The sequence below is a fragment of the Neisseria sp. HMSC065C04 genome (assembly GCF_001815375.1).
Classification (GTDB): Bacteria; Pseudomonadota; Gammaproteobacteria; order Burkholderiales; family Neisseriaceae; genus Neisseria; species Neisseria flavescens_D.
The window spans coordinates 89532-131936 of the sequence record NZ_KV820396.1 but is presented as its reverse complement, the minus strand read 5'-3'; the positions used below and the strand labels follow the sequence as shown (position 1 = coordinate 131936).

At 48.3% G+C, this 42405-nt stretch carries 38 protein-coding genes; 19 read left to right on the top strand and 19 right to left on the bottom strand.

Features of this window, described 5'->3' with window-relative positions; all coding sequences use genetic code 11:
• Nucleotides 1-21 precede the first annotated feature (21 nt).
• The gene (locus HMPREF3022_RS03055; protein ID WP_070765143.1) at nt 22-879 is read left to right on the top strand and encodes a sensor histidine kinase; all 858 of its coding nucleotides are present in this window, start codon (nt 22-24) and stop codon (nt 877-879) included.
• Nucleotides 880-1079: 200 nt separating this feature from the next.
• Entirely contained in the window at nt 1080-3665 is a 2586-nt protein-coding gene (acnB, locus tag HMPREF3022_RS03050) for a bifunctional aconitate hydratase 2/2-methylisocitrate dehydratase (RefSeq protein WP_049331611.1), read from the top strand.
• Nucleotides 3666-3836: 171 nt separating this feature from the next.
• On the opposite strand, the gene HMPREF3022_RS03045 is transcribed toward acnB, so the two are convergent.
• Nucleotides 3837-5231, bottom strand: a complete 1395-nt coding sequence (locus HMPREF3022_RS03045) for a DEAD/DEAH box helicase (protein ID WP_141756485.1) — start codon at nt 5229-5231, stop codon at nt 3837-3839.
• Nucleotides 5232-5659: 428 nt separating this feature from the next.
• Here HMPREF3022_RS03045 and HMPREF3022_RS03040 point away from each other — a divergent pair, with 428 nt between their 5' ends.
• The gene (locus HMPREF3022_RS03040; protein ID WP_049331606.1) at nt 5660-5995 is read left to right on the top strand and encodes a hypothetical protein; all 336 of its coding nucleotides are present in this window, start codon (nt 5660-5662) and stop codon (nt 5993-5995) included.
• Nucleotides 5996-6200: 205 nt separating this feature from the next.
• Here HMPREF3022_RS03040 and clpX read toward each other — a convergent pair whose 3' ends face one another.
• Nucleotides 6201-7466 carry an ATP-dependent Clp protease ATP-binding subunit ClpX gene (clpX, locus tag HMPREF3022_RS03035; protein WP_049331603.1) on the bottom strand — a complete coding sequence of 422 codons (1266 nt, stop codon included), beginning with the start codon at nt 7464-7466 and terminating at the stop codon, nt 6201-6203.
• A gap of 289 nt (nt 7467-7755) precedes the next feature.
• Between clpX and HMPREF3022_RS03030 the strand changes: the two genes are divergently transcribed.
• On the top strand, nt 7756-8688 hold the full coding sequence (locus HMPREF3022_RS03030; protein WP_192832378.1) for a serine hydrolase: 933 nt from the start codon (nt 7756-7758) through the stop codon (nt 8686-8688).
• Nucleotides 8689-8796: 108 nt separating this feature from the next.
• On the top strand, nt 8797-9570 hold the full coding sequence (locus tag HMPREF3022_RS03025) for a M48 family metallopeptidase (RefSeq protein ID WP_049331599.1): 774 nt from the start codon (nt 8797-8799) through the stop codon (nt 9568-9570).
• Between the two features lie 63 nt (nt 9571-9633).
• On the opposite strand, the gene HMPREF3022_RS03020 is transcribed toward HMPREF3022_RS03025, so the two are convergent.
• Complete coding sequence (locus HMPREF3022_RS03020; protein ID WP_079454230.1) at nt 9634-10134, bottom strand: DMP19 family protein; 501 nt, start codon at nt 10132-10134, stop codon at nt 9634-9636.
• Nucleotides 10135-10241: 107 nt separating this feature from the next.
• Here HMPREF3022_RS03020 and HMPREF3022_RS03015 point away from each other — a divergent pair, with 107 nt between their 5' ends.
• Both HMPREF3022_RS03015 and HMPREF3022_RS03010 read left to right on the top strand, forming a co-directional pair.
• A complete protein-coding gene (locus tag HMPREF3022_RS03015) occupies nt 10242-10439 on the top strand; it encodes a zinc-finger domain-containing protein (protein ID WP_003745781.1) in 198 nt (65 codons plus the stop codon).
• A gap of 3 nt (nt 10440-10442) precedes the next feature.
• Nucleotides 10443-10799 (top strand): hypothetical protein, encoded by a 357-nt coding sequence (locus HMPREF3022_RS03010; RefSeq protein ID WP_003745784.1) that lies wholly within the window; start codon nt 10443-10445, stop codon nt 10797-10799.
• A gap of 6 nt (nt 10800-10805) precedes the next feature.
• Here HMPREF3022_RS03010 and mutY read toward each other — a convergent pair whose 3' ends face one another.
• A complete protein-coding gene (gene mutY, locus HMPREF3022_RS03005) occupies nt 10806-11840 on the bottom strand; it encodes an A/G-specific adenine glycosylase (RefSeq protein WP_049331596.1) in 1035 nt (344 codons plus the stop codon).
• A gap of 162 nt (nt 11841-12002) precedes the next feature.
• Here mutY and HMPREF3022_RS03000 point away from each other — a divergent pair, with 162 nt between their 5' ends.
• Complete coding sequence (locus HMPREF3022_RS03000) at nt 12003-13043, top strand: zinc-dependent alcohol dehydrogenase family protein (RefSeq protein ID WP_070765118.1); 1041 nt, start codon at nt 12003-12005, stop codon at nt 13041-13043.
• Nucleotides 13044-13112: 69 nt separating this feature from the next.
• On the opposite strand, the gene trmA is transcribed toward HMPREF3022_RS03000, so the two are convergent.
• The 7 genes from trmA to HMPREF3022_RS02965 form a co-directional block, all read right to left on the bottom strand.
• Nucleotides 13113-14195, bottom strand: coding sequence for a tRNA (uridine(54)-C5)-methyltransferase TrmA (gene trmA / locus HMPREF3022_RS02995; protein WP_070765117.1), 1083 nt, complete (start codon nt 14193-14195; stop codon nt 13113-13115).
• Nucleotides 14196-14312: 117 nt separating this feature from the next.
• Nucleotides 14313-15815, bottom strand: a complete 1503-nt coding sequence (gene pta, locus HMPREF3022_RS02990; protein ID WP_049331589.1) for a phosphate acetyltransferase — start codon at nt 15813-15815, stop codon at nt 14313-14315.
• A gap of 161 nt (nt 15816-15976) precedes the next feature.
• Complete coding sequence (gene prfA, locus HMPREF3022_RS02985) at nt 15977-17053, bottom strand: peptide chain release factor 1 (protein WP_049331587.1); 1077 nt, start codon at nt 17051-17053, stop codon at nt 15977-15979.
• Between the two features lie 156 nt (nt 17054-17209).
• A complete protein-coding gene (locus tag HMPREF3022_RS02980; protein WP_049331585.1) occupies nt 17210-18478 on the bottom strand; it encodes an Nramp family divalent metal transporter in 1269 nt (422 codons plus the stop codon).
• A gap of 287 nt (nt 18479-18765) precedes the next feature.
• The gene (locus HMPREF3022_RS02975; protein WP_070765116.1) at nt 18766-19533 is read right to left on the bottom strand and encodes a TatD family hydrolase; all 768 of its coding nucleotides are present in this window, start codon (nt 19531-19533) and stop codon (nt 18766-18768) included.
• Nucleotides 19534-19545: 12 nt separating this feature from the next.
• A complete protein-coding gene (locus tag HMPREF3022_RS02970; protein WP_049331580.1) occupies nt 19546-20529 on the bottom strand; it encodes an asparaginase in 984 nt (327 codons plus the stop codon).
• A gap of 66 nt (nt 20530-20595) precedes the next feature.
• Nucleotides 20596-21258, bottom strand: a complete 663-nt coding sequence (locus HMPREF3022_RS02965; protein ID WP_049331579.1) for a DedA family protein — start codon at nt 21256-21258, stop codon at nt 20596-20598.
• Between the two features lie 249 nt (nt 21259-21507).
• On the opposite strand from HMPREF3022_RS02965, the gene ubiD reads away from it, so the two are divergent.
• Nucleotides 21508-22986 (top strand): 4-hydroxy-3-polyprenylbenzoate decarboxylase, encoded by a 1479-nt coding sequence (gene ubiD / locus HMPREF3022_RS02960; protein WP_049331578.1) that lies wholly within the window; start codon nt 21508-21510, stop codon nt 22984-22986.
• Nucleotides 22987-23253: 267 nt separating this feature from the next.
• On the opposite strand, the gene HMPREF3022_RS02950 is transcribed toward ubiD, so the two are convergent.
• The 4 genes from HMPREF3022_RS02950 to nirK form a co-directional block, all read right to left on the bottom strand.
• Nucleotides 23254-25347, bottom strand: coding sequence for an AsmA family protein (locus HMPREF3022_RS02950; protein WP_070765115.1), 2094 nt, complete (start codon nt 25345-25347; stop codon nt 23254-23256).
• Nucleotides 25348-25523: 176 nt separating this feature from the next.
• Complete coding sequence (rpsO, locus tag HMPREF3022_RS02945) at nt 25524-25793, bottom strand: 30S ribosomal protein S15 (RefSeq protein WP_036491726.1); 270 nt, start codon at nt 25791-25793, stop codon at nt 25524-25526.
• Nucleotides 25794-26002: 209 nt separating this feature from the next.
• On the bottom strand, nt 26003-26758 hold the full coding sequence (locus HMPREF3022_RS02940) for a formylglycine-generating enzyme family protein (RefSeq protein ID WP_003745813.1): 756 nt from the start codon (nt 26756-26758) through the stop codon (nt 26003-26005).
• A 173-nt stretch (nt 26759-26931) separates the two neighbouring features.
• Nucleotides 26932-28101: a copper-containing nitrite reductase gene (nirK, locus tag HMPREF3022_RS02935; RefSeq protein ID WP_070765114.1), complete on the bottom strand. Its 1170-nt coding sequence runs from the start codon at nt 28099-28101 to the stop codon at nt 26932-26934.
• A 399-nt stretch (nt 28102-28500) separates the two neighbouring features.
• Between nirK and HMPREF3022_RS02930 the strand changes: the two genes are divergently transcribed.
• From HMPREF3022_RS02930 to HMPREF3022_RS02920, 3 genes are all read left to right on the top strand, one after another.
• A complete protein-coding gene (locus HMPREF3022_RS02930; protein ID WP_049344039.1) occupies nt 28501-30756 on the top strand; it encodes a nitric-oxide reductase large subunit in 2256 nt (751 codons plus the stop codon).
• Between the two features lie 95 nt (nt 30757-30851).
• Nucleotides 30852-31751: a 50S ribosomal protein L3 N(5)-glutamine methyltransferase gene (gene prmB / locus HMPREF3022_RS02925; protein WP_003745819.1), complete on the top strand. Its 900-nt coding sequence runs from the start codon at nt 30852-30854 to the stop codon at nt 31749-31751.
• Between the two features lie 225 nt (nt 31752-31976).
• The gene (locus HMPREF3022_RS02920; protein ID WP_070765113.1) at nt 31977-32714 is read left to right on the top strand and encodes a toxin-antitoxin system YwqK family antitoxin; all 738 of its coding nucleotides are present in this window, start codon (nt 31977-31979) and stop codon (nt 32712-32714) included.
• Nucleotides 32715-32763: 49 nt separating this feature from the next.
• Here HMPREF3022_RS02920 and HMPREF3022_RS02915 read toward each other — a convergent pair whose 3' ends face one another.
• Nucleotides 32764-33324: an adenine phosphoribosyltransferase gene (locus HMPREF3022_RS02915; protein ID WP_003682296.1), complete on the bottom strand. Its 561-nt coding sequence runs from the start codon at nt 33322-33324 to the stop codon at nt 32764-32766.
• A 168-nt stretch (nt 33325-33492) separates the two neighbouring features.
• On the opposite strand from HMPREF3022_RS02915, the gene gmk reads away from it, so the two are divergent.
• From gmk to HMPREF3022_RS02900, 3 genes are all read left to right on the top strand, one after another.
• Nucleotides 33493-34110, top strand: coding sequence for a guanylate kinase (gmk, locus tag HMPREF3022_RS02910; RefSeq protein ID WP_070765112.1), 618 nt, complete (start codon nt 33493-33495; stop codon nt 34108-34110).
• Between the two features lie 52 nt (nt 34111-34162).
• On the top strand, nt 34163-34369 hold the full coding sequence (gene rpoZ / locus HMPREF3022_RS02905) for a DNA-directed RNA polymerase subunit omega (RefSeq protein ID WP_003682294.1): 207 nt from the start codon (nt 34163-34165) through the stop codon (nt 34367-34369).
• Nucleotides 34370-34475: 106 nt separating this feature from the next.
• The gene (locus HMPREF3022_RS02900; protein ID WP_070765111.1) at nt 34476-36632 is read left to right on the top strand and encodes a RelA/SpoT family protein; all 2157 of its coding nucleotides are present in this window, start codon (nt 34476-34478) and stop codon (nt 36630-36632) included.
• Nucleotides 36633-36755: 123 nt separating this feature from the next.
• On the opposite strand, the gene HMPREF3022_RS11505 is transcribed toward HMPREF3022_RS02900, so the two are convergent.
• From HMPREF3022_RS11505 to HMPREF3022_RS02890, 3 genes are all read right to left on the bottom strand, one after another.
• Nucleotides 36756-36917, bottom strand: a complete 162-nt coding sequence (locus HMPREF3022_RS11505; RefSeq protein ID WP_141756484.1) for a hypothetical protein — start codon at nt 36915-36917, stop codon at nt 36756-36758.
• A gap of 75 nt (nt 36918-36992) precedes the next feature.
• On the bottom strand, nt 36993-37454 hold the full coding sequence (gene recX / locus HMPREF3022_RS02895; protein ID WP_070765110.1) for a recombination regulator RecX: 462 nt from the start codon (nt 37452-37454) through the stop codon (nt 36993-36995).
• 97 nt (nt 37455-37551) lie between these two features.
• Nucleotides 37552-38265, bottom strand: coding sequence for a phosphoglycolate phosphatase (locus HMPREF3022_RS02890; RefSeq protein WP_070765109.1), 714 nt, complete (start codon nt 38263-38265; stop codon nt 37552-37554).
• Between the two features lie 421 nt (nt 38266-38686).
• On the opposite strand from HMPREF3022_RS02890, the gene HMPREF3022_RS02885 reads away from it, so the two are divergent.
• From HMPREF3022_RS02885 to HMPREF3022_RS02870, 4 genes are all read left to right on the top strand, one after another.
• Nucleotides 38687-39952 (top strand): Glu/Leu/Phe/Val family dehydrogenase, encoded by a 1266-nt coding sequence (locus HMPREF3022_RS02885; protein WP_070713104.1) that lies wholly within the window; start codon nt 38687-38689, stop codon nt 39950-39952.
• 160 nt (nt 39953-40112) lie between these two features.
• The gene (locus HMPREF3022_RS02880) at nt 40113-40928 is read left to right on the top strand and encodes an FKBP-type peptidyl-prolyl cis-trans isomerase (protein ID WP_070504422.1); all 816 of its coding nucleotides are present in this window, start codon (nt 40113-40115) and stop codon (nt 40926-40928) included.
• A 97-nt stretch (nt 40929-41025) separates the two neighbouring features.
• Complete coding sequence (gene purN / locus HMPREF3022_RS02875; protein ID WP_070765108.1) at nt 41026-41652, top strand: phosphoribosylglycinamide formyltransferase; 627 nt, start codon at nt 41026-41028, stop codon at nt 41650-41652.
• A gap of 30 nt (nt 41653-41682) precedes the next feature.
• Entirely contained in the window at nt 41683-42351 is a 669-nt protein-coding gene (locus HMPREF3022_RS02870; RefSeq protein WP_070765107.1) for a DUF3108 domain-containing protein, read from the top strand.
• The last annotated feature ends 54 nt before the right edge of the window (nt 42352-42405 follow it).

The following is a 42405-nucleotide window of genomic DNA, read 5'->3' as shown; positions in this document are numbered from 1 at the left end:
TTTTCATGGGCTTGCCCCGTCATTCTCTTAATTTTACTTAAGGTCTATTTCTTACAGGCATTTGCGCCGTCCCTGCTTCGCTCTCAGTACAGCGTTGTGGTTTCCTACGTCTCCAATCTGCTGATTTTCTTGTTTGTCGATTTAGTGATTTTGAAGACAGAGATTTGGCCACTGATTCAACACTTCTTCTTGCTGACCTTTTTTTGTTTCAGTTTCATGTACATCGAAGCGGCCCGCCGCAACAGCCTCGCGCCTTCCATTTCCGAGGCCAGACTGAGCGCGTTGACGGCGCGTATCCGTCCGCATTTCTTGTTTAACAGCCTGAATGCCGCCATCAGCTTAATCCGTCTACGTCCATATGACGCGGAAACTTTGCTGGAGAATCTGGCCAACCTGTTCCGCGCACAACTGCGCGACGGTAGTCAAAACAGCACCTTAGGGCAGGAAATCGAGTGGGCACAGGAATATATTGCCATCGAGCAAATCCGAATGGGACATATGCGCGTACAGGTTATGTGGCAACACCATGCGCCCGATGATGCCGAAACGCCACATCTGCTGCTGCAGCCGCTTTTGGAGAATGCCGTATTTCATGGTGTCGAATCTATCCACCGTCCAGGGATAATTACGGTATTAACAAAATTGGAAAAATCATCTATTTTCATCAGTATCGAAAATCCGTGCGGAACAGAACCTAACGAAAATACCAAGCCGCATAAAGGCAATTCTATGGCTCTGCGCAATCTGAAAGAGCGCCTGACTTTGATGTATGACACCGATGCGAAAATCAGAAACATCCAATCAGACGGCCTGTTCCGCGTTGAAATCATATTGCCGTACCGTAAAAAATCAGCCGAAGTTTCCCGTCTGTTTGGCTAAAACGCTTAGAAGAGGGCGGCTTTGGATAGGTTAGACTATTAACACATTAAATAAAATAGTTTAAATTTATTACATTCAGCAACATAACTGTTCCCATTTTTTGAAAACTGGTCTATGATGCTTAAAAGGATTGTTTACAATCCTTAATTGCAAATCATTTGCAATTGCCCAGAAGAAAAAACAGAAAAAGGAACAAAGAGATGTTAGAAGCCTATCGTAAAGCCGCCGCTGAGCGCGCCGCCCTTGGTATTCCCGCCCTTCCTCTGACTGCTCAGCAGACTGCTGATTTGGTTGAGCTGCTGAAAAATCCACCTGCCGGTGAAGGTGAATTCTTGGTTGAGCTGTTGGCTCACCGCGTACCACCCGGTGTGGACGATGCTGCCAAAGTTAAAGCCTCATTTTTGGCAGCCGTTGCCGAAGGCAGCGCATCCAGTCCGCTGATTTCCCCTGAGTATGCTACCGAACTGTTGGGTACCATGCTTGGCGGTTACAACATTCATGCACTCATCGAACTCTTGGATAATGACAAACTTGCGCCTATCGCTGCAAATGGTCTGAAACACACTCTGTTGATGTTTGACTCTTTCCACGATGTTCAAGAAAAAGCCGAAAAAGGCAATAAATACGCGCAAGAAGTATTGCAATCTTGGGCAGATGCCGAATGGTTCACCTCACGCGCTAAAGTTCCAGAAAAAATCACTGTTACCGTCTTCAAAGTCGACGGTGAAACCAATACAGACGACCTCTCTCCAGCGCCCGACGCATGGAGCCGTCCTGATATCCCTCTGCACGCGCTGGCTATGTTGAAAAACCCGCGCGATGGCATCAATCCTGACAAACCTGGCGAAGTCGGTCCGATTAAATTGTTAGAAGAACTCAAAGCCAAAGGTCATCCTGTTGCTTACGTTGGCGACGTGGTCGGTACCGGTTCTTCACGTAAATCTGCTACCAACTCTGTAATTTGGCATACAGGCGAAGATATTCCGTTCGTACCGAACAAACGTTTCGGCGGCGTATGCCTGGGTGGCAAAATTGCTCCTATTTTCTTCAATACTCAAGAAGACTCCGGCGCACTGCCAATTGAAGTCGATGTTTCCGCGCTGAAAATGGGCGATGTCGTCGATATCCTGCCTTATGAAGGCAAGATCGTGAAAAACGGTGAAACTGTTGCCGATTTTGAATTGAAATCACAAGTATTGCTGGACGAAGTGCAAGCCGGTGGCCGTATTAACCTGATTATCGGTCGCGGTTTGACTGCCAAAGCGCGCGAAGCACTGAAATTGCCTGCTTCTACCGAGTTCCGTCTGCCTCAAGCGCCAGCTGAAAGCAAAGCCGGTTTCACCTTGGCTCAAAAAATGGTTGGTCGCGCCTGCGGTTTGCCGGAAGGCAAAGGCGTGCGTCCGGGTACTTACTGCGAACCACGCATGACTACTGTCGGCTCGCAAGATACTACCGGTCCGATGACTCGCGACGAATTGAAAGACCTGGCTTGCTTGGGCTTCTCAGCAGATATGGTGATGCAGTCTTTCTGTCACACCGCCGCTTATCCAAAACCTGTCGATGTGAGAACCCATAAAGAATTGCCTGCCTTTATCTCTACCCGTGGCGGTGTATCCCTGCGTCCGGGCGATGGCGTAATTCACTCATGGCTCAACCGTCTGCTGTTGCCTGATACAGTTGGTACCGGCGGCGATAGCCACACCCGTTTTCCTATCGGTATTTCTTTCCCTGCCGGCTCCGGCTTGGTTGCTTTCGCAGCAGCTACTGGTGTAATGCCGCTCGATATGCCTGAGTCTGTATTAGTACGCTTCAGCGGCAAACTGCAACCGGGCGTAACCCTGCGCGATTTGGTGAACGCCATTCCGCTGTACGCGATTAAACAAGGCCTGCTTACTGTTGCTAAAGCCGGTAAGAAAAACATCTTCTCCGGCCGCATCCTCGAAATCGAAGGCCTGCCTGATTTGAAAGTGGAACAAGCCTTTGAATTGACTGACGCGTCTGCCGAACGCTCCGCTGCAGGCTGTACTGTGAAGCTCAACAAAGAGCCGATTATCGAGTACATGAAATCCAACATTGTGTTGATGAAAAACATGATTGCCAACGGCTATCAAGATTCGCGCACTTTGGAACGCCGTATCAAAGCCATGGAAGCATGGTTGGCAAATCCTGAATTGCTCGAAGCGGATAAAGATGCCGAATACGCCGCCGTGATTGAGATCAACATGGACGACATTAAAGAGCCGATTATTGCTTGCCCGAACGACCCTGACGACGTGTGCTTCATGTCTGAACGCTCCGGCACCAAAATCGACGAAGTGTTCATCGGTTCTTGTATGACCAACATCGGCCACTTCCGCGCAGCTTCCAAACTCTTGGAAGGTAAAACCGATATCCCGGTACGTCTGTGGATGGCGCCTCCAACCAAAATGGATGCAAAAGAGCTGTCTGACGAAGGCCACTACGGTGTACTCGGCCGTGCAGGTGCCCGTATGGAAATGCCGGGTTGCTCATTGTGTATGGGTAACCAAGCACAAGTACACGAAGGCGCGACTGTAATGTCCACTTCTACCCGTAACTTCCCGAACCGCTTGGGTAAAAACACCTTCGTTTACCTCGGCTCGGCTGAGTTGGCGGCAATCTGCTCCAAACTGGGTAAAATCCCGACTGTTGAAGAATACCAAGCCAATATCGGTATCATCAACGAGCAGGGCGACCAAATCTACCGCTACATGAACTTCAACGAAATCGACAGCTACAACGAAGTAGCCGAAACCGTGAATGTTTAATATAGCAAGGTAAACCGATTTTCAGACGGCCTTAAATAATAAAGGCCGTTTGAAACGGAAAAATAAAGGGCGTGGCCATCACGTCCTTTTTATTTTTAGTTTAATAAAAGGCCGTCTGAAAGATAAGTTTCAGACGGCCAAATAATCAGAAAACCGATTAATCAGCGTTGTTTACTTTACGCCAAAACCAGGTTGGAGTAGGGCGCAAGGCTGACGCTCGTGACGGCTGCGGCGTGTTCTGCCGGCAATTTTGCCGCAGACAATACCTGGATCGTTTTTCTCTTCTACTTTTTTCGAGTTTTTGTCTGACTTGCTCGCGTATTCGTTGCGTTTGTTTCTATCATCGCGCCGAGAGCGACTGTCGTTGTGCTGAACCGGTTGTGCTTCGGCTTCATCTTGATTGTCGGTACCCCACCAGTGCGGCTCAAAGCCTTCGATGCGTTCCACATTCAAATCGCTGCCGATCAGCTCTTTAATGGATTCAAACATTTTCTGTTCGGTTTTATCCATTAAGGAAATGGCAACGCCGTCGGCACCGGCCCGGCCGGTACGTCCGATGCGGTGGACGTAGTCTTCAGGTTGGGTTGGCAGCTCGTAGTTGATGACGAAAGGCAACTCGGCAATATCCAAACCGCGTGCGGCAACATCGGTGGCAACCAAAACGCGTAATGTACCTTCTTTAAAGGCATTGAGGGTTTCCAGTCGGCTTTGTTGGGATTTGTCGCCGTGGATGGATTGCGCGGCAATGTTGCGGCGGACGAGGTCGCGGGTAACTTGATCGACGCTTTGTTTGGTTTTGCAGAATACAATGACTTGATTCATATGCAAATCAACAATCAGACGTTCGAGCAGGTTGCGTTTTTTGAGCGCATCAACGGCAATGATGTGTTGCTCGACATTGGCGTTGGTGGTGTTTTGCGCGGCCACCTCGACCATTTCAGGCGTGTGCATAAAATCTTGTGCAAGCTTGCGGATAGGCGGTGAGAAAGTGGCGGAAAAAAGCAGGGTTTGTCGCTGTTTGGGCAACATCTGCATGATTTTGCGGATATCGTCGATGAAACCCATATCAAGCATACGGTCGGCTTCGTCGAGTACAACGATTTCAACTTTGTTTAAATTGATGTTTTTTTGTTTGACGTGGTCAAGCAGTCGGCCAACCGTAGCGACAACAATTTCGCAACCGGCGCGCAAGTCGGCAGTTTGTTTGTCCATATTGACGCCGCCGAAGAGGACAGTATGGCGCAAAGGAAGATTTTTAATATAGGCCTGCACGTTTTGATCGATTTGATCGGCCAGTTCGCGGGTAGGGGTCAATACCAACATACGGACGGGGTGCATGGCAGGGGAGGTGCTGGATGTGGCGTAGCGTTTCAGGCGTTCGAGGCTGGGCAACATAAAGGCGGCGGTTTTACCTGTGCCGGTTTGTGCTGCGGCCAAAAGGTCGTGTCCTGCCAAGGCTTTAGGAATCGCTGCGGCTTGGATAGGCGTCGGGTTTTCATAACCCTGATCGGTCAGGGCAGAGACCAATTCGCTGCCTAAACCGAGTGAAGAGAAAGGATTCATGATGGTGGCTTTCTGTTCAGACGGCCTTTTGAATGGTGAGGCCGTCTGAAAAATCTGATTCTGAAATGGATAAACCGCAGTATGATTTTGATTCTGCGGTTTGAAAAAAGGGGTACGGAACTATCCGGTAAGTAGTCCATTATGCCATAAAAAGAGGGACTCCCCAAATGATGGTTGCAGCTAAAATCGTCTAAGTTTTGATATTTTTACAGTTCAAAAACAGAAAAAGTTACTGGCCTGCAAGGTTTTGAGTTTATTGGAAATTAAGCATTTGTCTTAACGTCAATAGAATTAATTTATCAAAAACTTACAGGATGAAATGAAACTAAATTGTACTCACGTACTCAATATTGAGGTGCAGAGCTTGTTTTGTAGCCTGTATCTCCCGTTTAACGGTAAACCATAAAATCAAAATTTAGGAATATACAATTATGAAAACTTTATTGATCGCTCTTGCAACCGGTAGTCTGATGTTGGCAGCTTGTTCTTCTTCCAAACCTGCTGAAGAAGCGGCAGCGCCACGCGTCACTGTTGAAGAAGCAATGACCCAATGCCAACAGGCATCTGGTGAAAATGCTGACCGCGCTGTGTTTGATGCCTGCATGAAAGACAAAGGCTATCAACGTACCGCTGAATCAGCTGCCTCCGAACCTGCTGCATCTGAGCCAGTAGCTGCTCCTGAAACTGCTGCTCCTGAAGCTGCCGCATCCGAGCCTGCTGCTAAAGCTGCTCCTGCTAAAAAAGCTGTTAAAAAAGCAAAAAAATAAGCTTCATAAAATTCAAGGAAGTCACTCTCATCAATACTCCGGATGAAGACAGACTTAGAGCAACTTGAAAACAAAGGCCGTCTGAATATGTTTCAGACGGCCTTTTTTTTCATGTATAAGACCATTATTAAAAGATATGCTTTTGGTTTTATTAAAAAATAAAAAAGACGTGTAATGGGTACACGTCTTTTTCGAAGAATAAACCTTATTGCTTGTATTCGCTGCCGTCTTCGCGGAAAAGTTTTGGCTGTTCGCCTTTTTCCACGACCTCTTTATTGATGACGACTTTTGCTACGCCTTTCAAATCTGGCAGGGCGTACATGGTATCCAAGAGGCAACGTTCGACGATAGAACGCAGGCCACGCGCACCGGTTTTGCGTTCCATAGCTAGTTTGGCGATGCTGCGCAAAGCGTCTTCTTCAAACTCAAGGCCGACATCTTCCATTTCAAACAAGGTTTGATATTGTTTGACCAAGGCGTTTTTCGGTTCGGTCAAAATGTTGACCAAAGCATCTTCGTCCAATTCTGCCAGCGTGGCAATCACAGGCAAACGGCCGATAAGCTCGGGAATCAAGCCGAATTTAATCAAGTCTTCAGGCTCGACTGTTTCAAACAGGGCTGAAATATCGGCGTTTTCATCTTTGCTATGTACCGCCGCACCAAAGCCGATACCGCCTTTTTCAGTACGTTGGCGGATGACTTTTTCCAAGCCGGCAAATGCGCCACCACAAATAAAGAGGATGTTGGTGGTATCAACGTTGATGAATTCTTGGTTCGGATGTTTGCGTCCGCCTTGAGGAGGAACGCTGGCTACCGTGCCTTCAATCAGTTTCAGCAAGGCTTGTTGCACGCCTTCGCCGGATACGTCACGCGTGATGGACGGATTGTCGCTTTTGCGTGAGATTTTATCGATTTCATCGATATAGACGATGCCGCGCTGGGCTTTTTCAACGTCAAAATCACATTTACCCAAAAGTTTGGTGATGATTTGCTCAACGTCTTCACCGACATAACCGGCTTCGGTCAAGGTTGTGGCATCTGCCATGACAAAAGGGACATCCAGTTTGCGCGCCAAAGATTGCGCCAACAGGGTTTTACCTGAGCCGGTAGGGCCGATCAGCAGGATATTGGATTTGGACAATTCGACTTTGCCGTCTGCTTTTGGATGGCGCAGGCGTTTGTAGTGGTTGTAAACCGATACTGCCAACGCTTTTTTTGCGTGTTCCTGACCGATCACGTGGTCGTTGAGGTTGGCAACGATTTCGGCCGGGGTAGGCAGTTTTTTCTCGGCGTTTTCTTTGTTCGCTTTGGCAAGCTCGTTTTCAATTTCGCCGGATTCGTTGTCTTGCAGCATCATGCCGCAAGTTTCTACACATTCGTTGCAGATAAAGGCGTGTTCGCCTTCGATCAGATTTTTAACGTCGTTTTCGGACTTCCCGCAGAATGAACAGGTGCGTTTTTCTTCAGACATAATAATTTCTTCGTATGGTTGTATGGAGGCTGTGTTGTAAAGGGGGAACAGATATTTCGGGCGTATTGCCGAATTGAGGGAATGCCTCTGACAAAGGAGCCTAAGTATAATGACTATCTTGTGTTTTTTCAAATCAGAGCAGGCATTGTGCCGTATCGTCTAAGAAACAGATGAGGGCGCTGGATTTGAATATCTCGCAAACAAACGCAAAGTTTTCTCAACTCGCTTTACAATTGGCGAAAAATTTAACAGAATGTTGAATTAAATGTATTTTTTTGAATTGGCAGATATGAAAATCTATAAAACTTTAGGAATGGTATGGACAGGTGTGGCATTGGCCTTTGCTTCTGCGCCTGCCGTTGCCAATGATATGGATGTATTGGGACAATTTTTGGAGCAAAATTTCCCAGTGCAAAATGACCCGCTGGAAGCTTTTGCGTTGAATCATGCCGACCAAGTCGAAGCTCAAGCCGCCTTGGCAGGTCCTCTGCTGTCTTCGCAATCTGCTTTGATTTTCAATAATAAAACCGGTGAAGTGCTGTATCAGAAAAACCCTGATCGTGTCATGCCGATTGCCTCTATTTCCAAATTGATGAGCGCGATGGTGGTTTTGGATGCGCATCTGGATATGAACGAGCCTATTACGATTACCGAGGCTGAAATCGACCGTTTGAAAGGTACGGGCAGCCGTTTGAGCATCGGCACGACGCTGACACGCGGCGAACTGTTGCACCTGAGCCTGATGAGCAGTGAAAACCGTGCTACTCATGCGTTGGGCCGTACCTATCCGGGCGGTATGAGCGCGTTTGTTGCTGCAATGAATGCCAAAGCACAAAGCCTGGGCATGACCAGCAGCCGTTTCTATGAGCCTACCGGTCTGAATTTCCAAAACGTTTCCACTGCACGCGATTTGAACCGCATGGTTGCAGCAGCCAGCAAGTATCCGCTGATCCGCAAAAATTCGACTTCAAATTACGGCTCGGTTTGGACGGCAAACGGTCGTCAAAACTACAAAAACTCCAATGCCTTGGTGCGTGAGGGCAGCTGGAATATTGAATTGCAGAAAACCGGCTATATCCGTGAGGCAGGACGTTCTATGGTGGTTAAGGCCAATGTACAGAATCAGCCGATTACCATTGTGTTGCTCAACTCTCCGTCTTCTACAACCCGCGTAAATGATGCGCGTAAGATTGAGTCTTGGATGTTGCAGCGCCGTTCTTAAATGTTACGTTTAAAGGCCGTCTGAAACCGTTCAGACGGCCTTTTGTGTAAAGTGTATTAAATTTGGGTACAATGTCGTTACATTAACTTAAAAACACAGAGAGAAAACATGTTGAAAAAACTGAATAAAAAATATTGGGCCGGCATGGGTGTGATTTTGGCGTTGACCGGCTGTACTTCTGTAGCGGATATGGTTGGCTACGATACTGCGACTTTAAATGAAGACGCGGCTAAAAGTTATTCACAAGTTATTCAAAACGCACGTGGTCAAAAAGCTTTGGATGTTTCATCTCCAACAGCTCAACGCGTTCAACGCGTGTTTGCACGTCTGCGTCCTCATGCTGAGCGCGCCAATAAAACCGGCGTACCTTTCAACTGGCAGATGAACGTTATCCGCAGTGATGAAATGAACGCATGGGCAATGCCGGGCGGTAAAATGGCCGTGTACACCGGCATAGTAGAGAAATTGAAGCTGACGGATGATGAAATTGCCGCCGTTGTCGGCCATGAAATGACCCATGCCCTGTTGGAACACAGTAAAAAAGCTTTGGGCGGACAAGTATTGACCGGCTTGGGCGGTTCCATTTTGGCCAGCTCAACCGGTGTGGATGGTGATTTGGTCGGCTTGGGTGCAGATTTGTTGGCGACCAAACCGTTCTCACGCCATCAGGAAAGCGAAGCGGATGCTGGCGGTGTGCGTTTGATGGCTGAAGCAGGCTACAACCCTGAGGCTGCGGTAAGCGTGTGGGAAAAAATGAACAAAGTACAGGGCGGTAGCTCATTGTCTATTTTGTCGACCCACCCGACCAATCAGGCGCGTATCAATGCAATCCGCAAAATGTTGCCTGAAGTAATGCCGATTTATCAGAAAAACAAACGTTAATTCGATGTATTGATGATTTTGCCGGTTTGAACAGATGATTCAAACCGGCAAAGTTTTATGGTTTCAGTCTGACAGTTTGGCAAATTTATCCCAATTTGCCTGAACATACGCTGCCGCAGTTTCCAAGTCTTCGTCGGCAACGTCATAATAATCGCCGTCAAGCTCTTCAAAATCGGGAAAAGCTTTGCGGATTTCGCCGAAATCCCTTTGCTCATCTGCCATTTTTTCAATGGCTTCGCCGTGTTTTTCGTACAAGGTTTTGGCTTTGTCTAAGATTTTCGGTATCGGTTTGATGCGCCAGCGGCGCAGGCTGTCGGCAACCGGATTGCCGAAGATGTATTCTCCGTATCCTGAAGCGATAAGCTGTACGAAGCCGCCTTCTTGAATTTGGCTGTCGAGATAGCAAAGGGCGGTCAATGTATGCTGTTCGTCGTTAAGGCCGGACATTTCCTCATCTCCTGCTTGTTTGGTGTGATCCAAATAGGCTGCGCTGAGTGTATAAAGAAATGAAGCGGAATCGGAAGTATCGAAATCTTGAAGGCGGAGCAGGGTAGTCATCATCATCAAAGGCCGTCTGAAAAAAGTGATTATATAATGTTTTCAGTCTGAACCTAGTGGCCGTTTTGCTTTACAATATCGGAAGATAAGAAAACATAGTGAGGAACCAAACCATGAGTACACAGTCTGAAAAAAACGTTGTAGTCATCAAACCGCAGGATTTGCCGCTGCATTGCTCCGGCCCTAATCATGAAACATGGAACGGCCATCCGCGCGTGTTCTTGCCGATTCAGTCCAACAGTGAGATTGAATGCCCGTATTGCGGCACTTATTACCGTCTTGATGGCGAGATTCCGCATCATCATTACTAATCTATGTCTATGTCGAACAAAATCATCTGCGCTTTGTGCGTGAGTTTGTGCGCTGCGTGCGGCTCGTATAAGGCCGTGCGCCCTGACGCGCCGTTACCGGTCATTGCACAGGCGCAGACGTATTCTGTCCGTTATCAATCCGCACAAGGTCGGACGATTACTGCAATTTATATCAACAGCCACAGCCCGATGATGGTTGAGTTGCGTGAAGGCAATACGGTTGAGAAACTGGTGCAAGTCCGCTTGCGCAGTCAGGGTGTCGAGTACGCCAATCCAAGCTCGCGTTGGCAAATTGGCGACGGGTTTGCCGTACTGATTCGCGGCGGAAAAGAAGTTGTATTTAAAGAGATTGTGGAATAGGGCGGTTTAGCCTTTGGCCAAATACTTGATTAAAGGTTTGGGCAAACCATAATCCGCCAACTGTTCCGATGATATCCAAAGGCCGTCTGAAAGATGTTCAGACGGCCTTTGTTGCGTCTGAAAAGGGGTAATCATCAATAAGCGGTGGGTCAGGCGGTGGGTAAACGTGGTTTGTTCTTCAAGGCCGTCTGAAATAATGCCGAAGCGTTTGGCGCAAGCATACAAATCGTCTAATTTTTCAAAACAGGGTACGCAATACAGACCGCCCCAAATGCCTTTGGCAGGGCGTTTTTCAAGCAATAATGCGCCGTCAGTGTGATAAATAATCAGCCAATAAAGCGGTAGTGTTTGCACTTCGGGAGCAGTTTTTTTGCGGGGCAGCTCGTCAATGCGGTTTTGTTTTTTTGCTTCGCAGATGTCTGCCATAGGGCATTGATGGCACAAAGGTTTTGTCCGTTTGCAGACGGTTGCGCCCAAATCCATCAAGCCTTGCGTGTAGGCAGGCATATCAGTGTTTTCAGACGGCAGCAGGCTTTCGGCGAGTGACCAGAGCGAGTTTTCAAATTTTTTGTCTTGCGGATTGCCGTCTTGGGCAAAGACACGGCAGAGAACGCGTTTGACGTTGCCGTCTAAGATGGTTTCTCGTCGGTTGAAAGCAAAGGCAGAAATGGCGGCGGCGGTACTTCTGCCTACACCGCAGAGCGTCTCCAAGTCTTTGCGTTCGGAAGGAAAGATGCCGCCGAATTGTCCGACGACTTGTTGCGATGCTTTGTGCAGATTGCGTGCGCGGCTGTAATAGCCCAAGCCTGCCCACAAGGATAAAACCTCGTCTTGCGGCGCGGCGGCAAGCGATTGCACAGTTGGGAATTTGGCTAAGAAACGCGGATAGTAGTCCAATACGGTAGCAACCTGCGTTTGTTGGAGCATGATTTCTGAAAGCCAGACGGAATAGGGGTCTTTGACCTGCCAAGGCAAGTCGTGACGGCCATGCTGCCGTTGCCAATCGATGAGTCGTTGTGCGAAGGATGTGGGTGTGTTCATTAATATTTACTTTTTAATTATTTGTTTTCAAAACAGTATGTTACACTATAACATAAGAAATAATAATCAGGATTGACTTATTAGGTGGAGGGGTATATAAATATAGTTAACGTGGATTTACGCTGTATTGTTAAAGTTTATTAGCTACTCAAGGAGATTCACATGAAAGCAATGGTTTATCATGGCGCAAACGACATCCGTTTCGAAGAAAAACCCCGCCCTCAAATTATCGATCCGACCGATGCAGTCGTCAAAATCGTTAAAACCACGATTTGCGGTACTGACTTGGGTATTTGGAAGGGTAAAAACCCTGAAGTTGCCGATGGTCGCATTCTCGGTCATGAGGGTATTGGTATTGTAGAAGAAGTCGGCGATGCTGTAAAAAACATCAAAGTCGGTGATAAAGTCATTATTTCATGTGTCAGCAAATGCTGTACTTGCGACAACTGTAAAATCCAACTTTATTCACACTGCCGCAACGGCGGTTGGATCTTGGGCTATATGATTGACGGTACTCAGGCAGAATACGTCCGTACGCCTTATGCCGACAACAGCTTGGTTCCGCTGCCTGATAACGTCAACGAAGAAGTTGCCCTGCTGTTGAGCGATGCCCTGCCGACCGCCCACGAAATCGGCGTGCAATATGGCGATGTGAAACCTGGCGATACCGTATTCATTGCAGGCGCAGGTCCTGTCGGTATGTCTGCGTTGCTGACTGCTCAACTGTATAGCCCTGCCACCATCATCATTTGCGATATGGACGAAAACCGCTTGAAACTGGCGAAAGAATTGGGTGCGACCCATACCATCAACCCTGCTTCCGGTGATGTGAGCAAGCAAGTTGCCGCTATCGTCGGCGAAGACGGCGTAGATTGCGCCATTGAAGCGGTCGGTATCCCTGCGACTTGGAATATGTGTCAAGACATCGCGAAACCCGGCGGTCATATCGCAGTGGTCGGTGTACATGGTCAATCCGTTGATTTCAAACTGGAAAAACTGTGGATTAAAAACCTTGCCATTACTACCGGCCTGGTTAACGCCAATACCACCGAAATGCTGATGAAAGCCATTTCCAGTAGCTCAGTGGATTACACCAAAATGATGACCCACCATTTCAAATTCAGCGAATTGGAAAAAGCTTACGATGTATTCAAACACGCTGCTGAAAACCAAGCCATGAAAGTGGTTTTGGAAGCGGATTGATTTAAAAATCGCTTAATATGCCGTTAATTAAAGGCCGTCTGAACATTCAGACGGCCTTTTTGTATGGTTTTATTTCTTCTTCAAGCAAACGCCGCTTTCGATATGGTGGGTAAATGGGAATTGGTCGAACAGGGCGGCGCGTTCAATGGTATGGGTTTGACAGAGCGTGTCGAGATTGGTGCGCAGGGTCTCAGGGTTGCAGGAAATATAGAGGACGTTGTCGAATCGGGCAACCAATTTGAGCGTTTCATCATCAACACCGGCGCGTGGGGGATCAACGAAAATAGTTGAAAAATCATAGTTTTTCAAGTCGATGCCTTGTTCTTGCAGGCGGCGGAATTCACGGTTTTGCGTGTAGGCCTCGGTAAATTCTTCCGCAGACAGGCGGGCGATTTTGAGGTTGGTAATTTGGTTGGCTTCAATATTCCATTGGGCGGCATTGACGGAAGTTTTGGAAACTTCGGTTGCCAGCACCTGATTGAAATGTTGTGAAAGCGGCAGGGTGAAATTGCCGTTGCCGCAGTACAGCTCAAGCAGGTCTTTGCCTAAGTTTTGTGCTGCATTACACGCCCACGTCAGCATTTTTTGGCATACTTGGGCATTGGGTTGGGTAAAGCTGCCCTCGATTTGACGATAGCGGAAGGTCTTGCCGTTGACTGTCAATGTTTCGGTCACAAAATCTTGGCTCAATACGATTTTTTGTCCGCGGCTGCGGCCGATGATATGAATGCCCAAATTGTGCGCCAACTCTTGCGCGGCTTGTTGCCATGCGTCGTTCAGCTTCTTGTGGTAAATCATGGTAACCAGCATTTCGCCGCTTAAAGTGGATAAAAATTCGACGGCGTACCAGCGGTTTTTCAGCTCGGGATGATTGGATGCGGCTTCAATCAGTTTCGGCATCAAGGTATTGATGGATTCGGATGCGGCAGGAAATTGGTCGCAACGGATCAGGCTTGCCCCGCTTGCCTTTTGCCCGCGCTCAAACATGGCATAAAACATTTCTCCGCCCTCATGCCAGATACGGAACTCGGCACGCATCCTGTAATGCTGTTCCGGAGATTCAAAGACTTCGATTTCAGGGAAATCCAGTCCTTGGAAAAGTTGCTGAAGATATTGCTTTTTGTCGGCTAGTTGTTGCTGGTAGGCAGTCATCGGGGCAGTCTTTCAGAAAATAATGGCGAATTATAATATAGTTGACGCAAAGATACGAAAGGCCGTCTGAAACATCGGTTTCAGACGGCCTTTGATTTCAAAGCATCAGCTTGTCAATCAGCCTTGCATTTGTTTGGCTTGAACGGCAGTCAGGGCGATGGTGAAGACGATGTCTTCAATCAATGCGCCGCGGGACAAGTCGTTAACCGGTTTGCGCAAACCTTGCAGCAACGGACCTACGCTCAGGACGTTGGCGCTGCGTTGTACGGCTTTGTAAGTACAGTTGCCGGTGTTGAGGTCTGGGAAAACCAAAACGGTTGCTTGACCGGCAACAGCGCTGCCCGGAGCTTTGGATTGACCGATAGATGGAACGGTAGCCGCATCGTATTGCAACGGACCTTCGATGGCCAAATCAGGGCGTTTTTCATTAGCCAGTTTGGTTGCTTCGATTACTGCATCGACATCAGGGCCGCTGCCTGAGTTGATGGTGGAGTAGGAAATCATGGCTACTTTTGGATCGATACCGAAGGCTTTGGCGCTGTCGGCAGATTGGATGGCGATGTCGGCCAGTTGTTCAGGCGTTGGGTTCGGGTTAACCGCGCAGTCGCCGAAAGCCAAAACTTGGTTAGGCAGCAACATGAAGAATACGCTGGATACGAGGCTTGCACCCGGAGCGGTTTTAATCAGTTGCAGGGCAGGACGGATGGTGTTGGCAGTAGTGTGGACTGCACCGGAAACCAAACCGTCTACGTCGTTTTGAGCCATCATCATGGTGCCCAGTACGACGGTGTCTTGCAGCTGTTTGCGTGCATCTTCAGGAGTCAGGCCTTTGGATTTACGCAATTCGCACATCGGCTCAACGTATTGTTCAACCAAAGTAGCAGGATCAATGATTTCCAAAGAATCAGGCAGGGAAATGCCGCGTTCTTTAGCAACGGCCTCAACTTCTTCGCGGGTCGCCAACAGTACGCAACGGGCGATGCCTTTTTCGTGACAGATAGCGGCGGCGGCGACGGTGCGTGGTTCTGCGCCTTCAGGCAGAACGATGCGCATATCGGCTTTGCGTGCGAAATCGATCAGGTTGTAACGGAATTGGGCTGGAGACAGGCGTTTAGCTTCGCGTTTGGCCAAAGCGGATACGTCTTGCAGTTTGTCGCTGGAGCCGAAGAAAGTCAGGCCGGTTTGCTCGGCAACTTGTGCGCCTAAAGCAGCGGCTGCGCCGTCAATGATAAAGCCTTCCAATAAGCCAGGGGAGTTGGTGTAGAGCTGTTTGGTGAGGTTTAATTGTTGGGCAACGGCGGCTGCATCGGTGTTGTCGGATTTCAGCACCAATACAACGCCTGCGTCTAAAGACAACGCTAATTCGACGTTTTTGCCCGCCAAGAACAATTTGTCCGCATCAGGAGTGATGCCTTCGATAACGAGGTTATCTGCGTTCAATGCTGCAACTTTACCGACAAGCGCGTCAAACCAGTCGTCGCTCTTGCCTTGAGCCAACAGGGCTTCTGTAGTGGAGTCAACGGCTTGGAAAACTTGTGCATTCAATGCCGCTGCAAATGCTTTTGCCGCTGCATCGGCGCTCAGGCCGGTAGATACCGGTGCGATCAGGATTTTTGCCATTTTGTGTCCTCTCTTTCGTTAATTGTAGAAGGGTGTTGCTGTGACGCAGCTGGTGCTGCATTTTAACACTTCAGGATTGAAGTTTCTTTAATATATTCACGGTCATATTGACATATGTCATCAGGCCGTCTGAAAAGTATAAACGCAATGGGCTAAATTCATCAATCCCCCATTGCTGCCAAAAGCTCGGCTTGATGCTCGGCAATCAGGGCATTGGTGATTTCTTCCAAGTCGCCGTCCATCACAAAATCCAGTTTGTGCAGGGTAAGGTTGATGCGGTGGTCGGTCACGCGGCCTTGGGGATAGTTGTAGGTGCGGATGCGTTCGCTGCGGTCGCCGCTGCCGATCAGGGATTTGCGTTCGGCGGCTTCTTTGGCTTGGGCTTCGCGTTTTTGCGCGTCGTTTAAGCGGGCGGCGAGGACTTTCATCGCCTGCGCTTTGTTGGCGTGTTGGCTGCGGCCGTCTTGGCATTCGACTACCATGCCTGTCGGTAAGTGGGTAATGCGGACGGCGGAGTCAGTTTTGTTGATGTGCTGACCGCCGGCACCGGATGCGCGGAAGGTGTCGATGCGCAGGTCGGCGGGGTTCAACTCGATGTCTTCGAGTTCGTCCGCTTCGGGCATGACGGCGACGGTACAGGCGGAAGTATGGATACGGCCTTGGCTTTCGGTCGCGGGGACGCGTTGCACGCGGTGGCCGCCGGATTCAAATTTCAGACGGCTGTACGCCCCGAGTCCGATAATGCGGGCAATGACTTCTTTATAGCCGCCCAATTCGCTTTCGTTGGCGGAAACGATTTCAACCTGCCAGCGGTTGCGCTCGGCGTAGCGGCTGTACATACGCAGCAAATCGCCTGCAAACAGCGCGGCTTCGTCGCCGCCGGTACCGGCACGCACCTCGATAAAGATATTTTTATCGTCGTCGGCATCTTTTGGCAGCAGCAGTTTTTGCAATTCGGTATCGAGTTCGTCGATTTTGGCTTTTGCCGCCTCGATTTCTTCGGCGGCAAAGTCTTTCATTTCGGGGTCGGACAGCATTTCTTCGGCATCCGCCAAGTCGCTTTGCGCCAGCTGAAAGTTTTGGAAGACTTCGACGACGGGGGTCAGTTCGGCGTGTTCGCGTGTGAGTTTGCGGTAATTGTCCATATCGGACGTGGCTTCAGGCTGACCGAGCAAATGCGTGACTTCTTCCAGTCGGTCGCTGAGTTGTTGTAGTTTTTCTAAGATAGACGGCTTCATAAATTTTCCAAAATACGGATGCCGTCGAGTGGTCTGCAACGGCGAAATAAGGAGTCATTATAATGGGTTCGAATGAAAATTCAAAAAGATATGATTGATTAGAAAGGCCGTCTGAAACCTGTTTTTAAGTTTCAGACGGCCTTTTTTTATATGGGCTTATTTAGGCGCAGCCAAGATGCCTGTTTGGTTCAGTAGGAATAAAACGGTAAAGCCGGTCAAATAAATCAAACCGATAATGGCGAGGAAGTTCATGCCCATGGTCAGTTTGTGGCGTTTGTCGCCTTTGACGAGGCGGTAGTTCAGCCAAGCGAACACAGGGGCGGCAACGAAGGCAGTAATCATGGCGAATTTGAGCAACTCGGCCATTGCGCTGTTGAACCAGAAAATTACGGCCAAGCCTGAGCCTGCGACCCAGACGTTCCAAGCAAACAATTCGGCATTGCCGGTTTTGTCTTTGCCGCGCAGCAGGCGTACCGGTTCGGCAATCGCGCGGGCGTAGCCGTCCACTACGGTAATGGTGGTGCCGTACATGCAGGCGAAGGCGATAAATGCCACCAGCGGACGAGACCAGTCGCCGATGGTCACGGCGTACATATTAATCAGCTGGCCAACATATTTGCCGCCCGCCATTTGCACTTCCTCGCCGTTGCCGTATTGTACATATGCACCCAAGGCGAGGAAAACGACCGCCAAAATCGCGCTGGTAATGTAACCGACATTGAAGTCGAAAATACCGTCGCGGTAGCTGGAAGGGTTGATGCGTTGTTTTTCGGTTACCCACAAAGAGTTGATGGCGGAAATTTCAATCGGTGCAGGCATCCAGCCCATCAGCGCGATGAGGAAGCCCAAGCCTGCCAGTGTCCATGGGGTAGGCTCGATAAAGTCGGGTTTCATCTGCATGCCGCGAGACATGGCCACGGCTGCTGCGGCGACGGTGGCGATGGTCAGGCTGACGATGATGATTTTGGAAACGTTGTCCAATGCTTTATAGCGGCCGCTTGCCAAAATCAGCAGGCAGGAAACCATAATCATGACGGACACCATGCCGGCATCGAAAGTCAGCGACGGGATCGCCATTTTGACGATGGCGGCGGTAACGATGGCGACTGCACCGGCATTAATCGTTGCCGATGCAATACATAAAATCAAAAATACCCACAAATAAACACGGCTTTTTTCGGCATAGCCCTCAATCAGGCTTTTGCCCGTATCCAGCGTGTAATGTGCGCTGAAGCGGAAAAACGGGTATTTGAATAGGTTGGTCAGAATGATAATCAGCGCAAGCTGCCAGCCGTAAAGTGCGCCTGCCTGCGTGGAGGCAATCAGGTGCGAGCCGCCGACTGCCGCCGAAGCCATCATGATACCCGGGCCGAGAGCATTGATTTTGCTTTTCCAAGTAGAGGAGTGTGTATATTGTTCTGCCATAAGTATTTTCCGCCTGTTTCAGACGGCCTTATTATCAAAAAAAAGCATATTTTAACGTAAATAAAAAGTTTGCCCAATAATATGCGTAATACTTTTTATCAATCAAAGGGAAAATACGGTGTTAAAAAGCCGAGATGACGGAGTGAACGATATTTTGTGCCAAAAACATTTTTTCAGACGGCCTTGTATCGCTTTTTATTCATGAATATGGGGTAGGGAGGGCAGAGTGTGTCGGTTTGGAAACGAAATGGCCGGGCAAGGCTTTTTGATGCCTTGAGGTCGGCATATCAAGGGAAAGTATGGAGCAGGGAATCCACGTTTTGCTCGGTTATTTCAGCCAGTTGCGCCAGCGGTACGCCGCGCAGTTCGGCGGCAATTTTGGCGATACGGCGGATGTTGGCTGGTGTGTTGGTTTCTTGGCCGAGCATAAAAGGGCTGTCGGTTTCGAGAACGAAATCCGTGTCATCTAAGGCTTGTAAGGCGGCACGGACTTTTTTGGCATTGGGATTGAGTAGCAGCGAGCCTATGCCGATTTTGAAGCCGAGTTTTACCAAAATTCGCGCTTCTTCTACGCTGCCGGAGAAGGCGTGAACGATACCGCCTCGTGTGAAACCGACGGTTTTGACGGCGGCGGCAATGGCGGCGGTGGCTTTCAGATTATGGATGATGACGCGGCGGTTGAGGTTTTGGGCAAGGATGAGTTGGCGGATAAAGACGTCGGTTTGCGTGTCGCGTTGCGCTTGGGTTTGCTCTTTGCCATAAAAATCCAAGCCGATTTCGCCAACCCATGCTTGCGGATGCCGGATTAATTCGGACTCTAATTCTTGGAATGCCGCCTCGTTGAGGCCATCTGAAAACCACGGATGAATGCCCAAAGCGATATGGATGTTTTCAGACGGCCTTTCCAACTGCGCAACTGCCTGCCAATCATTGGGAGATGTAGCCGGTACGATAAAACGTACCACGCCGGCGGCTTGCGCTTCGGTAAGCACGGCAGGCAGCGTATCGGCAAGTTTGGGGTCGGCAAGATGGCAGTGGGTGTCGGTGAAAGTCATATTTAATGGCGGTTACAGCAGATTTAATTGTCGCAATTCTTGTTGCACCTTATCTGCATTCCAGTCATGAGATACGGCGAGGGTCATCAGCGCAGTGGCAGTTTCGAGATTGCATTTGCCGCCGTTGATGATACCTGCCTGACGCAAAGCATCGCCTTGGGCATAGACGGCGGCGGCGCAACCTTGCGGCACTTGGCTGATGTTGAGCAGCAACTTGTCTTGTTGCGTAAAGGCTTGGACGGCTCGGACAAACGCATCGTTGCTCGGCGCATTGCCGTGGCCGTAGCTTTGCAGGATTAGGGCTTGGGTGGAAAGATGGGGCAGGCCGTCTGAAAGTTCTTGCGCGGCATAACCGGGAATCAGCGTGCGGACGGAAACTTTGGCTTCGGGATTTGGAAGACGCGGATTGAGGCTGTCTGAATGTTGGGTCGGGGCAATATGGATATTGTGCCAACCTTTGTTTTCCTCCCATTCGGCGAGTGCGCCAAAATGCAGGTTGTCAAAACCTGCGGAGGTCTCGGTGCTGACCTTGCTGCTGCCGACGGCGGAGAAGAGTTTGCCGTCAAAGGCAATGGCCACTTGTTTGAGCTTGAGCGAGAAGGCGGAAACGGCGGTGGCAAGGTTGCGCGGCGCATCGCTGTTGGCGGCATCGTAAGGCCATTGCGATCCGGTCAGGATAACGGGTTTGTCTAAGCCTTGCAGCGAAAGGGCGAAGAGGTTGGCAGTGTATGCCATGGTATCCGTACCGTGTAGCACCAAAATGCCGTCATAGTCAGGCAGTTTGGCAATAATAAGCTCCAGCCAGTTGCGTTGGTTTTGCAGCGTTACCGCGGAAGAATCGATGAGCGGCTGGCAAACGTGCCATTTGAAATCAAGGCCGTCTGAAAAGGGGGCAAGGGCTTTATTGACGAGGGCGGTGTCGGGACGTAGGCCGGCGCTGCTTTGGGTCATGCCGATGGTGCCACCGGTGTAGAGGACGAAGATTTTTTGTTTCATGGTGTTTCTGATGAATGATTGAGGCCGTCTGAAAGCGGGGAAGTGTTTCAGACGGCCTGGAATGGTTTATTGATTGGCTTGTTTTTTGGCTTTTGCAGCACGTTTTTCATGCAGTTTTTCACGGAAGAAGGTATGGCGGCGGTGTTTTCTCCACCAAATCCAGCCGACAATGACTGCGCCGATGCCCAGTACGGTAAAGATACCGGATTGCAGGCTGTGCATTTTTTTCATCAGCCAGTCGGTATTGCGTGCGCCGTATTCGCCCAGATAAATCCAAACCGGAACAGAAATCAGCGCGGCCAAGCCGTCCATCAGGATAAAGCGCAGGTAGGAAACCTTGCGGCTGATACCGGCGGTCACGAAAACAGCGGTACGCAGGCCGGGCAGGAAACGGGCGACGAATAAAACCCAGTTGCCGTATTTGTCGAATTTTTCCTGTACTTGGGCGTAGCGTTTGGGCGTCATCACGCGTGCAATCGGTTTGAATTTAAGGATTTTTTGCCCCCAAATCCGGCCGGCTGCAAACATAAAGCCATCGCCTGCCAATACGCCGAGCATACCGACAAGAAACATAAAATGAGGGTTGGTATAACCCAGGCCGGAAATCACGCCGCCGGTTACCAGTGTCAAATCTTCAGGAATCGGCACGCCGAAGCCGCAAATAACCAAAACGAAAAACACGGCCGCATAGCCATATTCAACGAAAAAAGATTCTAAAATAGCAAACATGGCCGCTGTCCCACGATAGATATTGATTGATGACTGGATTGAGTTGGAATTTTACCAAAGATAAGGCCGTCTGAAAGCAATCACAAGCAGATATTGTTTAAATTTGACGGTAGTTTGCAAAAAATCTCAAAATTCGGACGTGGAAAGTTGGGATTTGAACAGATTTGGCAGGTACAATAGCCGCTGGTTTATCTTTCAAACCCGAAATGGCAGTCTGTTTTCAGACGGCCTGTTCAGGAAAATGAAATCATGAAATACAGAGATTTGCGAGAATTTATCGCCGGATTGGAAGCTGATGGCAAACTCAAGCGCATTCAGCATCCGGTGTCGCCGCATTTGGAAATGACCGAAATTGCCGACCGCGTGCTGCGTGCCGAAGGGCCGGCGTTGTTGTTTGAAAACCCGATTAAGCCTGATGGTACGCGTTATGATTATCCCGTGTTGGCGAATCTGTTCGGCACGCCCGAACGTGTGGCGCTGGGCATGGGTGCGGACAGCGTATCCAAGCTGCGCGAAATCGGGCAGACCCTGGCGTATTTGAAAGAACCCGAACCGCCCAAAGGCATCAAAGACGCGTTTTCCAAACTGCCGTTGTTGAAAGACATTTGGAGCATGGCGCCGAACGTGGTGAAAAATGCGCCGTGTCAGGAAATCGTGTGGGAAGGTGAAGACGTTGATTTGTATAAACTTCCGATTCAGCATTGCTGGCCGGAAGACGTTGCGCCGCTGGTAACGTGGGGCTTGACCGTCACGCGCGGACCAAACAAAAAACGCCAAAATCTCGGCATTTACCGCCAGCAATTAATCGGCAAAAACAAGCTGATTATGCGCTGGTTATCGCATCGCGGCGGCGCGTTGGATTATCAGGAATTTCGCAAACTCAATCCCGATACGCCGTATCCCGTCGCCGTCGTGCTCGGCTGCGACCCCGCTACCATTTTGGGCGCAGTAACGCCCGTTCCCGATACCTTGAGCGAATACCAGTTTGCCGGACTGCTGCGCGGTTTGCGGACGGAACTGGTGAAATGTATCGGCAACGATTTGCAAGTGCCTGCACGCGCTGAAATCGTGTTGGAAGGTGTGATTCATCCAAATGAAACCGCGTTGGAAGGCCCATACGGCGACCACACCGGCTATTACAATGAGCAGGACCATTTCCCTGTGTTTACGGTCGAGCGCATCACCATGCGCGAAAACCCGATTTACCACTCTACCTACACGGGCAAACCGCCCGATGAACCCGCCGTTTTGGGCGTGGCGTTGAACGAAGTGTTCGTACCGCTTTTGCAAAAGCAGTTCCCCGAAATCACCGATTTCTACTTGCCGCCCGAAGGCTGCTCCTACCGCATGGCGGTGGTCAGCATGAAAAAACAGTATGCCGGACACGCCAAGCGCGTGATGATGGGCTGCTGGTCGTTCCTGCGCCAGTTTATGTACACCAAATTCATCATCGTAGTCGATGACGATGTGGACGTGCGCGACTGGAAAGAAGTTATCTGGGCGGTCACCACGCGCATGGACCCTGTACGTGACACTGTTTTGGTAGAAAACACGCCCATAGATTATCTCGACTTCGCCAGCCCTGTCAGTGGACTCGGCGGCAAAATGGGTTTGGATGCGACCAACAAATGGCCGGGTGAAACCGACCGCGAATGGGGGCGTGTGATCAAAAAAGACCCTGCCGTTACGGCCAAAATCGATGAGATTTGGGAGCGTTTGGGTTTGTAGATGTCGGATTTATTGGAATTTCTACTTCAAATATTGATGGAAATAATTAGGTCTATGTTGGAGGGTACGATAGAAATATTGAGGCTCGATTGGAGAAAAAGAAAACTCTCCAAAAAAGGCTTGATAATGTTGACTATATGGTTTGCCATTATTGTTGCACTAATTATTTATATGGTCATTACTAAGTAAACATCTTATTTTGACAATGTATCTGATAAAAGGCCGTCTGAAACTTTTTGGGTTTCAGACGGCCTTTGATTTGAAAACCTAGCGCGGTTTGAGCCACTTCCATTGTTCTTGTATGGTTTCTTGCAGGGCTTTTTGTTTTTCTGCCGGTGTGTTCATGCCATTGGTCAAGCGGCTGTAATCAAGGGTAATGGAAGGGTTTTGTACGGTACCGCCGATTTTGAGGGGGATCGGTTTGTTTTTGGGTTGCAGTACGTTGCTGATAAGCAGATTCTCGGACAGCTTTTGGGTATTCAAATCGGTATAGCCGCTGCTGACAACGTGCAGACTGTCGGAAAACAGTTCGGTATTGATATGATGGCTGATGCCTTTCTCGATTTCACTATTGAGGATGAAATGATGGAAAGGGGTTTTAAGGTTGCTGTTGTCGATTTTTTCCGAAGAGATGCCGTTTTTCAGAATGCTGTCCATATCGATACCGTGCCATGCGCCGTTGGTAATATCGAGGAGCAGGCTGCCGTTTAGGGCTTGTATCATTTGGGCGCGGTCATTGCCGGTGGTTTTAATGTCGATAACGGCGTCGCCACTGCCGCTAAAGCTATGGAAACCGAACAGGTCTTGCAACAGCGGCTGAATTTGTATGCCTTTTGCGTTTTGCTGAAGGTGGTAGGAAGCAGGTTGGGTCGCCGCAATACTCAGGCCGCCCTCGGTTTTGCCGCCATAAAGCCCGGCTTTGAAACGGTGCAGGGCGATATGTTCTTTATCGGCGGTGAGTAGGGATTCGACGTTTTCTAATTGCAGGCCGGCAGTTTGAATGCTGCCGATTTGGAGGTTGGCCTCAATGTCGGGCAACCATGATTTAGCCAGCAGGGAAGGAAGGTTCAGTGATGGCTGGGTTTTCAGATCTTCCAAGTAAGAGGTCAGATTGAGTTTTTGTAAGGCGATACCAGCGTCAAGGTGCGGACGAGGTTGGGCATCGCGTTGGTATTTAAAGGCCAAGGCAAGGGCTTGTCTGTCAAATGCGCCTTTCAGACGGCCTTCCCATGTATTGAGGCTGAAATTGGCCTGTCCTTCAAGGGTACTGATGAATCGGGGGCGGGGAAGGCGGTTGATGGTGTCTTGCAGGGTGCTAAGGTGTAGTTTTGGTGCATCGATGCCTTTGCCTTTTTGCCAAACCAAAGGGCTGGAAAAGGTAAAGTTGGTTTGGAGACGGTCGTTTTTATGGCTGCCTTTGAGTTCAAAATTGGCGGCGGTCAAAACGGTTGCGTAGAGGTTGGTTTTGTCTAGTTTGAATGAACCGTCCCATTGGTTGTTTTCACTGCCGGCGGTCAATGCGCCGTTGAGTGTGTTGAGGTGCAAATAGCCGTTTTTAAACTGCAAGAGGGGCGAACGTGCGTTGATATGTAAGTTTTGGTAGCCGCTTTCGGCTTGTAGATTGAAGTCGCGGAGTAGGGCGGTTTGGTTTTGCCAATTAAGGCTGCCTGCGATTTGGGCATCCAGCTTGTTTTTGAGTAATACGGTTTGCAGGTTCAGCTTAAGGGCGGGAACACTCCAACCGGCATTGTTGGGTATCAGATAGCCTGAACCCTGCCAACTGATAGGATTGCCGATGTTTTGCAGTGTGCCGCTGATGTCGAAGGGACGGCCGTCTGAATCGGCTTGTTGCAGGGAAAATTGCAGGTTGTTTAAGGCAATATTTTGCTCTTTAGTGTGATAACGGATGCTGCCGTTATTGATGATGATGCGGTTGAGCTGAAAACTTTCTTTTGACGATGGGTCTTGTTGCAGGCAGGCGGGCAGATGGTGTTTTGAGTCCAGTGTCAGTGTCGGGTTTAAAAGAATCCATTTTTCAAGAATGGGGGCATCCGACCATAGGCTGCTCCAGCCAAAGCCCATTTTGGATTCGGCGATGTTCAACGTCGGCGTGTCAGGTTCGGAAGAGGAAAGGCTGAGGTCTTTTAAAATTAGCGTGGGGCGTGGCAGCCATTTTCTGCCGATAGTGGCGTTGTATTTGATTTGGCAGCCATGGGCGGAAAAGTTTTTTTGTATGAATGCGTCGATGTTTTCTGTGTTGAATATGCGGAACATTAAGGCACTCAATACCGCCGCGAGGCATAAAAGCGCGGTAATGCCGAAAACCAGGGTTTTCAGCCAAAATTTTCCTGAGTGCAACATGGAATGAACAGACAATTCAGATTCTCGCTTTGATGGGAGCTTTAAGGAGTGATTGGGAGTTTAAGCCTTGCTGCTTAAGCGTGTGGAAGTATAACACAGAGTGGGCCTATGTTTCAGACGGCATGGGTATGTGAATAAAAACACCGCCCAAAGGCGGTGTTGATTTTAAGCATAAATTATTTACGCAGACCCAGACGGGTAATCAGTGAACGGTAAGTATCAGGCTGAGTACGGCGCAGGTAAGACAGCAGGCGACGACGTTGGCTAACCATTTTCAACAGGCCGCGACGGCTGTGGTGGTCTTTAGGGTTGGCTTTGAAGTGAGGAGTCAGGTCGTTGATGCGGAAAGTCAACAGAGCGACTTGTACTTCAGAAGAACCGGTATCGCCTTCTTTGCGTTGGAAATCTTTAACAATTTGTGCTTTTTGTTCTACGGTCAATGCCATGATGGATAACTCCGAAAATAAAAGAACCTTTTCAGGTTCGGACAAGTTTGCCAAGCCAAGCGACCTAAGCAAACTCCTAAGTGTCTTTTTATAAAGACGGGCGGATTATGCCACAATTTGTCTTTGTGTGCCACATCTTTTCAGACGGCCAAAAAAAGCGGCGATACCTTCCAGTACCGCCAAAGCTGCTTTGGTGATAAAACTAAACTTTATTTGCTTGCGCAGCGGAAGCCTAAGTTATTTAAAACATATTTGGATTGCAGGCTGGTACGGATGCCGTAGCGCAAGAAAGCCGCATAGTTGGATGGGTCGCTTGAGCCTACGGATGCGCCGCTACAGAACATTTGGGTGTTGGACGAGCCGGCTGAGAGTTGGCTGCTGTTAAAGTCTTCAGTCCATTCCCAAATTAGGCCGTGCATATCGTATACGCCCCAGTAGTTGGGTTTGTTTTTACCGATGTCGTGCAGGCCGTTGCGGCCGCCGTCTGCATACCAATCCAAGATGGTGCGGTTGTAGCCGGGTTCGGCAGAGCCGTCTTTTTGAGTGGCAGAAGCCAAGCCTGCAAATTCCCACTCGTCAATAGTCGGCAGGCGTTTGCCTTTGGAAACGCAGTAGGCATTGGCGGCAAACCATGAAACATTGGTTACCGGATGTTTGAGTTCGCTGGCTTTAGGCGCATAACTGTTGCTGCCGTTTTTTACCCAATGTTTCAGGTAAGCTTTTTCAGCTTGTTTAGAGCTGATTTTGTCTTTTTGCCATTGTGGATGTGTTTTCAAAAATTCGGCAAATTCGGCATTGGTTACAGGGTATTTGTCAAGTTGGAAGGGCTTGACTTTAATAAGGGAAGTCTCTTTTTTGAGATAGAGAGGGCGATAGCTGCCTCCTTCGATTTTTACCATTTCGGCTGCAAATGTATTGCCGCAGATTAAGGCACTGCCTAAGAGGAGGAGTCGTATGAGTTTCATGGTACGCCCTTATTATCGTTTGAAAACAGAAAATTTATTTTTAAGATAGCCTAATCATAACAAGGCCGTCTGAAAAATTAATCTGTCTGATTGAATAGGAAGATTAATTGTGATGGAAGCCACTGCGACTCTAAGAGAAGAGTAGCAGTGGCTTGGCGTATTAAACCGAGGGATTATTTAGCGGCTTCAGAAGCAGCAGGTGCGGCAGACGCAGCGGCTGGGGCAGAAGCGGCAGCACCGGCAGGTTGGTAAGCGGTGTCGCTCAGTTTTTTGGTCATGATTTCAGGGTTTTCGTTACCCTCAACTTTCAATTGACCCAAAGCACCTTTGTTGAACGCACGGAAGATAGAGTGGTCAACTATAGTGTAGCTGCCTGGAATATCGACTTTGAATTCGATCATGGCGGCGCCACCGGCAGGAATCACAGTGCTTTGTACGTTTTCGTTAATCAGTTTACCACCTTCAACATATACTTTGTCGAAGATTTCGCCGATAACGTGGAAAGAAGATACCAAGTTAGGACCACCGTTACCAACGTACATACGAACAGTTTCACCAGCTTTGGCTTTCAGGGCGTTGTCACCGGCGATAGAGCCTACGTGACCGTTGAATACAACGTATTCAGGTTGTTCGGCAATGGCTTTGTCCATATCGAAAGGTTGCAGGCCTTGAGCGCCTTTTTTACCTTTAGTATAGAAGTCGCCTTGTACGATGTAGAACTCTTTATCTACTTTAGGCAGGCCTTCTTTAGGTTCAACCAAGATCAAACCGTACATACCGTTGGCGATGTGCATACCTACAGGAGCAACGGCACAGTGGTAAATGTACAAACCGGCTTGCAGAGCTTTAAAGCTGAAAGTAGAAGTGTGGCCTGGGGCAGTGAAAGAAGCTTCTGCACCACCGCCTTGACCGGTAGCAGCGTGGAAGTCAACGTTGTGAGGAACAGTAGAAGAAGGATTGTTAGAGAATTCTACTTCTACGGTATCGCCTTCGCGTACACGAATCATTTGGCCCGGAACGTCGCCGTTGAATGTCCAGTAGTGGTATTCAACACCGTCTTCCATAGTCATGGTTTTTTCGACGGTTTCCATTTTAACGCGTACTTTAGCCGGATGATCGCGATCGATTGCAGGTGGAACTTCCGGAGCGTGAGTCATGATGGCATCGACTACAGGCAATTCTGAAGAAGGAGTCTCGGCAGCAGCTTGTGAGTCAGAAGCAGCAGCAGGAGCTTCGGCAGAAGCGGTGGCAGCCGGAGTTTCAGCTGGTTTAGCAGCTTGTTCGCCGCATGCGGCCAGTGCAAATACAGAAGCGATAAGTGCAGCTAAGGTTTGGCGTTTCATGTTTAAAGTTTCCTTATTGTAAGAAAAGTTAAGTATCCTGATAGGATGGTTTGAAATTTTGTATGATTATGTAGGCGCTTGTTTGGGTGTATTTTGACATAAATCAAATTGTTCAATGAATATGAATCTTTTAATCCTTAAATACTCCTTTAGTAGTATAAAAAACTAAACCGAAAAGTTTATTTTTGTGTGAAAATGTTAGTGTGGGCTTAACACAAAATATAACAAAGGAGGAGTTATACAGGATAATAGGAATCAATATCATGTAAGTTAATGGTTTTAAAGGAATATTATTGACAAAATATTTCTTTACTTTTAAAACCGTGATACAATCTTTAACATTCATATTTGATGAATTAATACCCAACCACTTTTTACCAAAATCAAGGAGTACTCAAAATGGGACAGTACAAGAAGCTTTGGTACTTGCTGTTTGCCGTACTGGCAGTATGCTTTACCATTCTTGGTTATATGGGTAGCGAGGTCTATAAAAAGGCTCCGCCATACCCTGAACAAGTCGTTTCTGCATCCGGCAAAGTCCTGATGACCAAAGACGATATTTTGGCAGGTCAATCTGCATGGCAAACTACCGGCGGTATGGAAGTTGGCTCTGTATTGGGTCACGGTGCATACCAAGCTCCGGACTGGACTGCCGACTGGCTGCACCGCGAGCTGGTTGCATGGTTGGATCTGACTGCGCAAGAAACTTACGGCAAAAAATTTGACGAAGTTTCTCCTGAGGAACAAGCTGTTCTGAAAACCCGTTTGGCTGACGAATACCGCAACCAAAGCCGTATTAAGGAAGACGGTTCTGTCGTTATCAGCGATACCCGCGTGAAAGCGATCGAAAGCATTTTGCCTTACTACCACGGTGTGTACAGCGACGATCCTAAGTTCCAAACCACTCGCGAACACTTTGCAATGAAAAACAACACATTGCCAAGCCAAGAAGCGCGTGAAAAACTGTTCAACTTCTTCTTCTGGACTTCTTGGTCTGCTTCGGCTAACCGTCCTGATGAGAACTTCACTTACACCAACAACTGGCCGCACGAGCCTTTGATCAAGAACGTACCGACTACTGAAAACTACATGTGGTCCTTCACCAGCGTGGTATTGTTGCTGATGGGTATCGGCTTGCTGATGTGGGGTTACTCTTTCTTGACCAAACATGAAGAGGTTGAAGTACCTACTGAAGATCCTATCTCTAAAGTACAACTGACTCCTTCTCAAAAAGCGTTGGGCAAATATGTATTCCTGACTGTTGCGCTGTTTGTCGTACAAGTACTGTTGGGTGGTTTGACCGCTCACTATACTGTCGAAGGTCAAGGCTTCTACGGTATCGATACCGCCTTGGGCTTTGAAATGGCCGACTGGTTCCCATATGCGCTGACCCGTACTTGGCACATCCAATCCGCTATTTTCTGGATTGCAACCGGCTTCCTGACAGCAGGTCTGTTCTTGGCTCCGATTGTGAACGGCGGTAAAGATCCTAAATTCCAACGTGCCGGTGTGAACTTCCTGTACATCGCCCTGTTCATCGTAGTCGGCGGTTCTTACGCAGGTAACTTCTTTGCTTTGACTCACATCATTCCGCCTGAGCTGAACTTCTGGTTCGGTCACCAAGGTTACGAATACTTGGATTTGGGTCGCTTCTGGCAACTTCTGCTGATGGTCGGCTTGCTGTTGTGGCTGTTCCTGATGCTGCGTTGCACCATTTCTGCCTTTAAAGAAAAAGGTACAGACAAAAACCTGTTGGCTATCTTCGTAGCTTCTATGGTTGGTGTGGGTGTGTTCTATGCTCCTGGTCTGTTCTACGGTGAAAAATCTCCAATCGCTGTGATGGAATACTGGCGTTGGTGGGTGGTTCACTTGTGGGTAGAAGGTTTCTTCGAAGTGTTCGCTACTGCCGCTTTCGCATTCATCTTCTATAACATGGGCTTTGTCCGCCGTAGTACTGCCACTGCTTCTACTTTGGCTGCTGCTGCCATCTTCATGTTGGGCGGTATTCCAGGTACATTACACCACTTGTACTTCTCTGGTTCTACCTCTGCCTCTATGGCAATCGGTGCATGTTTCTCCGCTTTGGAAGTTGTGCCTTTAATTCTGCTGGGTCGTGAAGCTTATGAACACTGGTCTTACCAACACCTGTCCGACTGGGCGAAACGTCTGCGTTGGCCTCTGATGTGCTTCGTAGCAGTTGCCTTCTGGAACATGATTGGTGCCGGCGTATTCGGCTTCTTGATTAACCCGCCGATTTCTCTGTTCTACATCCAAGGTCTGAACACTACTGCAGTTCATGCTCACGCGGCTCTGTTCGGTGTGTACGGTTTCTTGGCTCTGGGCTTCGTATTGCTGGTTGCACGTTACCTGAAACCTAATGCTCAATTTGACGACAAACTGATGACTTGGGCATTCTGGCTGTTGAACGGCGGCCTGGTGGGTATGATTGCCATCAGCCTGTTGCCGGTCGGCGTGATTCAAGCTTACGCTTCTATCACTCATGGTCTGTGGTATGCACGTAGTGAAGAATTCCTGCAAATGGAAATTCTGGATACCCTGCGTTGGGTTCGTACTGCTGCTGACTTGATCTTTATCGGTGGTGCTGTCTGCGTTGCTATCCAAGCTACCAAAATCGTATTCAGCCGCGATAAATAATCTTAAGCTGAATTAAATCGAAGGCCGTCTGAAAAGTTTTCAGACGGCCTTTCTGTTATAATTTCAACATTCTTAAATTGACAAGACAAAACATTATGTTCAATCAAGCTGCTCAAGAGCTGACCACTGTTCGCGATTTGCTGCGTTTCGCCGTCAGCCGTTTTAACGATGCCGGACTGTTTTTCGGACACGGAAGCGATAATGCCCATGACGAGGCAGCCTATCTGATTTTGCACACTTTGAATCTGCCTTTGGATACGTTGGAACCTTATTTGGATGCTAAATTGTTGCAAAGTGAGAAGGAAGAGGTGTTGTCCATTCTCGAACGCCGCGCAGTGGAGCATATTCCTGCCGCGTATCTGACGCATCAGGCATGGCAGGGCGAGTTTGATTTTTATGTTGATGAGCGCGTTATCGTGCCTCGTTCTTTCATTTACGAATTGCTGGGCGACGGTATCCGTCCTTGGATTGAACATGATGAGTTGGTGCATCGAGCTTTGGATTTGTGTACCGGTAGCGGCTGTTTGGCCATTCAAATGGCGCACCACTATCCTGATGCACAAATCGATGCCGTTGATTTAAGCTTGGATGCGCTGGAAGTAGCCGCCATCAATATTGAAGATTATGGTTTGGAAGACCGCATCAGCTTGGTGCATACCGATTTATTCGAAGGTTTGGATGAAACATACGACTTAATTGTTTCCAATCCGCCTTATGTCGACGCGGAATCAGTGGAAGCGTTGCCTGATGAATACCTGCACGAGCCGGAATTGGCTTTGGGTAGTGGCGAAGATGGTTTGGACGCTACACGTCAAATCATTCTGCAAGCGGCGAAATATTTGAATCCAAAAGGTGTATTGCTGGTTGAAATCGGTCACAATCGTGAAGTATTGGAAGCGGCTTATCCCGAATTACCGTTTACTTGGTTGGAAACTAGCGGTGGCGATGGGTTTGTATTCCTGTTGACCCGCGAGCAATTACTGGGTGAAGAATAGTTTATTTTGATATAAATAAAACAAAGGCCGTCTGAAAAAGTTTCAGACGGCCTTTGTTTTATAAAAATTTTAATATTTTAAGGAAATACAAATACCTATGGTATGCTGAATATGAAATCCAAGCAGGCTTTGAAACTATGGCTTATAATATTTGTCATAGTTTCTAATGTCAGTAGATTTTTATTACTGACTTTTTGTAGAACATATACTGCCAAACTCCATATTATGAATAATTATTTAAAATCAGGCCTGTTGGCTGCTGCCTTGTTCAGTATGCCCGTTGTCGCCTTTGCCCAGCAACATACCGTTTATTTCAATCAAAACGGTAAACTGACGGCGACCATGCCTTCGGTTGCTTATGTTCGCCAATACAAGATTGAGGCAGGCAAGGCGCAGGTGCAGGATTTTTACTATCCATCGATGAAAAAATATTCTGATCCTTATGAAATACCTGCCGGTCAGATTAAGGTTTTTGTGCCGGCGTTGGATAATGGTACGCTGACCCTGTGGCATTTCAACGGTCAGAAAAAGATGGTTGGCAGCTATCGCAACGGCAAACCGCATGGCGAATGGGTCAACTGGTATCCAAACGGTAAAAAATCCGCAGTAATGCCTTATCAAAATGGACTGAGTGAGGGCGTGGGTTCCCGCTATTACCGAAATGGTGTGAAAGAAAGCGAAATCCAGTTTAAGCACGATAAAGCCAATGGCCATTGGAAACAATGGTATTCAGACGGCAGCCCGAAAACTGAAATGATGATGAGCAATGACAAACCGACGGAGATCATCAGTTGGGATGAAAATGGCCGCATCGTGTCTGAATTGAGTATTCGCAACGGTAAACGCAGCGGCATCATTTTGGATTGGTATGATGATGGTGCGAAGAAATCTGAGCTGGTTTATAAAGACGACCAGTTGGTGAAAAAAACCTTTTGGGATACAGACGGATACGTTCTCGAATAGTTGTGATAATAAAAAACCGCAGGCTGATTGGCTTGCGGTTTTTTGTGTGTTACATACAGCCTTTGTTTTGGCACAGGGTAAATAACGGCGCGCCGCTTTCACGGATTTTTTTGCCGCCGTCCAAGTCGGTAAATTCCAAAATGGCAGCCGCTTCGATTACTTCGCCGCCCAGTTTTCGGATCAGCTCGACACCTGCCAGCATTGTGCCGCCGGTTGCCACCAAATCATCTACCAACAAAACGCGTGCGCCCGGCTTGATGGCGTCGGTATGGATTTCTACCGTTGCTTCGCCATATTCCAAAGCGTAACTTTGAGAAACCGTATCAAACGGGAGTTTGCCTTTTTTACGAATGGGAACGAAGCCGACATTCAGCTGATAGGCCAAAGCCGCGCCAATGATGAAGCCGCGCGCATCTAAGCCGGCAACGACATCAACTTTCTGCCCCATATAGCGGTAAACCAGCAAATCAACCAGCAGGCGGAAATATTCTGCGCTTTGCAAAACGGGAGTAATGTCATGAAACAAAATCCCTTTTTGCGGCCAGTTTTCAATTTTACGGATTTTGTCCGCTAAAGCTTCTACGCCCATTACTTCAGGATGAATCAACATTTCGACATTCCGAAATCAAAAAGTTTTTAACACGCCATTGTAGCGGTCATATGCAAACTTGCCAAATTAATCGATACAATAGCCAAATTTTGCAACATTCCGTCTGAAATTCCGAGAAACATTGTGTTGTGTTATAATTTACAGATACATACCATCGGCTGAACCACCATGCAAAATCATAAAAAAGGCAATATTTACATCATTTCTGCCGCTTCCGGCACAGGTAAAACGACCTTGGTGTCGCGCCTGTTGAAAAATCATGACGACATTCGTGTTTCTATTTCTCATACCACGCGTCAGCCGCGTGAGGGTGAGGCACATGGTGTGCATTACCACTTTGTTTCCAAAGAAGAATTTGAATCACTGATTGAGCAAAGAGCCTTTTTGGAACACGCCAATGTGTTCGGTAACTATTACGGCACCAGCATTGCCGGCGTGAATTCGTTGAGCGAAGAGGGCTATGACGTGATTTTGGAAATTGATGTGCAAGGTGCAGCGCAAGTGCGTAAATCGTTGCCTGAAGCCAGCAGCATTTTCATCCTGCCGCCTTCCTTTGAAGTTTTGGCGCAACGTTTGATCGGCCGTGGTACAGACAGCGAAGAAGTTATTCAAACACGTCTTTCAAAAGCACGTCATGAGATTGAGCAGTCTGTTTTGTTCGATTACGTCGTTGTGAATGACGATTTGGATCGTGCCGAAGCCGATTTGTTCCACATTATTAAAGCAGGCCGTCTGAAAAAATCCTCTCAACAGGGATTTATTTCAAACCTGTTGGAAAATTCCTAAAAAACAGCGAAAATAACCGTTTATTTGAAACATAGAAAGAAAGCAAGCAAACATGGCTCGTATTACTACTGAAGATTGCACAGGTAAAATCCCTAACCACTTCGACCTTACCCTCGTTGCCGCCCGTCGCGCACGCCAGCTCGAAAACGGCAATACGCCTTTGGTTGACGACATCCGCAACAACAAACCAACCGTAACCGCCCTGCGCGAAATCGCAGCCGGACAAATCGGAACCGAGCTGCTGACCCGCAACAAATAAACCAACCGGAAAACCGATAAAACCGTCGCGCGGACTGTATCGGTGCGATATCACAACCGATACAGTCTGACGGCTTAAAAAAATAGCCATAAAAGGCCGTCTGAAAATGCCAGCCCCACTGCCTACCGCCCCCTATGACCCGCTGACAGCAGAAGCGCGCGAGCTTCTGTTTCGCACTGCATCCTATCTCAATACCAATGAGCAGGCCGAGCTTGAAAGAGCCGTTGCCTACGCTTTCCACGCCCATGACGGACAAACCCGTAAAAGCGGCGAGCCCTACATTACCCATCCCCTTGCCGTTGCCACGCAGCTTGCGATTTGGCACATGGATGTTCAAGGCCTCTGCGCGGGCGTTATGCATGATGTATTGGAAGATACGGGCGTAACCAAAGTCGAAATGGCGGCAGAATTCGGCGATACCATTGCCGAAATGGTAGACGGCCTCTCCAAGCTGGAAAAACTCAAATTTGAAGATCATGCCGAGCATCAGGCGGAAAGTTTTCGCAAACTTATCCTCGCCATGACTAAAGACGTGCGTGTCATCGTCGTCAAACTTGCCGACCGACTGCACAATATGCGCACGCTTGGCTCTATGCGTCCGGAAAAACGCCGCCGCATCGCCAAAGAAACCCTCGAAATCTATGCTCAAATCGCCAACCGCATTGGCCTGAACAATGCGTATCAAGAGCTTCAAGACTTATCGTTCCAAAACCTCCACCCAAGACGCTACGAAACCCTGAAAAAAGCCATGGACAACAGCCGCAAAAATCGCCGCGATGTTGTCGGCAAAGTGTTGCGTGCATTCAGTCAGCGTTTGGTCGGTGTCAATATTGAAGCCAAAATCAAAGGCCGCGAGAAAAACTTATACAGCATCCATCAAAAAATGCTGGCTAAAAAGCTGCGTTTTGCCGAAGTAATGGATATCTACGGCTTTCGGGTCATTGTAAACAATATTCCTGCCTGTTATGCCGCGTTGGGTGCATTGCATAATTTATACCACCCCAAGCCCGGCCGTTTTAAAGACTATATCGCTATTCCGAAAAGCAACGGCTACCAAAGCCTACACACGACCTTAGTCGGTCCTTACGGTTTGCCGATCGAAGTGCAAATCCGTACGCGTGAAATGGATGCAGTGGCTGAGGGCGGTATTGCCGGTCATTGGATTTACAAATCCGGTGAAAACACTCCGGACCAAGCCGTCCTCCATATGAACCGATGGATGAAAAATATTCTTGACCTGCAAGCCAGCAGCTCAAATGCCATCGAGTTTCTGGAGCATGTCAAAGTCGATTTGTTCCCTAACGAAGTCTATATCGTTACCCCGAAAGGCGATATCCTTACCTTGCCTAAAGGAGCGACGCCGATTGACTTTGCCTATGCCGTTCACACCAATATCGGTCATAAAACCGTTGCCGCGCGTATCAATAACGTCATGATGCCGTTGCGCACCAAGCTGAAAACCGGCGATACGGTAGAAATCATTACTTCCGAACACGCCAAGCCTAATGTGGCATGGCTGAACTTTACCGTTTCCAGCCGTGCGCGCAGCGCCATCCGCCAATATATTAAAAATCTGAATCGTCACGATGCCGTTGTTTTGGGTGAGAACCTGCTGCAAAAAGCTTTATCCAGCCTGTTGCCTAAAGACATCCTGCTTTCAGACGACCTCAAAGAAAAATATCTTGCCGATTTGAATACCAAACAAACCTCGTTTGAAGAGGTCCTCTATAATGTCGGTATGGGGCATACTTTGCCGGTACACGTTGCCATGCACATTGCCGAGTTGGCGGGCCAACATTTTGGCAGTACAGTCAAACTCAGCCCGATCAAAGTCAACGATCAAGAAACCGGCCGGATTCATTTTGCCGAATGTTGCCATCCGATCCCCGGCGATCCGATTCGCGCCTTATTGGTCAAAGACAAGGGCATGATTATCCACCGTGATACCTGTCAAACTTTGGTCAAAGCCGATCCGGAAGAGCAACTCGATGCGGGTTGGGACAGTTTACGCAATCAAACGTACCGCACCATACTCAATGTCAAATCCGAAGATGCGCATGGTTTGTTGGCCTCAATGGCGCAAGCGATTTCCAATTCCGGTGCGGACATCGAATCTGTCGATACGCCAACCAAAGCGCAAGCAGGAACGGAAGGTTTTGTAGAATTTAAATTCACAATTAAAGTCAAAGACTTGGATCAGGTTAATCAGATTATTCATGCAATGCATGCCAATCCGAATATCCGCAAAGTGATTCGAGGATAATCTCGTTATAAGCAAAGGCCGTCTGAAAGTGTTTTCAGACGGCCTTTTTGATGTTTACAAATAAAAGCTGTTGGCTTCTTTTTAAGAGGGTTTATGGCTTTTTTGTAATTGGATTGGGTTTATTTAATTCAACCAAAAACGGAAAACCAAGAAGAAAACCAAGGCCAAAACGCCGGCCCAAACCAGCAACATGAATCCGGCTACTGCCTGACCCAAGCGGTAAACAGGATTTTTGCGTTCGTCTTCGAGTAGGGGATTGGGTGTATCGTGCGATTTGTCGGACATGATGAAGCTCTGATTGAATTATTGAATAAAAGCGTAAGGGTACGCCGATAGAAGCAAAGATTCAAGTGGGAATGATTATTGATAGAAGTCTTCGTCTTCATTCCACGCGGTTTTTAAGGCCGTCTGAATGGTGTCGGCACCAAAGCCGCGATAGGCAAGGAAACGCGCTTGTTTTTGTTTTTCTTTCAAATCTTGGGCTTCTTGCTTGAATTTTTTACGCAAGACGGAAATGGCGGTTTGCAGCTCGTCCTCCCTATCGGGTAGGAACTCCCGACAGTTGTCTGCATCGATGCCTTGTTGCGCCAAAGCTTGCTTGAGGCGGAGCGTGCCGTAACGGTTGCTCTTGCTGTGAATATAGGCTTCTGCGTAACGTTGGTCGGATTGCCAATTCCGTTCGGCAAATTCATCCAAAACCTTTTCCAATTCTTCTTCGCTTTCAGCGTGGGGAGCCAGTTTGCGTTTCAAGCCGACACGGCTGACTTCCTGACGGGAAAGAATATCCAAGGCACGGGCGCGTAAGGTTTTAGGGGGTCTCATGGGATATGGTGGGAGTGAAGTGACTACATTGAATTACATTTTTAGACGGCCTAATTGGGGAAAATAGCCGAAAAGGCCGTCTGAAAATAAAGCCGAATTATTCTTCGTCTTTGTTTTTTTGTGGTTGTAGATTTTCGTAGATTTCAGGCAGGGCGCGAATCAACAAATCAGGTTTGGTCGCTTTGTCTTGAGAGAGCAAGGTCATGTCGCCGTAGCCGAATGTTACGCCGACGCTGAAGCAACCGGCCGCTTTAGCAGCAATAATGTCATTTTTAGAATCGCCTACCATCAGCATATTGGCAACGTCGATGCCCAGAACTTCGGCTGCATGTTGAAGCGGCAATGGGCTGGGTTTTTTCTCAGTCAGGCTGTCGCCGCCGAGAACCAGGCTGAAGTAGCCGTCGAGATTAAGCTGTTTCAGCAGCTCGGCTGCCAGAATTTCATTTTTGTTGGTAATGACAACCAATGGAATACCCAAGGACTTGAGCAGGCCGAGACCGGCTTCGGTTTCAGGGTAGGGGCGGGTAAAGTCGCTCAAGTGCTCGCGATAATATTTCATAAAGAACACAAAACCTTTTTCCCAGATTTCAGGATCGGCTTCTTTTTCACGATCATTGCTAATGACGCGATGAACCAACTTGCTGATGCCGTCGCCGACATAACTTTCAACCGTTTGGGTAGGCAAAACAGGTAAACCCAAGTGCGCACACATGGCTTGGGCTGCTGCGGCTAAATCGGGAACGGAATCACATAAGGTACCGTCCAAATCAAAGGCAACGGCTTGAACGTGTTCTAAGGCAGCAGTGGTCATTGAGTAGCTTTCTGTCATATTATTTAAGCGCTTATTTTAACATTGTTTGCCTGATTTGCCGATGTTTTGCTGATTCTTTAATGGGATATTTGTTTAAATTGTTAACAATTTTTGCTGGTGTAAGTCTGTCCGTCTGTTGGTAATGTGGAAGGGATTTTGTCAACAAAAAGGGCGGTTTGGTAGGCATTAAAAAACAAAGGGTTTGAGTGTTTTTTTGAATGGTTTGATGAGCATTTATACTAGGCCGTCTGAAAATTTTTTGGTCGGCGTACCGATATTTTCAGACGGCCTCAAACTAAATTTATATATAAATGAATGGATTTGCTTTTTATCGACTACATGCTATTACATTTTTTCCTGTTTTTGTATATAGTAACAAGTATGGCTCTCGTCTAATCATGTGTATGAAAAGGAAAAATACATGTCCGCATCTGCTGTTAAAGAAACACTGAATCCGTTTGAAATTGCACAAAAACAAGTAAAAATTGCCTGCGATCGCCTGAATGCCGACCCGGCAGTATTTGAAATCTTGAAAAAGCCGCAACGTGTTTTGGAAGTGAACTTCCCTGTCAAACTCGACAACGGTACAGTAGAAAATTTCACCGGCTACCGTTCACAACACAATAATGCCGTCGGCCCTTACAAAGGCGGCGTGCGCTTCCATCCCAATGTAAATCTGGACGAAGTCAAAGCACTGTCTATTTGGATGACCATCAAATGCTGTGTAGCCGGTATTCCTTACGGCGGCGGTAAAGGCGGCATCACTTTGGATCCGCGCAATTATTCCGAAGCAGAATTAGAACGCATCGCCCGCGCTTATTCTGAAGCTATTTCTCCGCTGATTGGCGAGAAAATCGACATTCCCGCCCCCGATGTGAACACCAACGGCAAAATCATGTCTTGGATGGTTGATGCTTATGAAAACGTCGTGAAACATTCTGCACCGGGCGTGTTTACCGGCAAACCGGTTGAGTTTGGTGGTTCCTTGGCGCGTACTGAGGCCACCGGTTACGGCGTAAACTTCGCCGCCGTCCAAGCTTTGGAAAAACTGGGCAAAGACGTGAAGGGCGCCACTTACGCTATTCAAGGTTTCGGTAACGTGGGCTACCACACCGGTTACTATGCACACAAAGCCGGTGCGAAAATCGTTGCCGTATCTACTGTTGACGTTGCCATCTACAACGAAAACGGCTTGGATATGGAAGCAATCATTAAAGAATTCCAAGAAAAAGGCTTTATCACCAACGAAGCCGGCTACGGCAAAGAAATCAGCAATGCCGAACTTTTGGCTTTGGAAGTGGACGTACTCGCCCCTTGCGCGCTGGAAAACCAACTGACTTCTGAAAACGCCGGTAAAGTCCGTGCGAAAATCGTGGTTGAAGGTGCAAACGGTCCGACTACTCCTGAAGCAGACGTTATCCTGCGTCAAAATGGCGTATTGGTTGTTCCTGATATTTTGGCAAACTGCGGTGGCGTGGTGGTATCCTATTTTGAATGGGTACAAAACCTGCAAGGCTACTACTGGGAGTTTGACGAAGTTCAAGAGAAAGAAACCGTTGTCCTGCGCCGTGCGTTCCGCGATATTTGGAACTTGGCTCAAGAATACGATGTCGACCTGCGTACCGCTTCTTACATGATGAGTATCCGTCGTGTTGAAAAAGCAATGAAGCTGCGCGGCTGGTATTAATCGTTTGAGCGATAGCTAAGAGTAGGCCGTCTGAAACCTGTTTTCAGACGGCCTTGATGTTTTTGATAAGAGCCTTTACAAATTTTAATCCACCTTGATTCCATTTCAATCAAACTCAGCTATAATCCCTTTTTTTGACCTTTCCGGAAAAGACATAATCATGAACAAAACTTTCAAATTCAGCGCATTGGCTTTGTCTGCTTTGTTGGCACTGACTGCTTGCAACCAAAAAGACACTGCCGCTAAAGATGCCCCTGCTGCTTCCGCAGCTTCAAATGCGACTGCAGATGCTTCTGCCATCGGTTCTACTGCCCAACAAGCCAGCTACGCAATGGGTGTGGACATCGGCCGTTCATTGAAACAAATGAAAGACCAAGGTACGGAAATTGATTTGAAAGTCTTCACCGAAGCCATGGAAGCCATGTTTGAAGGTAAAGAAGTTAAAATGACTGAAGCTCAAGCTCAGGAAGTGATGATGAAATTCCTGCAAGAGCAACAAGAAAAAGCGGCTGCCAAACGTGCTGAAGATGCCAAAGTAAACTTGGAAAAAGGCGAAGCGTTCTTGAAAGAAAACGCGACTAAAGAAGGCGTGAAAACCAGCGCTTCCGGTCTGCAATACAAAATCACCAAAGAAGGCGAAGGTAAAAAACCGACTAAAGACGATATGGTTACCGTTGAATATGAAGGCCGTCTGATTGATGGTACCGTATTTGACAGCAGTAAAGCCAACGGCGGCCCAGTAAGCTTCCCTGTAAGCCAAGTAATCCCAGGTTGGACTGAAGGTATCCAACTCTTGAAAGAAGGCGGCGAAGCAACATTCTACATCCCTGCTAAATTGGCTTACCGCGAAGTGGGCGCCGGCGATAAAATTGGCCCGAACGCTACTTTGGTATTCGATGTAAAACTGGTTAAAGTTGGCGCGCCTGATGCCGCTGCGCAACAACCTGTACAAGTTGACGTACAAAAAGTTCAATAATCCGAATCAAGGCTTACGCCCTTAAACAACGGATAAAAGGCCGTCTGAAAAAATTCCGTTTCAGACGGCCTTTGTTCCAAACAAACAAGGAATTATGATGAAAAATATCGTCATCCTTATTTCCGGACGCGGCAGCAATATGCAGGCGATTGTGAATGCCGATATTCCCAATGCCAACATTGCAGCCGTATTGAGTAACAACGAGACCGCAGCCGGATTAGAATGGGCGGCAGAGCGCGGTATTGCCACCGACAGTTTGAACCATAAAAACTTCGATTCGCGTCTGGCATTTGATCAGGCCATGATGGAGAAAATCGATGCCTATCAGCCAGATTTGGTTGTATTGGCGGGCTTTATGCGCATTTTGACTCCGGAATTTTGCGCGCATTATGAAAACCGCCTGATCAATATCCATCCGTCTATTCTGCCTTCTTTCACCGGTCTGCACACCCACGAACGCGCATTGGAAGCAGGTTGCCGAGTAGCTGGCTGCACCATCCATTTCGTAACGCCCGAGCTGGATTGCGGCCCGATTATTTCACAAGGCATTGTTCCTATTTTGGACGGTGATACTGCTGACGACGTTGCCGCACGCGTGCTGACGGTTGAACACCAGCTTTTCCCGCAAGCCGTTGCCGACTTTGTTGCAGGCCATCTGAAAATCGAAGGCAACCGCGTTTTGAATGCACAACGTAATGCCGCCGGTCAAAGCATGTTGGCTTAATTAAAACACTATACACACAAGGAAAACATCATGAATCCGATTAAAACAACCCTGCTGACACTTTCCCTGCTCACTGCCTCCATCGGCGCACAAGCCGCTGAATTGCCGCAATCTGCCGTTTTGCAATACTCAGGCAGCTACGGTATTCCTGCCACCATGACCTTCACACGCAGCGGCAGCCAATACAAAATCGTCTCTACCATCAAAGTACCGCTTTACAATATCCGCTTTGAATCAGGCGGCAGCATCAACGGCACGACCTTGAATCCGTCTTACTACAAAGATGTACGCGGCGGTAAATTGTATGCCGAGGCCAAATTCTCCGGCGGCAACATCACTTACGGCAAAGCAGGTGATTTGAAAACCGAAAAATCCGGCCCGGCCATGGACTTGTTCACTTTGGCATGGCAACTGGCCGCCAATGACGTGCGCCTGCCGTCAGGTTTGAAAATTACCAACGGTAAAAAACTCTATACCGTCGGCAACATGAACAAAATCGGCAGCGAAAGCTATAAACTGAACGGCGGCACAACGCCTGTAAGCAAATATCGCGTCCGCCGCGGCGACGATACCGTTACTTACTCGTTTGCTTCCGATATCGACAATATCCCTGCGCAAATAAGTTATACCGATGACGGCAAAACCTACAACCTGAAACTGACTTCCGTCAAAATCAACGGTAAAGTAGTGAAACCGTAATCTTTATTTACTCAAACAAGAAGGCCGTCTGAAAAGTTTTCAGACGGCCTTTTA

What these genes read in the sequence shown, in the direction of transcription:
- HMPREF3022_RS11505 (WP_141756484.1), bottom strand. Translation starts at nt 36,917, where the DNA reads ATGTCCGACAAATCGCACGATACACCCAATCCCCTACTCGAAGACGAA.
- HMPREF3022_RS02980 (WP_049331585.1), bottom strand. Translation starts at nt 18,478, where the DNA reads ATGGCAGAACAATATACACACTCCTCTACTTGGAAAAGCAAAATCAAT.
- HMPREF3022_RS03025 (WP_049331599.1), top strand. Translation starts at nt 8,797, where the DNA reads ATGTTGAAAAAACTGAATAAAAAATATTGGGCCGGCATGGGTGTGATT.
- HMPREF3022_RS02950 (WP_070765115.1), bottom strand. Translation starts at nt 25,347, where the DNA reads ATGTTGCACTCAGGAAAATTTTGGCTGAAAACCCTGGTTTTCGGCATT.
- HMPREF3022_RS02970 (WP_049331580.1), bottom strand. Translation starts at nt 20,529, where the DNA reads ATGAAACAAAAAATCTTCGTCCTCTACACCGGTGGCACCATCGGCATG.
- purN (WP_070765108.1), top strand. Translation starts at nt 41,026, where the DNA reads ATGAAAAATATCGTCATCCTTATTTCCGGACGCGGCAGCAATATGCAG.
- rpoZ (WP_003682294.1), top strand. Translation starts at nt 34,163, where the DNA reads ATGGCTCGTATTACTACTGAAGATTGCACAGGTAAAATCCCTAACCAC.
- acnB (WP_049331611.1), top strand. Translation starts at nt 1,080, where the DNA reads ATGTTAGAAGCCTATCGTAAAGCCGCCGCTGAGCGCGCCGCCCTTGGT.
- prfA (WP_049331587.1), bottom strand. Translation starts at nt 17,053, where the DNA reads ATGAAGCCGTCTATCTTAGAAAAACTACAACAACTCAGCGACCGACTG.
- HMPREF3022_RS02940 (WP_003745813.1), bottom strand. Translation starts at nt 26,758, where the DNA reads ATGAAACTCATACGACTCCTCCTCTTAGGCAGTGCCTTAATCTGCGGC.
- HMPREF3022_RS02885 (WP_070713104.1), top strand. Translation starts at nt 38,687, where the DNA reads ATGTCCGCATCTGCTGTTAAAGAAACACTGAATCCGTTTGAAATTGCA.
- HMPREF3022_RS03010 (WP_003745784.1), top strand. Translation starts at nt 10,443, where the DNA reads ATGTCTATGTCGAACAAAATCATCTGCGCTTTGTGCGTGAGTTTGTGC.
- trmA (WP_070765117.1), bottom strand. Translation starts at nt 14,195, where the DNA reads ATGACTGCCTACCAGCAACAACTAGCCGACAAAAAGCAATATCTTCAG.
- HMPREF3022_RS03000 (WP_070765118.1), top strand. Translation starts at nt 12,003, where the DNA reads ATGAAAGCAATGGTTTATCATGGCGCAAACGACATCCGTTTCGAAGAA.
- mutY (WP_049331596.1), bottom strand. Translation starts at nt 11,840, where the DNA reads ATGAACACACCCACATCCTTCGCACAACGACTCATCGATTGGCAACGG.
- ubiD (WP_049331578.1), top strand. Translation starts at nt 21,508, where the DNA reads ATGAAATACAGAGATTTGCGAGAATTTATCGCCGGATTGGAAGCTGAT.
- pta (WP_049331589.1), bottom strand. Translation starts at nt 15,815, where the DNA reads ATGGCAAAAATCCTGATCGCACCGGTATCTACCGGCCTGAGCGCCGAT.
- gmk (WP_070765112.1), top strand. Translation starts at nt 33,493, where the DNA reads ATGCAAAATCATAAAAAAGGCAATATTTACATCATTTCTGCCGCTTCC.
- rpsO (WP_036491726.1), bottom strand. Translation starts at nt 25,793, where the DNA reads ATGGCATTGACCGTAGAACAAAAAGCACAAATTGTTAAAGATTTCCAA.
- recX (WP_070765110.1), bottom strand. Translation starts at nt 37,454, where the DNA reads ATGAGACCCCCTAAAACCTTACGCGCCCGTGCCTTGGATATTCTTTCC.
- HMPREF3022_RS02930 (WP_049344039.1), top strand. Translation starts at nt 28,501, where the DNA reads ATGGGACAGTACAAGAAGCTTTGGTACTTGCTGTTTGCCGTACTGGCA.
- prmB (WP_003745819.1), top strand. Translation starts at nt 30,852, where the DNA reads ATGTTCAATCAAGCTGCTCAAGAGCTGACCACTGTTCGCGATTTGCTG.
- HMPREF3022_RS02890 (WP_070765109.1), bottom strand. Translation starts at nt 38,265, where the DNA reads ATGACCACTGCTGCCTTAGAACACGTTCAAGCCGTTGCCTTTGATTTG.
- HMPREF3022_RS02870 (WP_070765107.1), top strand. Translation starts at nt 41,683, where the DNA reads ATGAATCCGATTAAAACAACCCTGCTGACACTTTCCCTGCTCACTGCC.
- HMPREF3022_RS02880 (WP_070504422.1), top strand. Translation starts at nt 40,113, where the DNA reads ATGAACAAAACTTTCAAATTCAGCGCATTGGCTTTGTCTGCTTTGTTG.
- HMPREF3022_RS02920 (WP_070765113.1), top strand. Translation starts at nt 31,977, where the DNA reads ATGAATAATTATTTAAAATCAGGCCTGTTGGCTGCTGCCTTGTTCAGT.
- HMPREF3022_RS03020 (WP_079454230.1), bottom strand. Translation starts at nt 10,134, where the DNA reads ATGATGATGACTACCCTGCTCCGCCTTCAAGATTTCGATACTTCCGAT.
- HMPREF3022_RS02965 (WP_049331579.1), bottom strand. Translation starts at nt 21,258, where the DNA reads ATGTTTGCTATTTTAGAATCTTTTTTCGTTGAATATGGCTATGCGGCC.
- clpX (WP_049331603.1), bottom strand. Translation starts at nt 7,466, where the DNA reads ATGTCTGAAGAAAAACGCACCTGTTCATTCTGCGGGAAGTCCGAAAAC.
- nirK (WP_070765114.1), bottom strand. Translation starts at nt 28,101, where the DNA reads ATGAAACGCCAAACCTTAGCTGCACTTATCGCTTCTGTATTTGCACTG.
- HMPREF3022_RS02900 (WP_070765111.1), top strand. Translation starts at nt 34,476, where the DNA reads ATGCCAGCCCCACTGCCTACCGCCCCCTATGACCCGCTGACAGCAGAA.
- HMPREF3022_RS03015 (WP_003745781.1), top strand. Translation starts at nt 10,242, where the DNA reads ATGAGTACACAGTCTGAAAAAAACGTTGTAGTCATCAAACCGCAGGAT.
- HMPREF3022_RS03030 (WP_192832378.1), top strand. Translation starts at nt 7,756, where the DNA reads ATGAAAATCTATAAAACTTTAGGAATGGTATGGACAGGTGTGGCATTG.
- HMPREF3022_RS02975 (WP_070765116.1), bottom strand. Translation starts at nt 19,533, where the DNA reads ATGACTTTCACCGACACCCACTGCCATCTTGCCGACCCCAAACTTGCC.
- HMPREF3022_RS03040 (WP_049331606.1), top strand. Translation starts at nt 5,660, where the DNA reads ATGAAAACTTTATTGATCGCTCTTGCAACCGGTAGTCTGATGTTGGCA.
- HMPREF3022_RS02915 (WP_003682296.1), bottom strand. Translation starts at nt 33,324, where the DNA reads ATGTTGATTCATCCTGAAGTAATGGGCGTAGAAGCTTTAGCGGACAAA.